Annotated in this window: 47 protein-coding genes and 1 riboswitch (2 of these 48 only partly in view); of the genes, 24 read left to right on the top strand and 23 right to left on the bottom strand. The window is 57.1% G+C overall.

The window, feature by feature from the left end:
- On the bottom strand, positions 1-665 hold the 5' portion of the coding sequence (locus OR573_09305; protein ID XGA78721.1) for a methyl-accepting chemotaxis protein. It extends 964 nt beyond the left edge of the window; only the first 665 of its 1,629 coding nucleotides appear in the window; it begins with the start codon at positions 663-665; the stop codon falls past the left edge of the window.
- A gap of 1,013 nt (positions 666-1,678) precedes the next feature.
- Here OR573_09305 and OR573_09310 point away from each other — a divergent pair.
- Positions 1,679-4,030, top strand: a complete 2,352-nt coding sequence (locus tag OR573_09310; protein ID XGA78722.1) for an EAL domain-containing protein — start codon at positions 1,679-1,681, stop codon at positions 4,028-4,030.
- A 60-nt stretch (positions 4,031-4,090) separates the two neighbouring features.
- Here OR573_09310 and OR573_09315 read toward each other — a convergent pair whose 3' ends face one another.
- Genes OR573_09315 through OR573_09330 form a run of 4 tightly spaced genes read right to left on the bottom strand, consistent with a single transcriptional unit; the run spans position 4,091 to position 8,610 of the window.
- Positions 4,091-4,858 (bottom strand): ABC transporter ATP-binding protein, encoded by a 768-nt coding sequence (locus tag OR573_09315; GenBank protein XGA78723.1) that lies wholly within the window; start codon positions 4,856-4,858, stop codon positions 4,091-4,093.
- Positions 4,855-5,826, bottom strand: a complete 972-nt coding sequence (locus OR573_09320; protein ID XGA81708.1) for an iron ABC transporter permease — start codon at positions 5,824-5,826, stop codon at positions 4,855-4,857. The genes OR573_09315 and OR573_09320 overlap by 4 nt, the downstream gene beginning before the upstream one ends.
- Positions 5,826-6,749, bottom strand: coding sequence for a cobalamin-binding protein (locus OR573_09325; GenBank protein ID XGA78724.1), 924 nt, complete (start codon positions 6,747-6,749; stop codon positions 5,826-5,828). The genes OR573_09320 and OR573_09325 overlap by 1 nt, the downstream gene beginning before the upstream one ends.
- Complete coding sequence (locus OR573_09330; GenBank protein XGA81709.1) at positions 6,739-8,610, bottom strand: TonB-dependent receptor; 1,872 nt, start codon at positions 8,608-8,610, stop codon at positions 6,739-6,741. The genes OR573_09325 and OR573_09330 overlap by 11 nt, the downstream gene beginning before the upstream one ends.
- Before the next feature lie 141 nt (positions 8,611-8,751).
- Positions 8,752-9,007, bottom strand: a riboswitch (cobalamin riboswitch).
- A gap of 290 nt (positions 9,008-9,297) precedes the next feature.
- Here OR573_09330 and edd point away from each other — a divergent pair.
- The 4 genes from edd to OR573_09350 are packed head-to-tail and all read left to right on the top strand — an operon-like array spanning position 9,298 to position 14,031.
- On the top strand, positions 9,298-11,184 hold the full coding sequence (gene edd, locus OR573_09335; protein XGA78725.1) for a phosphogluconate dehydratase: 1,887 nt from the start codon (positions 9,298-9,300) through the stop codon (positions 11,182-11,184).
- Positions 11,184-12,149, top strand: coding sequence for a glucokinase (gene glk, locus OR573_09340; GenBank protein XGA78726.1), 966 nt, complete (start codon positions 11,184-11,186; stop codon positions 12,147-12,149). Before edd ends, glk begins: the two co-directional genes overlap by 1 nt.
- 16 nt (positions 12,150-12,165) lie before the next feature.
- A complete protein-coding gene (locus tag OR573_09345; GenBank protein ID XGA78727.1) occupies positions 12,166-13,035 on the top strand; it encodes an aldo/keto reductase in 870 nt (289 codons plus the stop codon).
- Positions 13,036-13,071: 36 nt separating this feature from the next.
- The gene (locus OR573_09350) at positions 13,072-14,031 is read left to right on the top strand and encodes a carbohydrate kinase (GenBank protein XGA78728.1); all 960 of its coding nucleotides are present in this window, start codon (positions 13,072-13,074) and stop codon (positions 14,029-14,031) included.
- 68 nt (positions 14,032-14,099) lie between these two features.
- On the opposite strand, the gene OR573_09355 is transcribed toward OR573_09350, so the two are convergent.
- The gene (locus OR573_09355; protein XGA78729.1) at positions 14,100-14,807 is read right to left on the bottom strand and encodes an inorganic diphosphatase; all 708 of its coding nucleotides are present in this window, start codon (positions 14,805-14,807) and stop codon (positions 14,100-14,102) included.
- Between the two features lie 269 nt (positions 14,808-15,076).
- Here OR573_09355 and OR573_09360 point away from each other — a divergent pair, with 269 nt between their 5' ends.
- Positions 15,077-16,378, top strand: coding sequence for an IS1380 family transposase (locus tag OR573_09360; GenBank protein XGA78730.1), 1,302 nt, complete (start codon positions 15,077-15,079; stop codon positions 16,376-16,378).
- Between the two features lie 234 nt (positions 16,379-16,612).
- Here the strand turns inward: OR573_09360 and OR573_09365 are convergent, their stop codons facing one another.
- From OR573_09365 to OR573_09390, 6 genes are all read right to left on the bottom strand, one after another.
- The gene (locus OR573_09365) at positions 16,613-17,335 is read right to left on the bottom strand and encodes a nucleotidyl transferase AbiEii/AbiGii toxin family protein (protein XGA78731.1); all 723 of its coding nucleotides are present in this window, start codon (positions 17,333-17,335) and stop codon (positions 16,613-16,615) included.
- A complete protein-coding gene (locus tag OR573_09370; protein XGA78732.1) occupies positions 17,332-17,538 on the bottom strand; it encodes a hypothetical protein in 207 nt (68 codons plus the stop codon). The genes OR573_09365 and OR573_09370 overlap by 4 nt, the downstream gene beginning before the upstream one ends.
- A 315-nt stretch (positions 17,539-17,853) precedes the next feature.
- Positions 17,854-18,516: a bifunctional 4-hydroxy-2-oxoglutarate aldolase/2-dehydro-3-deoxy-phosphogluconate aldolase gene (locus tag OR573_09375; GenBank protein XGA78733.1), complete on the bottom strand. Its 663-nt coding sequence runs from the start codon at positions 18,514-18,516 to the stop codon at positions 17,854-17,856.
- Between the two features lie 32 nt (positions 18,517-18,548).
- Complete coding sequence (gene pgl / locus OR573_09380; protein ID XGA78734.1) at positions 18,549-19,214, bottom strand: 6-phosphogluconolactonase; 666 nt, start codon at positions 19,212-19,214, stop codon at positions 18,549-18,551.
- Between the two features lies 1 nt (position 19,215).
- Positions 19,216-20,721 carry a glucose-6-phosphate dehydrogenase gene (zwf, locus tag OR573_09385; GenBank protein XGA78735.1) on the bottom strand — a complete coding sequence of 502 codons (1,506 nt, stop codon included), beginning with the start codon at positions 20,719-20,721 and terminating at the stop codon, positions 19,216-19,218.
- A 300-nt stretch (positions 20,722-21,021) separates the two neighbouring features.
- Positions 21,022-22,542, bottom strand: coding sequence for a carbohydrate porin (locus tag OR573_09390; GenBank protein XGA81710.1), 1,521 nt, complete (start codon positions 22,540-22,542; stop codon positions 21,022-21,024).
- 448 nt (positions 22,543-22,990) lie between these two features.
- Between OR573_09390 and OR573_09395 the strand changes: the two genes are divergently transcribed.
- From OR573_09395 to OR573_09420, 6 genes are all read left to right on the top strand, one after another.
- A complete protein-coding gene (locus tag OR573_09395) occupies positions 22,991-24,262 on the top strand; it encodes an ABC transporter substrate-binding protein (protein ID XGA78736.1) in 1,272 nt (423 codons plus the stop codon).
- A gap of 14 nt (positions 24,263-24,276) precedes the next feature.
- Positions 24,277-25,254: a sugar ABC transporter permease gene (locus OR573_09400; GenBank protein XGA78737.1), complete on the top strand. Its 978-nt coding sequence runs from the start codon at positions 24,277-24,279 to the stop codon at positions 25,252-25,254.
- Positions 25,254-26,096, top strand: a complete 843-nt coding sequence (locus tag OR573_09405; protein XGA78738.1) for a carbohydrate ABC transporter permease — start codon at positions 25,254-25,256, stop codon at positions 26,094-26,096. The genes OR573_09400 and OR573_09405 overlap by 1 nt, the downstream gene beginning before the upstream one ends.
- Before the next feature lie 26 nt (positions 26,097-26,122).
- Positions 26,123-27,739, top strand: coding sequence for an alpha-glucosidase family protein (locus OR573_09410; protein ID XGA78739.1), 1,617 nt, complete (start codon positions 26,123-26,125; stop codon positions 27,737-27,739).
- Between the two features lie 95 nt (positions 27,740-27,834).
- The gene (gene ugpC / locus OR573_09415) at positions 27,835-28,941 is read left to right on the top strand and encodes a sn-glycerol-3-phosphate ABC transporter ATP-binding protein UgpC (GenBank protein ID XGA78740.1); all 1,107 of its coding nucleotides are present in this window, start codon (positions 27,835-27,837) and stop codon (positions 28,939-28,941) included.
- A gap of 220 nt (positions 28,942-29,161) precedes the next feature.
- Positions 29,162-30,211 (top strand): LacI family DNA-binding transcriptional regulator, encoded by a 1,050-nt coding sequence (locus tag OR573_09420; GenBank protein ID XGA78741.1) that lies wholly within the window; start codon positions 29,162-29,164, stop codon positions 30,209-30,211.
- 76 nt (positions 30,212-30,287) lie between these two features.
- Here the strand turns inward: OR573_09420 and gap are convergent, their stop codons facing one another.
- A complete protein-coding gene (gap, locus tag OR573_09425; protein ID XGA78742.1) occupies positions 30,288-31,292 on the bottom strand; it encodes a type I glyceraldehyde-3-phosphate dehydrogenase in 1,005 nt (334 codons plus the stop codon).
- Positions 31,293-31,560: 268 nt separating this feature from the next.
- On the opposite strand from gap, the gene pyk reads away from it, so the two are divergent.
- Together pyk and OR573_09435 are read left to right on the top strand one after the other, a co-directional pair.
- A complete protein-coding gene (gene pyk / locus OR573_09430) occupies positions 31,561-33,042 on the top strand; it encodes a pyruvate kinase (GenBank protein XGA81711.1) in 1,482 nt (493 codons plus the stop codon).
- A gap of 26 nt (positions 33,043-33,068) precedes the next feature.
- Complete coding sequence (locus OR573_09435; protein XGA78743.1) at positions 33,069-33,545, top strand: methylglyoxal synthase; 477 nt, start codon at positions 33,069-33,071, stop codon at positions 33,543-33,545.
- Positions 33,546-33,568: 23 nt separating this feature from the next.
- Here OR573_09435 and cra read toward each other — a convergent pair whose 3' ends face one another.
- Positions 33,569-34,546 (bottom strand): catabolite repressor/activator, encoded by a 978-nt coding sequence (gene cra, locus OR573_09440; protein ID XGA78744.1) that lies wholly within the window; start codon positions 34,544-34,546, stop codon positions 33,569-33,571.
- Between the two features lie 230 nt (positions 34,547-34,776).
- On the opposite strand from cra, the gene ptsP reads away from it, so the two are divergent.
- The 5 genes from ptsP (at position 34,777) to OR573_09465 (ending at position 43,147) form a co-directional block, all read left to right on the top strand.
- Positions 34,777-37,647 carry a phosphoenolpyruvate--protein phosphotransferase gene (ptsP, locus tag OR573_09445; GenBank protein ID XGA78745.1) on the top strand — a complete coding sequence of 957 codons (2,871 nt, stop codon included), beginning with the start codon at positions 34,777-34,779 and terminating at the stop codon, positions 37,645-37,647.
- Positions 37,647-38,618, top strand: a complete 972-nt coding sequence (pfkB, locus tag OR573_09450) for a 1-phosphofructokinase (protein ID XGA78746.1) — start codon at positions 37,647-37,649, stop codon at positions 38,616-38,618. Before ptsP ends, pfkB begins: the two co-directional genes overlap by 1 nt.
- Positions 38,615-40,351 carry a PTS fructose-like transporter subunit IIB gene (locus OR573_09455; protein ID XGA78747.1) on the top strand — a complete coding sequence of 579 codons (1,737 nt, stop codon included), beginning with the start codon at positions 38,615-38,617 and terminating at the stop codon, positions 40,349-40,351. Before pfkB ends, OR573_09455 begins: the two co-directional genes overlap by 4 nt.
- 253 nt (positions 40,352-40,604) lie before the next feature.
- Positions 40,605-42,266 (top strand): glucose-6-phosphate isomerase, encoded by a 1,662-nt coding sequence (gene pgi, locus OR573_09460; protein ID XGA78748.1) that lies wholly within the window; start codon positions 40,605-40,607, stop codon positions 42,264-42,266.
- A 137-nt stretch (positions 42,267-42,403) separates the two neighbouring features.
- Complete coding sequence (locus OR573_09465; protein ID XGA78749.1) at positions 42,404-43,147, top strand: TrmJ/YjtD family RNA methyltransferase; 744 nt, start codon at positions 42,404-42,406, stop codon at positions 43,145-43,147.
- Positions 43,148-43,241: 94 nt separating this feature from the next.
- On the opposite strand, the gene OR573_09470 is transcribed toward OR573_09465, so the two are convergent.
- From OR573_09470 to fabI, 4 genes are all read right to left on the bottom strand, one after another.
- Positions 43,242-44,600 (bottom strand): Na+/H+ antiporter family protein, encoded by a 1,359-nt coding sequence (locus OR573_09470; protein ID XGA78750.1) that lies wholly within the window; start codon positions 44,598-44,600, stop codon positions 43,242-43,244.
- 121 nt (positions 44,601-44,721) lie between these two features.
- Positions 44,722-45,951, bottom strand: coding sequence for an acetate/propionate family kinase (locus OR573_09475; GenBank protein XGA78751.1), 1,230 nt, complete (start codon positions 45,949-45,951; stop codon positions 44,722-44,724).
- A 2-nt stretch (positions 45,952-45,953) separates the two neighbouring features.
- Positions 45,954-47,390 (bottom strand): bifunctional enoyl-CoA hydratase/phosphate acetyltransferase, encoded by a 1,437-nt coding sequence (locus tag OR573_09480; protein XGA78752.1) that lies wholly within the window; start codon positions 47,388-47,390, stop codon positions 45,954-45,956.
- A gap of 58 nt (positions 47,391-47,448) precedes the next feature.
- Positions 47,449-48,228 (bottom strand): enoyl-ACP reductase FabI, encoded by a 780-nt coding sequence (gene fabI / locus OR573_09485; GenBank protein ID XGA78753.1) that lies wholly within the window; start codon positions 48,226-48,228, stop codon positions 47,449-47,451.
- Between the two features lie 159 nt (positions 48,229-48,387).
- On the opposite strand from fabI, the gene OR573_09490 reads away from it, so the two are divergent.
- Both OR573_09490 and OR573_09495 read left to right on the top strand, forming a co-directional pair.
- Complete coding sequence (locus OR573_09490) at positions 48,388-48,846, top strand: ion channel (protein ID XGA78754.1); 459 nt, start codon at positions 48,388-48,390, stop codon at positions 48,844-48,846.
- Positions 48,847-48,882: 36 nt separating this feature from the next.
- On the top strand, positions 48,883-50,418 hold the full coding sequence (locus OR573_09495) for a cation:proton antiporter (protein XGA78755.1): 1,536 nt from the start codon (positions 48,883-48,885) through the stop codon (positions 50,416-50,418).
- 36 nt (positions 50,419-50,454) lie between these two features.
- Here OR573_09495 and OR573_09500 read toward each other — a convergent pair whose 3' ends face one another.
- The 3 genes from OR573_09500 to OR573_09510 form a co-directional block, all read right to left on the bottom strand.
- Positions 50,455-51,324, bottom strand: a complete 870-nt coding sequence (locus OR573_09500; protein ID XGA81712.1) for a metal ABC transporter permease — start codon at positions 51,322-51,324, stop codon at positions 50,455-50,457.
- Positions 51,325-51,402: 78 nt separating this feature from the next.
- Positions 51,403-52,185 carry a metal ABC transporter ATP-binding protein gene (locus OR573_09505; GenBank protein ID XGA78756.1) on the bottom strand — a complete coding sequence of 261 codons (783 nt, stop codon included), beginning with the start codon at positions 52,183-52,185 and terminating at the stop codon, positions 51,403-51,405.
- Positions 52,182-53,099 (bottom strand): zinc ABC transporter substrate-binding protein, encoded by a 918-nt coding sequence (locus tag OR573_09510; GenBank protein XGA78757.1) that lies wholly within the window; start codon positions 53,097-53,099, stop codon positions 52,182-52,184. Before OR573_09510 ends, OR573_09505 begins: the two co-directional genes overlap by 4 nt.
- A 167-nt stretch (positions 53,100-53,266) precedes the next feature.
- Between OR573_09510 and mntR the strand changes: the two genes are divergently transcribed.
- Positions 53,267-53,743 (top strand): manganese-binding transcriptional regulator MntR, encoded by a 477-nt coding sequence (gene mntR / locus OR573_09515; GenBank protein XGA78758.1) that lies wholly within the window; start codon positions 53,267-53,269, stop codon positions 53,741-53,743.
- Between the two features lie 56 nt (positions 53,744-53,799).
- On the opposite strand, the gene OR573_09520 is transcribed toward mntR, so the two are convergent.
- Together OR573_09520 and OR573_09525 are read right to left on the bottom strand one after the other, a co-directional pair.
- A complete protein-coding gene (locus OR573_09520) occupies positions 53,800-55,329 on the bottom strand; it encodes a diguanylate cyclase (GenBank protein XGA78759.1) in 1,530 nt (509 codons plus the stop codon).
- Between the two features lie 107 nt (positions 55,330-55,436).
- Positions 55,437-56,279, bottom strand: a complete 843-nt coding sequence (locus OR573_09525; GenBank protein ID XGA78760.1) for a fructosamine kinase family protein — start codon at positions 56,277-56,279, stop codon at positions 55,437-55,439.
- Positions 56,280-56,510: 231 nt separating this feature from the next.
- On the opposite strand from OR573_09525, the gene OR573_09530 reads away from it, so the two are divergent.
- Both OR573_09530 and OR573_09535 read left to right on the top strand, forming a co-directional pair.
- On the top strand, positions 56,511-57,587 hold the full coding sequence (locus tag OR573_09530) for a phytoene/squalene synthase family protein (GenBank protein ID XGA78761.1): 1,077 nt from the start codon (positions 56,511-56,513) through the stop codon (positions 57,585-57,587).
- Between the two features lie 78 nt (positions 57,588-57,665).
- Positions 57,666-57,671, top strand: the 5' portion of a protein-coding gene (locus OR573_09535; protein XGA78762.1) for a cobyrinic acid a,c-diamide synthase. The gene runs 936 nt beyond the window's last position; only the first 6 of its 942 coding nucleotides appear in the window; the start codon lies at positions 57,666-57,668; its stop codon lies off the right edge, out of view.

Raw genomic sequence — 57,671 nt, forward strand, 5'->3', positions numbered from 1 at the left:
GGCGTTGCTCCTAGGGTACGCTTGAGCCAGCGCCCCGGCAGTGCCGCAATCACCAGACTGATCACAATCGCCAGCCCCACCAGCCCGACCATGGTGGTCTGGAAAGAGCCCGTGAGTTCGCGCGTTTCACGTGTTTCCATCGCCGTGCGGCTTTCCTGCAGGTCAATAAACACATTGATGTCATCAAGCCACTGGCTAAACCCAGGAGCAGCCTCTTCATAAAGGATCAGGCGAGCGGCTGCCAGTCTATTATTCAGGCGGAACTCAAGCACTTCGGATACCGCTGCCTGAGTGCTTTGTGCCGTACGCTTGATTTGCGCATAGGCATCACTCTCAGCCTCGGTAACGTCACTCCGGCTGGCAAAAATACGATCAAGCGCCTCTTCTGCTGCAACATAGTCCTGTTCCAACGCCGCGATCAGGTCGAGCTGTTCCTGAATCGCACTGCTGGTGGTCAGCCCCACTACATCGCGCAAGGCAATCGCACGGTCATGCACGCTGCCGCGAAAATCAATGGCATGTCGCTGTTTAACACTATGCACATCGTTGATGCGCGTCAGCGCCTCATCGATAGCATTGACACGCTGAACACCAATCGCAGTGATCGCCACCATCAGAGCAATAATCACTGCAAAGCCCACCCAAAGCCAATGCTGAAAACTCATTGCAGAGAAACCCGGTACAGAAAAAACTTTGCGCGGTAAAAACATAAGAATTCCTTAAAGTGACAGAACAGTACTGGAAACATACTTTTTTAATTTTACAATTATTTTTATCAGCAAGTTACGTGCCAACAAACCCTAAACACTATTTTTATAAGTGAATTCAACACTGAAAATTGATTGATATCATCAATTATAAAAATTTTTCCAGTTAAATGACTGACACTTGGGATAAGTCATTAGGCGTTTGTTATTCATTACCCAACGGCTTGGATGGCATCTCTTGAATGACCGCTACGAATAAAGCGGAAAAGTTGGGTGCAAAACTAAATCTTCACAATCTATGACAATTGCCCGGAATATTCCGGGCTAGGATAGCTAACATTAAATAAAGTTAAAAAGACTAAGGATTCGTATGGATGGCTCCTATGGGCGGAGAAAACAATCTACATCGTTTCTGCATGGTGTTATGAGCAAGATAATCACCAAATAATGGCAGCGGCGTCATCTGGTCACTACTTTCCTATCCGCTGCTCTATTTGGCGGCATCTTCTTCACACCCTCTATGAACCTTGCTGTCCTGGCGCTGAGCGAGGCAAGGCTGGTCGGGATATCAGTCGCACTCTACTGTTGCCATCAACGGGATATACGCGCGAACAGCACAGAGGAGCTGCCGAGTTACATCCAGAACCATATTCAGCAAAACGATTTGAACAAGGAATACACCTAACTCCTGGAAAAACCTTCCAGCCACGGTGCTTTACTGTCAGCCACTTGAGCATTTAAGGAAGATTCTCATGATTGCCAGAGCAAACGCTAAACATGCCCAACAGGTGCAAACCAATTGCTTATTGTTAAGTTCTTCCGGCAGGACTGCCGATGAATGGCGGCAGCGCCTGAACGCGAGCGATATTGGTATGCTGGCATGGGTTGACAGCTTGCAAGCCGCACGCGCGTACCTTACCAGGCACAGGACCAGGCACAGGGTTGACATCATTCTGCTTGACCTTGCCAATATGGCAGCGCTTGCAGAGGCTGATATTCCGTTGCTACCGCGTTTAATGCCACCCGCCAGCAGTACATTACATGGCAGGGTGAATACCCATGATATTCTGGGGCCTGCGCTGGTTGGTTTCAGCCATACACTGGATGACACCACCTATCAATCCGCTATGCTATTGGGTGTCCACGAGTTTCTTAGTGCGCCTTTTCCCACCGCTGAAGTGCAACATCGATTAACCCGGGTACACGAACACGCCCAATATCGCCAACAGCGCGATCAGCAGATACGCTCGATGGAACAGCTACTCGCCAAGCGCTCACGTGAACTTAAACGTAACACCGAGCTTGATCCAGCCACCGAGCTGCCCAACCGGCGTGGGCTTTTGACCCAGTTACGCCGTCAGGTATTGGCAGGGCACGGTGCCGGGGTGGTGTTTGTGGCGCTGGAAGGTCTGGAAGACATCATCTGCCTGCATGGCTACCGTATCACCAAACGATTACTGCGCCATTTGACTCAGCGCCTGAAACGGTTGCTGACTTCAACGCAGATGCTTGGCTTGTGGGGTGGCAATGAACTGGTGATTGTTACCCACCATGGCACTACCACTGAACTGATTGGTTTCGCGCAGCAACTGCTTGGCTGCTTTGAACAGGAGCAGCAGCTCGAAGGCATGGCACTCACGGTCAAGGCGCGTCTGGGGTTAAGTCTATCAAGGGGCTATTTCGAGCCTGAGCGTTTGGTACAACAGGCCACACAGGCACTTCCTCCACCCGGGGCAGCGCCTCGCTGGCAGCTTTACAGCGATATTCAGGAAGAAGACCGCCGCCAGCAGGCATCTTTACTGAAGGCGTTGCGTACAGCCATTACACGCCAAGGATTCACACTCGCTTACCAGCCTAAAGTCGTGCTGGCAACCGGCCATGTAGAAGGAGCGGAGGTTCTGCTACGCTGGAATGACCCAGTGCATGGTGTGGTACCCCCAAGTGAGTTTATTCCGCTATCAGAGCGCAGCGGTGACATTCTGGCTATCGGCCACTGGGTATTTGAGGCCGCGATTACCCAATTGGCAGACTGGGAATCCATGGCATGGTTAAGCAAGGATTTCCACCTGGCGGTTAACGTGGCCGCGTTGCAGCTGGTGCAACCCGATTTCGCCAGCAGAGTGTTGAGCATGCTGCAGAGTGCCGGGGTGGCTACAAAACGCCTTACTGTAGAAGTCACTGAATCGGGGTTGATGGCCGACCTGGATCAGGCATGTCAACAGCTGCGGTTACTCCAGCGGGCAGGCGTGCGGGTGGCTATAGATGATTTTGGGATGGGCTATTCGTCTCTTTCCTACCTGAAAAACCTGCCTGTCGACACGCTCAAGATTGATCGTAGCTTCGTCAAGGATGTCATCAACTCATCGCCCGATCAGCGTTTGGCGCGCATGGTGACAGCGCTGGCCCATGGTTTCGGCTGCAACGTGGTGGCCGAAGGTATTGAAACCGACGCCCAGCACGAATGGCTGCATGCGATTGGCTGCGAGCAGGGGCAAGGTTACCTGTTCGCCAGACCGTTGGACGCTGATGCCTTTCAGCACTGGTATCGGCAGCAGATGCAGACGCGTCAGGAGCGACCCGCGCTTACAGGCATGAACGCTGTTTGCAAGCTGACGCCTGAACGGCGACAGACCAGCGATCACAGTGTCCGTATGCTGATGACGCTGATGGCGGGCATGGCGCATGAATTCAATAATCTGTTAGGCACTATCAGCGGTCTTTCCGAGCTCAATCAACACCTGCTAAGCGTAGACAATCCGATACATGCCAATAGCCTGCATATGCATAAAGCCAGTCAACGCCTGTCTGCCTTACTCGATGATATGACACAGTGCGTGGGGCGTTTCGCCATAAACCCCAGTATTGTTGACCCCATGTGTTTGATGCAATCAGCGCTGGAACACACTCGCATAAAATGGCCCGAAGGCCTGACACCCCAGCTAGAAGCCTCTCATGCGCCTGCACAGGCCTACCTGGACGGTGACTTTGTCATCCGCGCCCTGATGCAGATGATTTACAATGCCCTGGATGCCATGGCCAACCTCCCGGATCCTATGTTGACACTGAGTGTTGCTGAAGGCTTTAACGACCAGGGTGTCCCCTGCTTGTTGCTCGGCGTTCAGGATAACGGCAGCGGTATTGATGACGAGTACATCCCCTATGTATTTGATGCCTTCTTTACCACCAAGCCGCCGGGAGAAAACCGAGGCCTGGGTATGACCACCATTGACGTCTGTGCTTTTCGCCATGATGGCGATGTACTCCTTTCAAGCCTTCCTGACCAGGGGACTTATATTGCGCTGCGCCTGCCGTTACAAACATAACAGCTCGCTAGAAGCTCGCAGATGGCCCTGGCCAAAGGCCAGGGCCATGACAGCGGGCAACTACTGAACAGGCACAAAGACGGGCGCGCCATCGACCTCTACGCTGGCCAGGCGTTGCTGGTAAAGCCGTTCCAGGGCAGATGTCACCAGCATTTCGCCCTTTGGCCCCCAGCAGGCCTCTCCGCTGGGATATAAAAGCAGGATATGGTCACACCAGCGGGCAGCAAGGTTCAGGTCATGCAGGCACATCATCACCGCCGCGCCCTGCGCTGCCTGCTCGGCAAGTAGCGCCATTACCGCACTCTGGTGGTGCAGATCCAGATGGTTGGTGGGCTCATCGGCCAGCCAGATATCCGGCTTCTGGGTGAGTACCGTGGCCATGGCTACCCGCTGACGCTCACCGCCTGACAGCGTACTGGTCAGACGCTTGGCCAGATGAGCCGCATCCAGACGCTGCAAGGCGGCCTCCGCCAGACGGTAATCCTCGGCGCCTTCACGCTGCCAGGCAGAAAGAAACGGGTGCCGCCCGATCAGGGCGGTTTCCATCACTGTGGCCGGAAAGTCATCATGGCGCTCCTGAAAGACCATGCCCAGACGGCGGGCAATCTGGCCACGCTTTAGCTGCGCAAGGCAGACGCCATCAATAAGCACCCGACCTGAACGCGGCGTTAAAAGCCCGGCCAGGGTATGCAACAGCGTGGTTTTACCCGCCCCGTTAGGGCCCAGCACTCCCCACACCTGCCCGGCCTCCAGCTGAAAGGAGAGCGGCACGCCCGGGGCGCGCTGCGGCACCCTGATCACCAGGTTGTCGGTTTCCAGACGGGTCATGAACGGCTCCGGTTGAGCAACAGCAGAAACATCGGCACACCCAGCAGCGCAGTAATTACCCCAACCGGTAGCTGCTCGGGGGCAATCACGCTGCGCGCCAGGGTATCCGCGACAACCAGCAGCAGGCCTCCGCTCAGCGCACAGGCAGGCAGAATCAGACGTTGATCGTTGCCCAGCATAAGGCGCAGCATATGCGGCACCACCAAACCAACAAAGCCAATAGTACCGGCACTGGTGACGGCTGTGGCGGTCAACAGGCTGGCGATCAGATAGATTCCCCAGGAAAGCCATCTGACATCCACTCCGAGGGCAGCGGCCTGCATGGGCCCGCGCGCCAGCACGTTCAGGTGGCGGCCAAGCGGCATCAACAGTAGGCAAACCAGCAACAGCAGCGTCAATGGCACCCAGGGGGCTCGGGCGTAGGAAAGATCCCCCATCAGCCAGAACAGCATGCCGGGCAAGGCCTGGGTGGGGCTGAGCGATAGCAACAGCGTGATCACAGCGCCCCAGCCTGAAGCAACAACCACGCCCGTCAATAGCAGGCGCGAAGGCGTCCAGCTGCCCTCTCCCCGCGCTAAAGCAAACACCAGCAGCATGGAGAGCAAGGCACCACCAAAGGCAGAGCCGGACAGCAGCACACCACCTAACCCAGCCAACATGGCCGCCAGTGCCCCCACCGCAGCACCGCCAGAGATGCCCAGTACATAAGGGTCGGCCAGCGGGTTACGCAACAGGATCTGCATCAGGGCCCCGGCCACTGCCAAAAGCCCGCCCACCGCAAAGGCAGATAGCGCCCTTGGCAGGCGCAGCTCCATCACCAGGGTATGCGCCAGCGGCTCCCCCTGGCCCACAAACACGGCCGCCAACTGCTCCACGCCCAGAGTGGCACTGCCCACTATCAGCGCACCGCCAACCGCCAGTACGGCCAGCAGTGCAAGCACTATCAGCGGTAGTGCAAAGCGGGGCATCACGGGGGTGGCTCTACCAGCGTCGCCTGGCGGACGGTATCGAGTTGTTCGCATAACAGGCGCGCTCCCTGCGCCAGGCGCGGCGTGGGCCGCTGGATCAAGGAAGGCGGAACAAGAAAGAGATGATCATTGGCAACCGCTGAAAGCTCAGGGTATTGCCGCCAATGCTCGAACCAGTCGCGGTTATCTTCGCCGTTACCCCCCGTGACAATAGCGGCCGGGTTCCCTGCGATGACCACTTCGGGGTTAAGACGCGGCACCTGCCGAGTCTGCTCGCCCATGATATTGTCGCCACCGCACAGGGTAATAATCTGGCCGATAAAGTTTTCGTCATTGACACTCATCAGCGGTGTTTCCCAGACCTGATAGAAAACGGAGACGGGTTCAAGGTCGGCATAGCGCGCTTCCAGCGCTGCCATCTGGTTACGGAAGTCATCCGCCGCCGGGTAGCCCCGTGCTTCACTACCCGTGAGGCTTGCCAAACGCTCAATAGCGCTGGCAATGCCTTCAAAATGCTGCGGTTCTAGGTAGAAAACCGGCAAGCCCAGCGCGGCCAGTTTTTCCAGCTGGGCCGGAGGATTACCAGAGACCCAGCCAATCACCAGATCCGGCTGCAGGGAGAGCAAAGCCTCCAGGTCGATACGCTGATGATCACCTACCGAGGGCAGTTTCTCGGCCTCAGGCGGATAATCACTGTGCGCTACCACCGCCACCACCTGCTCACCAGCCCCGGCGGCAAAGGCTAGTTCGGTGGCGCCTGGCGATAGCGCCGCAATACGCTGCGCTGGCGCTTCAAGGCAAAGCTGCTCGCCAAGATCATCAATGGCGCAGTAGGACGCGTCAGCATTCACCGGCAGGCAGGCAGCCAGTAAAAGACCGGCAAGCCCGCTGCACAATGCGCTAGTGAAGCGTTTACTGGCCATAATGAACGCTGAGGAAGCCTGCGCGACCAGCGTTGATGTAGTCAAACGGCGTCGATGCAAAGGTCACCGGGTCAAACTCCTGTCCTTGGGCGGTGGTAAAGGTTTTATCCAGCACGTTATCCAGAGTCAGGCGCACTGACCACTGGGGAGCGAATTCCCAACCTGCGCGCAGGTTCAACAGCCCATAGCCTGGCAGGCGCTGCTGATTGGCGGCATCGTTGTAACGATGATCCTGGACGACCCAGGAACCGCCCAATAGCACTTCATCAAGCTGGTAATCCACATCCAGCCTTGCTGACTGGCTGGCGCGCCGCTGCAGACGCTTGCCCTGATTATCACCGCTGCGGCTTTGTGGGTCAGTGTAGGTCAAGGCACCGGCAAACAGCCAGTTTCCAAGCTCGGCGCCCAGGCTCAGTTCCGCGCCCTGAATGCGCGCCTTGTCCACATTGATGGGGGTGAAATTAGCATCCAGCGCAATCAGCTCATCCACCTCTGTCTGGTAGATGGCGGCGTCCCAGAACCAGCGCTCATACTGTCCGCGCACACCCAGCTCAAATGTGTCTGAGGATTCGGCGTTGAGATCCGGGTTGCTCGACCCGGCAAACGGGAAATACAGCTCATTAAAGGTCGGCGCCCGAAAGGCCGTACCGTAGCTTGCCCGCGCCACATGCTGGTCATCAAAGGCAAAGCCGAATGCCAGGCTACCGGTAACTTCATCGCCAAAGGCTTCGTTATCATCGTAGCGCAAGCTCAGTTGAGTCGTCAGCGGATGGAAATCCAGCAGCCCCTGGGCAAAGACAGCGCGATTGTAGCGGCTGCTTTCATTGAAGTTCAGGCCTGATGTCTCGCTGTCGCCCAGGTCATCCTCGGCCATTTCAGCGCCAATGATCACTTCATGCAGGCCAAACGCTAGGGTATTCAGCCACTGAGCGGTACGCGTGCGGCTTTCAAAAAGTGACGTATAAGCGGGCGCCTGGGTATCGCGCTCATCACGGGCCTCTGACAGCGTTAACCGGCTTTGCCAGGTGTCCGTTACCGGAAGTTCCGCGTATACGCCTGCCACCTGTTGAACAAAATCATCCTCAGCGGGCCCCGGGCCTTCAAATTCACTGTTACCGCGTGAGCGCAGCGCCAGAAAGCCCACTTCAGCGTCGTTATCATAGCGATGTGCAAGCTTGACCAAGCCACTGGTGGTGTCAAAGCCTTTATCTTCCCCATCACGGCGTATCGGCCCACCGTCAGTATCGAAGCGGCTACCCGCAAAGGTATAGCGGGTGCCGCCCTGCTGGCCGGAAAGCGATGCGGATACGCGCTGGCTAACGTGGCTGCCGCCGCCAATGGACACCCGAGGGCTGACACCTTCCGCCTGGCTGTCCAGGGTAAACAGCTGAATCACTCCGCCTACCGCATCAGCGCCATACAGGCTACCGCGCGGGCCACGCACGATTTCAGCGCGCTTAAACAGCTGAGGATCGAGAAATTCCCAGGCAGCGGCACCGGTAGTGGCCGAACGCAAACGAATACCGTCGATCAACAGCACATTGGCATTACTGCCGGTGCCGCGCATGAACAGGCTGGTCTGCTTGCCGTAGGTGCCTTGAGTCGTGATATCAACGCCCGGCTGGGCGCGCAGCAGCTCGGTCATGCTGGCTGGATTCTGACGGCGCAGGGCGGCTTCGTCGATAACACTGACGGAAGCCAACGACTCATTGGCGGTGCGCGGCGCCAGGGTTGCGGTGACAACCACAGGGTCAAGCGAAGCATTCGCAGTATCGCTGGAAGATTGGGCCTGCACGGCCTGGGGAATAGCAGCCAGCGTAAACAGCGCCAGCCCGGTAAAGGCGGAAGTGGAGTATGACATCATGGTTCCCTTGCTCTACGTGCTCACCCGCACGGCATTAATAAGTGCCAGAGCGTGAGGGCAAGAGAAGTATCGAGCGCTAACATCATCAGCACGTCAAGACTTCAAGAACGCCCTCCGCGTCCTGGCAGGTAACGGCTTTTTGCAAGCCTTCATTCGGGCCGGTCTCCGGGCTGACGAGAGAAAGGCTGTTAGGCACTTTCCGAGCGGCCGCCTTCCCATGCCTATTCAGCAGGCACAGTGGCGTTCTGGCCGTTCTTGACTCGATCACCGTTGCGGGGGCAGCGTTGGAATCAAGGCGTTGGATGACCCTTTTATACAGGCCACACACCCTCACCAACTTCCCGTTTCACCAGCAGTCCAGATAACTGCCAGCACCCAAATGATGGCGTAAACTAGCAACTTGGCGTGAGCGGGTCAATTTGACAGCTTGTTTTCAAGGGCATGAAGTGAGTGATGGAAGAGAAAATCCGCCCACAAAAATTATGTAATAAAACTACAAATAAACCCATATGCACGTATAATGAGCAGCAAATAAAGGCTTTAAAGAGTAATAAAACTACAATAGAGTGCCCTATATGCCGCTACATCTATCAACCGCGTGTCGCCACTGCGATGGCCAATGGCGCTTTTTGATAGGGTACCCAAGTCAACAACACCTTTTACTCCCGATTCGCGAGGTTTGATATGGCCACTTCATCATCACCGCTCAACCCAACGGTTGCCAAGGTCACGCAACGTATCCGCGAGCGCTCTGCCGAGCGGCGTGCCCTGTATGAACAGCGCATGGCTGACCAGCACCGCCAGGGGGTTCATCGTGGCAGCCTTTCCTGCGGCAACCTGGCCCATGGCTTTGCCGCCTGTGGCAGCGAAGATAAAAATGCACTCAAGCTGATGAACAGCGCCAACCTGGGGATCATATCGTCCTACAACGATATGCTGTCGGCCCACCAACCGTTTGAAACCTTCCCGCAAACCATCAAGGCGGCCGCCAGCGCCATGGGATCGACTGCCCAGTTTGCCGGTGGCGTACCTGCCATGTGTGATGGGGTCACCCAGGGCCAGCCAGGGATGGAACTTTCACTGTTTTCCCGCGATGTGATTGCCATGGCCGCCGCCGTTGGGCTTTCTCACAACATGTTTGACGCCGCCCTATATCTGGGTGTCTGCGACAAGATCATCCCGGGGCTGTTTATTGCCGCCGCGCGATTCGGCCACCTACCCGCCATGTTCGTTCCTGCCGGCCCCATGCCCAGTGGCTTGCCCAACAAAGAAAAAGCGCGCATCCGTCAGCTGTACGCAGAAGGCAAGGCCAGCCGTGAAGACCTGCTGGAAGCCGAGTCGGCCTCTTACCACAGCCCGGGCACCTGCACCTTTTACGGCACCGCCAACTCCAACCAGTTGATGATGGAAGTCATGGGGCTTCACCTGCCGGGTACCTCCTTTGTGAACCCCGGTACAGAAATGCGTGAAGCCCTCACCCGCTTCGCCACCGAACAGACCATTCGCAACACGGAACCCGGTGGCGACTATCGCCCCTTCTACCAGCAGATTGATGAGCGCGCCATCGTCAATGCCGTGGTCGGCCTGCTGGCCTCAGGGGGGTCTACCAACCACACCCTGCACCTGATCGCCATGGCCGCAGCGGCGGGTATCACCCTGACCTGGGACGACTTCACCGACCTGTCTGCCGTTACTCCCAGCCTGATGCAGGTTTACCCCAACGGCCAGGCGGATATCAACCACTTCCAGGCCGCTGGTGGCATGAGCTACCTGTTCCGCGAGCTACTCGGTGCTGGCTTGCTGCATGGTGACATTCCGACCGTATTCGGCACCGACCTGACCGCCTATACCCGGGAACCCTTCCTGGAAGATGGCAAAGTGGTATGGCACGAAGGCCCTGACAACAGCCTGGATGAAGACGTGCTGCGCCCGGTCGCCCGGCCCTTTGCCCCGACAGGCGGCCTGACGGTGATGAAAGGCAACCTGGGTCGAGGCGTGATCAAAGTATCGGCAGTGGCTGAAGAACACCGCATCGTTGAAGCGCCGGTCAAGATCTTTGAAGACCAGAACGAGCTTAAAGGCGCGTTCGAAGCAGGAGAGCTGGATCGTGATGTGATTGCGGTCGTACGTTTTCAGGGCCCCAAGGCCAACGGCATGCCTGAACTACACAAGCTGACGCCCTTCCTGGGGGTTCTGCAGGATCGCGGCCACAAGGTGGCCTTGGTGACCGACGGACGGATGTCCGGTGCCTCCGGGAAGGTACCCGCCGCCATTCACATCAGCCCGGAGGCACTTGACGGCGGCCCTCTGGCCAAACTGCGCGATGGCGATGTGGTACGCTTGGACGCCAACAGCGGCACGCTGGAAGCCAAGGTCGATGCGGCCACCTGGCAGGCTCGGGAGTGTGTGGTCGGCAACCTGGATCACTACCACGTCGGCCTGGGCCGCGAACTGTTTGGCGGCTTCCGTCATCTGGCCATGCGCGGTGAAGAAGGTGCTGGCGTTTTCGGTGGCTTTGAAGCCGATGACCTGGCCCGTCAGGAGGGTCAGATTTTTGGAGAGGATGCTTGATGCGACCCGCACTGATTGGCGACATCGGCGGTACCAATGCGCGCTTTGCGTTGGTAGCGCCTGGGGAGATGGCGCCCCAAGAGGTTCTCAACCTGCCCTGCGCCGACTACCCGGGCGTTATTGAGGCGATTGAGGATTACCTGAGCCGAGTAGGTATCAGTGCCGCCGAGGCGCCCCGGGAAGCCTGCCTGGCATTTGCCTGCCCGGTTCACGCCGAGCGGGTCAAGATGACCAATAACCACTGGGATTTCATGAAACGCGACGTTCAGCAGGCGTTGAACCTGTCGCTGTTCAAGGTGATCAACGATTTTACCGCCCAGGCGCTGGGCGTTCCCCATGTGGATGCCGAACATCTGGTCGAAGTGCAAGCGGGAACCGCTCTGCCCCACTCGTCCCGGCTGATTATTGGCCCTGGCACGGGGCTTGGCGTGGCCGGTGTTTTTCCCGGCCAGCATGCCTGGATTCCCTTGCCGACGGAAGGTGGCCACGTCACCTTTGCGCCAACTGACAGCACCGAACGCGCCCTGCTGGACATCTTTCTGACTCGCCACTCGCGGGTCAGCGTCGAACGCATCCTATGCGGCCAGGGCCTGCTTGAGCTGTATCAGGCTCACTGTCTTCTGGAAGATCAGATGCCCAGCTGTCAGTCACCCGCTGACGTCACCCAGGCAGCCAACCACGGCGACCCGCTTGCCAGCGCAACGGTGCTGCGCTTTTTGAAGATTCTGGGGGATGTGTGCGGTGATGCCACTCTCACCATGGGCGCGCGAGGCGGTGTCTACCTGTGCGGGGGCATTCTGCCCCGCCTGCTGGACTGGCTACCCCGGTCAGAACTGCGCCAGAGCTTTGCCAACAAAGGCCGCATGGGCGCTTACAACGCCGATATTCCGGTATCCGTTGTCACTCACCCGTGGACGGGGTTACTCGGTGCTGCCGAAGCGCTGCATAACGAAGAAGTCTTTTAACTGACAAGGAATATTTATGACAGCCCCAACCTTTAATGTCCCCTTTGTCTTGGGCATGATGCGCCTGCATGAAGCCAAAGCAATGCATCAGGCAAGCCACCTCGCCAACTGGATTGAAGCGCGCATCGAACAGGGGCTGAAGTGGTTTGATCACGCTGACATTTACGGCAATGGTGCCTGCGAAACGCTATTTGGCCAGGCGTTGCGTGCCCGCCCGGCGCTTGCCCAGCAGCTTCACGTGGTCAGCAAGGCCAGTATCGCCAACGACAACCCAACGCCAGATTCCGGCAAGGTTAAACACTACAATGCCAGCCCGGCTTATCTGAGTAAGGCGATTGATGAGGCGCTGCAACGGCTCAATGTTGAGTGTATTGACCACTTTCTGATCCATCGCCCGGATCTGTTAATGAACGCAGAAGCCACTGGACGCGCCCTTGATGACGCGATTACAGCAGGCAAGATTGGCGCAGCAGGCACTTCCAACCATTTGCCCAGCCAGTGGCGCAGGCTGCAAAACGCCATGCACCAGCCGCTGCGTGCTAATCAGATCGAGCTTTCCATTCAACACAATGCGCCGCTGTTTGACGGCAGCTTTGATGATATGTGCGCAGACGGCCACGCGCCCATGGCATGGTCGCCACTGGCCGGCGGCGCCCTGCTGGAAGGCGAGGTGGGCAAGGTTCTCAAGCGGATAGCCCGCGAGCAAGACAGTTCGCCTAATGCGCTGGCGCTGGCCTGGCTACGCACTCTGCCAAATCGTCCTGTTCCCGTGGTGGGCAGCGTGAAACCGGAACGTATTGCCGATATGCTGAATGGGCCGGAGTCGCTTTCCAGAGATACCTGGTATGAGCTACTCGAAGCTGCACGCGGCCACTGCGTCGCATAACAACTGATCAATCTCTGTAATGACCAGGAGAAATTTATGACGCCGGTGATTGCCTTTGGTGAAGCCCTGGTAGACATGTTGTCCAGCCGCTTGGGTGATGACACTGGGCAGGAAACTTTCACCCCTTATGCCGGAGGCGCCCCTGCCAACGTGGCAGTTGCCTGCGCGCGCCTGGGAGTGCCCAGCCAGTTTTTAGGCATGGTAGGCGATGATCGTTTTGGCCATTTTCTGGTCAGCGAACTGGCCGCTCATGGGGTGAATACCCAGGGTATGGTGCTGACCAACGAAGCGCGCACGGCGCTGGCGTTTGTTTCCCGGGATGCCAGCGGCGAGCGTACCTTTGATTTTTATCGCCCACCGGCCGCCGACCTGCTTTATCGCCTGGAGCATTTGCCCCACGGCGTTTTCGAGCAGCCAGCGATTGTCCATCTGTGCAGCAACAGCCTGACTGACCCAGAGATTGCCGATACCACCCTGGCCATTGCCAACATGGCCAAACGCGCCGGCTGTCTTGTCAGCGTGGACGCCAACCTGCGCCATAACCTGTGGGCCGATGGATCAGCTGATGCATGGCGAGTGACTGAGCTTGTGGATAGCGCCGAACTCGTCAAGGTATCCCTGGAAGAACTGGATTATCTGCGCGGCGACCACCCTCAGGATACCTGGCTCGCTGAACGCCTGGCAGCAGGCGTCAAGGTCATCGTGATCACCGATGGGCCCAACCAGGTAACGCTTAAAGGCATTGGCCTGGATCACACCTTCACGCCACCCCCGGTAACGGCGGTTGATACCACCGCTGGCGGCGATGCCTTTATTGGTGGCCTGCTGGCGGAACTATCCCGCCACGGTATTGATGACAACTGGCATAAGGCAAGCGCCTTTCTTGCCCAGGCAGTGGAAGTTGCCTGTCGCTGCGGTGCATTTGCCGTCACCCGCCCAGGCGCCTATGCGGCCCTGCCGACCCATGCCGATATCGAAGCCCTTCGCAACACTTGATCATCACCTCGGCGACTGCACTGACAGCCGCCGACGTATCAAGATCCCTTGACGATTCACCTTGAACCTTACTGGGTGGCTGCGAAATTCTCGGCTGCTGCTTCCAGTACCGCTCTGGCCGATTCGGCTTCTTCAAACCCAAGCCCTTCCATACCGCCATCAGGCCCTTTGTAGTTAGCGAACCAAAGGTCAATGATCTGGCTGACGCCAGGGAACTCGCTGTCCAACTGCGCCATGCTTTCAACATGAGCAAACGGAGAATCCTGAGTAAGCACCGCAATCAGCTTGTCATCCTGCTCACCGTCATCAAGCATTTTTAGAACGCCAATCACGCTGACATCGACAACCTCACCCCGTGGAACGGCCTGCCCCAGCACAATCACGTCGAGCGGATCACCATCGCCGCCCAACTCTTTTGGCAACGCCGTACCGGGAATAGCGCCGTAATTGCCGGGGTATCCCAAGTAGTTCACTACCCGTGGCTCACCGTTTTTATATTCCCAATACAACGCTTTCGGGTCGTCTTTGCTCACCTCCCACTTCGCAGATGTTCCCGTTGGAATCTCAACGATAGCGTTAACAGAGCCATCTGCATTAATGGCGTCCAGAGACATCAAATCTTCATTGCCAACAATCGTGTAGGCGTCTTTGACATTCATACTCTGCGCATGCGGCGTCGTTTCAGAAAATGCCAACCCGCCCAATGGCTGCGCCTGAACCGAAGACGCTAAAAGCGCCATGCACGTCATACCTGTGAGTACTAATGGATGTTTCATGCTGCTCTCCTCTGATGGTTCAGAAAAGATTAACAACGAGAAATGACGAGCGAATGACAGTGTTAAGTTTATCCAGTCATCCATCCTGAAACAGGCAGATTGCCAGATAGATATTGAGCACTCGGTATCATAACCGATGTGCCGATTCGTGGCGGGTTACCGAACGGCTGTCTAGCCCGAATTTCTCATAGGGTATAAAAGAAAGCGGCTGAAAATGTTAAAGTTTCAGGACCTTACACCAAAAACCAACATCAACAGCCGCTTCCAAAATGGTACCTGAAAAACTGACCTTCTCGCCACTCTCACGCCGCCAGATTGAAGCCGATTTCTCCGGTGGCCACATTACCTCCGATGCTGGGTTGCTTCTGCTTCGTGAAATCGACAAACAACATCGCCTGACGCGCCGTTTGGCATCGGTACTGCATGATCCTCGGGCACCGGAGCAGATTCGCCACAAACTCGACACCCTGGTTCGTCAGCGGGTGTTCGGTGTCGCCGCTGGCTACGAAGATTTTAACGACCATGAAGCCCTGCGCTATGATCAGGCCCTTCAGACGGCACTGGATGAAAATGAGGTGCTGGCGGGCAAGTCAACGCTGTCCCGGATAGAGCAGAACGCTGATCGACAAGCGATAGTGAAGGCCCATGAGCTACTCTGGCATCACTTCATCGAGCAGCATGACGAACCACCCAAAGAGATTGTGCTGGACTTTGATGGCACTGATATTCCCGTGCATGGCGACCAACCCGGCAAGTTCTTTAACCGCTATTACAATCACCATTGCTACTTCCCACTGTATGTCTTCTGTGGCCACCATCTGCTGGTGAGCTATCTGCGCACCAGTGACCGCAGCGACAGCCGCCACAGCTGGGCCATCCTCGCCCTACTTGTCCGCTTTATCCGTCAATACTGGCCCGACACCCGCATTGTATTACGCGGCGATAGCCATTTTTGTCGCCCCCGGATGCTGAACTGGTGCGATCGGCATCACGTCGACTACATCGTGGGTATTGGCAAGAACAGTCGGCTGCTCAAGGAAGTGGACGTTCCCATGATGCTGGTACGCAAGACCCAGTGGCAGGTAGGAGGGAAAGTGGCAGAGACGTTCCGCTTCCAATATCAAGCGCACTCTTGGAAGTACCCGCGCTGGGTGGTGGCCCGCCTGGAAGAAGGCGAGCTTGGCTCCAATCCCCGGTTTATCGTCAGTTCCCGTTACGACGATGGCTTCAAGCTTTACTACGAGCAGTACTGTGCTCGGGGCGACATGGAGAACCGAATCAAGGATCAACAACTGAGCTTGTTTGCTGACCGCACGTCCAGCACGCACTGGTGGGCTAATCAATGGCGGCTGATCTTATCAGGCTTTGCCTATACGCTGTTCGAGCGGTTACGGGCTTACCTGAAGAACACGCCCTTCGCACGCATGAGCCCAAGTAGCCTCAGGCTCAAACTCATCAAGGTGGGCGCGGTTATCATCCGCAATACGCGCCGAGTCCGAGTACTCATGAGTGACAGCTATCCCTATAAAACGGCGCTATCCGATCTCGTCAGACAGTTGGTGCCGAACTGAATGCTCGGGCGCCCCCGGCCCGATGCAATGGGGGGAAGGGGGAAGTGTGCCTGAATGACGGAAAATGGTTAAAAAGTAGGCTATTTAAGCCGTGCCAATAGGTGTTTAGCGGCACGACATCCTGAGTGCGGTGCTGGCTGAGGTGCTATGAGAAATCCGGGCTAGCGCAAACCAGCGCGTTGGTACGATTGTGGAGATCGCAAAGAAACCTTGCCAAGGAGAATATTAAATTCATTAGCTGTTATCTATCAACTCAATCTCATCGAGCCAGTCTTTAGATTGCCCATATATAATATGTTCTGCCAATTCAATTTCAATTTTCAAAGAATCAACAGCTTCTTTCAATGCATTAGCATTACCATGTAAATTTCTCAGCGCCGACTTCAATGCCAAATATATTGTTGATTCGCCATATTCTTCACAAGCTATTTCCCATGCAGGTCGTGGTATATCGCCCCACTCATTGCGCATCATACAAAGATCAAAAATGTCTTTTCTATGATTTTCATACCTGTCAGCATTGGCAGTTAATTTCGTTGCAAAACAACCGACTCTACTGACGCAAGCGATTGGAAATATCGGATTATTTTCCTCTGGCAAGAGTCGGGAATTGCTGAAATTTATTATTTCAAGTTTGATTGGCTGTGCTGAACCGACAAGAATAGCTCTTATAGCATCTCTGTCAGCGCGTATTTCCCGGTCAGCATATCGCTCTAGCTCACAGCCCTGCTTTAAAAGCTGCCCAAAACTAATACTATTAACTGATGAACGAGCAGCACGATAAGCATTTTGACCAATACAAAAGAGGTCTATATCGACAGATTCTCGAAACTCATTCAGTTCAATGGATATACGCGTTCCTCCACCAAAAAGTATATTATTCTGGCGAAGAAAATCAGGGTCAAAACAATGGAGTAGTTCATCAATTTTCTGGTGATGAGGGCGATTAAATCTCATGCTACCAACATTTTCCCATGCCCATACTCATCTGTCAGTTGCTTAACTAGAGCTCGCTCGCGTCTAGTCAGGCTATGCTGATCGACAAAGCGCCATCTTTCCTCATAGGCACGAAAAGCTACTTCAGGATCAACGAAAAGCTCCGCACGATCCCATAAGATCATATCCAGCTCTGGAAAGTCATGTCGGTTTAATTTTTCCATTTTATGAACCCTCCATGCTGCTGACGCTAATATAAATATTATCTTTCATCTTAGCGCCAAAGCGTCAAAGCGTCAAAGCGCTCACGGCCTTCTACCTCTGCCTTTCACAAGAAGCTTTTCAGTTTCTGTTTATCACCGTCATTCAGCCCCACCAAAATACCCACTCGATAGCACCACACCTGGCGCACCACAAAAAAGCCCGAACATGTCACCATGCCCGGGCGAAAGACTTGCACACACGACCCGTAATTAGTGCGGCAAGCCAGGAGAATCGTTCAACAGAGTGCTCGTTCGTGCCGATTCAACGTCTACGTATTAATGATGGAAACGCTCAGCCGCCTGACGCGCCAGCTCACGGATGCCGTCCCAGTCTTCCGCTTCAATCAACGCCTTGGGCGTCAACCATGAGCCACCGACGCACATCACGTTGGGCAGGTTGAGATAGTCGGCTGCATTGTCGACGGTAATGCCGCCCGTGGGGCAAAAACGCGCGCCAGGAATCGGCGCACCGAACGCCTTTAGCGCCTTGGCGCCACCGCTGGATTCTGCCGGGAAGAATTTGAAGCGGCGGTAGCCATACTGCCAGCCGGTCATCAGCTCTGAGATCGTCGATACACCGGGCAGCATGGGCACCGGGCTCTCCACTCCATAGCGGTAGAGCGCTTCGGTAGCACCGGGGGTGACGACAAAATCGGCTTCAACCTGCTCGGCCTGGCGGTACTGTGCCGGGGTCAGCACTGTGCCCACCCCAATGCTGGCGCTGGGCAGTGCTTCGCGCATGCGCTTGACGGCTTCAAGGGCACAGTCGGTGCGCAGGGTGACTTCAAGTACCGGCAAGCCCCCTTCCACCAGCGCCCGCCCCAAGGGTACGGCGTCTTCCAGGCGATCAATGGTCAATACCGGGATCACTTCTGCTTTCAGGCAGATGCTGTCCAGCTCGGCGGTGCGGGTCGAGGGAAGCTGCTTATCGATTGTCATGGATGATACTCCTGAAATTTTGTGGCTCGCCATCAAGGGGCCCAGTAAATAGCCAGAGGGCTGGCCAGAAAAGCGCGAATAGGCAATTGGCGTACATCATCGCCCTGCATGGCCTGGGCCAGCACATTGCGTTTATCGTCACCGCTGATGTGCAGGAAATGGCGTTGTGCCTGATGTAACTGCCCGGCTGAAAAGGTGATACGCGGCTGAGGCTGGCTGGGCGTACGCACCGCCACCAGAGGTTCTTCAGTGGTCAGCGCCAGATCCAGCTCCAGGCTATCGGGGAACAGCGATGCGGTATGGCCATCACCGCCCATGCCCAGAATCACCACGCTGGCAGGCCAGGCCAGCCGGGCGGCTTGAGCCGCCACTTCGGCAACACCCTGCTCCGGGGTGCCTGCCGAGGTGGTCAAGGGTAAAAAGTGCGCTGCACTGGCGGGCCCTTGCAACAGGTGCTGGCGTACCAGTCGGGCATTGCTGTCGTCGCTTTGCTCGTCAACCCAGCGTTCATCCGCCAGGGTGATATCAATGCGCTCCCAGGCAAGCGGCTTGGCGGCCAGGGCCTGAAAAAAGGGCACTGGCGTTGAGCCACCAGATACTACCAGGAGTGCGCGTTCGCGCTGTTTCAGGTCGCTGGAAAGCGCTTCTGCCACGGCTTCCGCCAGCTGAGTGGCCAGGTGTTTGCGTGCTTCGCTCATGTTAATAATCCTCGTACCAGCTGCGGCCATCCTGGGTAATCATGGCAATGGAGGCGACTGGCCCCCATGACCCGGCAGGATAGCGACGCGGTGGGGTATCACGGTTCTGCCAGCCTTCAATCAGCTGGTCACACCAGCGCCAGGCATATTCCACTTCATCCCGGCGCACAAACAGATACTGTTGCCCTTTCATTACCTCCAGCAACAGGCGTTCGTAGGCGTCCGGAATACGCGACTTGGGAAAGGCGCTGTTAAAATCCAGGTGTAAGGGGCCAGGGCGCAAACGCATGCCTTTATGCAGGCCGCTATCTTTGGTCAACACCTGCAGGGCAATGCCTTCTTCCGGTTGCAGGCGGATGATCAGCTTGTTGGCGGCAATGCCGCGCTGATCCGGATCAAAGATATAGTGGGGCTGCTGGCGAAAGTGAATCACGATCTGGGAAAGCTTTTCCGGCATCCGCTTGCCGGTGCGCAGATAGAAAGACACCCCGGCCCAGCGCCAGTTGGACACTTCGGTTTTCATGGCCACAAAGGTTTCCGTCTGGCTCTGGGTATTGGCGTCATCTTCCTCAAGATAGCCGGGCACCGGCTGGCCATCCGTGGTACCGGCAATATACTGGCCGCGCACCACATCACGACCCAGGGCATCGCCGGTAAATGGCTTGAGCGCCTTGAGTACCTTGACCTTTTCATCACGAATGGCATCAGCGTCCAGATTGGAGGGCGGATCCATAGCGATCAGACAAAGCAGCTGCAGGAGATGGTTCTGCACCATGTCACGCAGCTGACCGGCGTCATCAAAATAGCCCCAGCGCCCTTCTATACCGACTTTTTCCGCGACCGTGATTTCCACATGGGAAATATGGTTCTGGTTCCACTGGGTACCGAACAAGGGGTTGGCAAAACGCAGCGCAATCAGGTTCTGAACCGTTTCCTTACCCAGGTAGTGGTCGATACGGTAGATCCGCGATTCTGGAAACACGGCACCAATCGCATCATTGATCTGCTGGGAGGAAACCAGGTCAGAGCCAATCGGCTTTTCGACAATCACCCGGGTTTCATCATCCAGGCTGCCGCTGGCCTGCAGGTTATGGCAGATATCGCCGTAAATCTTGGCACCCACTGACAGATAGACCACCATGGGGCGCGGTGCCCCTTCCCGCCAGGCCTTGATGGTTTCAAAACCTTTGGCAGAAGTGAAATCCAGCTGACGATAATCCAGTCGGCCAAGAAAACGCTTGAGGCTGACCTTATCCTGCTCATCGGCTTTCAGGCGTTTATACAGAGCGGCTTCAACCTCCTGACGAAACGTCGCCGCATCATGCTCCTGACGCGCCAACCCCATGATGCGGGTGCTTTCCGGCATTAGACCTTCACGGTCAAGATGATAAAGTGCCGGAAACAGCTTGCGTAACGCCAGATCGCCCAGCGCACCAAACAGGGCAAGATCAATGGCATGGTTCGGGTCACCCAAAGGGGATGTTGACGCATCACGGGACTGGCTCATGATCGCTCCTTGGTTGAGGGTCAGTTTGGCAGAAATCAACCAAACAGGCTTTATTTTAGTTGGATTAGTAAAAATATAACCAATAAACGCCATAAAAAGCAATTTAATATGTAATTTTACTACATTTAAATCATTCCTGGCGATGACTATCACGCTACATCAATCCTGCCCCCAAGGGCAGTTGCCTCCAGGCCTGAATAATAGCGCATACAAAAAAGCCCGCGTGGACGCGGGCAAACCATCAGCGAAACAGTTCTTGATCTATCTACCAGCAAGGAAACTCTAGAGTGGAAACAGCGATTAGAACCAGACTTCTGTCTGGACGCCGAAGCTCCACTGGCCACCGGTGTAGCCCTCATCACCAAAGGCATCGCTGCTGTCGTAGCCGTTAAGCTCGGCGTCCCAATCGGTGTAGGAAGCAAACAGGCGAATTTCAGGGCGCTTCCAGAAACCGCCTACATCCGGCTTGAAGGTTGGCGCTACGGTCAGCTTACCGAAATTACCGCTGACGGCGTTGCCATCACCGCGGTCCAGATCCATGTACTGGTAGCTGCCTTCATACTGCATTTCAAAGTTCTGGGTAATCTCATTGGCCAGACGCAGGTTGAAGGTTGCCCAGTCGAAACGATCGCCTTTATTGAGTCGATCTTCGCTGGTTTCCGCCAGCACGGAAGGCGCCGCCCGCCAGTTGGGTGCCACATAGGTGGTGCCATACAGGGCCAGGCGCGTTGAGGTTGCGTCTTCAGTCAGCTCACCGTTGCTTCCAAGCCCTTTGACTTCAGCACCCAAACCCTGGCCATGCAGTACTGCGGCCTTGAAGTTGCCTTCACTGCCAAAGAAGTTATCGCCGTGGTAGGCCACCATGGTGTGCCAGCCACTATCAGCCGCCTGCTGACCTGCACCGATATCACGCTCGTCGTTATCGGCTGCCGACATGGCGTTGACCATCACCTGAACATCACCAAAATAGTTGTTCGAGGTCAGCACCAGGTTATCGGTATCGCTGTTCTCGCCGTCCAGGCCAGGGTTTTCGCGGTTGACGACTGGGTAGTCACTAAAACTGCGGCCATACAGCGAGAAGCTGGATTTCCAGTTATCCGCGAACTGCATATCGTAGATACCGGCACCGGTACCGGCCAGGAAGACCACGTCGCTGTCCAGCCAGTGAATGTCAAAGTTGTTGCGGTCAAAGCGCTTGCCTGCCCAGATAGAGGCATTTTCAAACGCACCGGTAAAGCTGGGCAGATCGCTGAATTCGGCATACACCTGACGCACGTTCAGGTTGGTATCATCGCCCACCCAGTCGTTGCTGGAGTTTGTACCGTGGGCCAGCATGGTGGTGTAACGCGCCTTGGCGCCGTTATCAAAGCGCATGCGGTAGTTCAGAATCGCTTCTGAATAGGTGTCCGGCTCATTGCCCAGACGCCCAACGGCACCACCCAGGCTGCCCGCTGGTGTCACGTAGGGTCCGCCATTGATGCTCTTGCCATCTTCACCAAGCAGCAACCCTGAGCGGGCGTAAACATTGAAAGAGAAACCTTCTTCACCACTTGCCTGACGCTCAACGGCGGCCAGACGCTCTTCAACCTCCTGACTGGCCGCCGCAGGCGCACTGGAAGCGGGGGCACTTTCCAGGTTCTGCTCGGCAATCTCGGCGCGCCGTTCGGCGTCAGCAGCGCGCTGCTCAGCTGAGGCAATACGTGCTTCAAGCTCCGCAAGACGTTCTTCAATACTGGTATTGGCCGTCGCCACGCCGCTCAGGCCAAAAGAGGCGGCAGCGATGGCAACGGCAAGCGGCGTCTTGAACGTCATTCTAGACATGGCGATAGAAATGGTTTTGGGCGTTATTGTTTGCATGATTCGACAACCTTGTTGAAGTCGTGGCCGAAGTGGCGTTCTCTTCGATCAACACATTATTATTTATTTAAATTTTCTGAACGGCAGCAGGATCAATTCGTTTGGATTGACCCGCTAAGACCCGCCGCCAAAACTTAATCGATTAAGTGCCTTAAAACCAAGTCACGAATGCAAAATATCGACCAATGTCTAATGATAAATCGCTAAAATGTCATACGGACGCAACACATACTACAAAAGTCTATATTGAATTTACCTACCTGAAACAGCTAACTTAACGATGCTGTATCTTAATCGTTTAAGTTGTACTGCAATATTGATGTTAATGACGTTTTTTACGCTTAAATGAGCACGCCACTGTTACCCCAGAGCCCATGAGCGTCGACAACAACAATCAGAGAGGAATGCACCAATGAAAAAGACCCTAATCTCCACCGCGATCGCACTTGCCAGTGCCACTGGTGCTGTTAGCCAGGCACAGGCAGCGGATCTGACCATTTCCTGTGGTGCAGTCGGTGCTGAGCTGACACTTTGCCAGGAAGGCGTTGCTGCATGGGAAGACAAGACTGGCCATGAGGTCGATATTGTTTCAACGCCGAATTCTTCAACTGAGCGTTTATCGCTGTATCAGCAGATTCTTTCAGCCAACTCCAGCGATATCGACGTCATGCAGATCGACGTTGTCTGGCCTGGCCTGCTCGCCAACCATCTGCTCGATCTCAACGAAGCTCTGGGTGAAGATGTCGCCGACGGCCACTTCGAGACCATTGTCACCAATAACACCATTGACGACCGTCTGGTGGCCATGCCCTGGTTCACCGACGCGGGGGTTCTCTACTACCGCAAGGATCTGCTCGAAAAACACGGCTTTGAAGCGCCTGACACCTGGCAGGAACTGACCGAGACCGCCAAGACCATCCAGGAAGCCGAACGCGGAGAAGGCAATGACCGCATGCAGGGGTTTGTCTTCCAGGGTCGCGCCTATGAAGGCCTGACCGTCAACGCCCTTGAATGGGTAGCAAGCCACGGCGGCGGTAACATCGTTGAAGCGGATGGTGAGATCACCATCAACAATGAAAACGCCGCTGAAGCTCTGGATCTCGCCGCCTCCTGGATTGGTGATATCTCTCCCAATGGGGTGCTCAACTACACCGAAGAAGAAGCCCGCGGTGTGTTTCAGGGTGGCAATGCCGTCTTTATGCGCAACTGGCCCTATGCCTGGTCACTGGCCCAGAGCGAAGACAGCGATGTGCGCGACAAGGTGGGCGTTATCCAGTTGCCCGCCGGAGGTGAAGACGGCCAGAGCGCTGCAGGCTTGGGCGGTTGGAACCTGGCGGTTTCCCGCTACAGCGAGAATCCGGAACTGGCCGCTGATCTGGTGGCCTACCTGACCGGCAGGGAAGAGCAGAAACGCCGTGCTATCGAGGCGTCCTACAACCCCACCATTGATGCGCTTTATCAGGATGAAGAAGTACTGGAAGCGGTGCCCTTCTTCGGCACTCTGTACGACACCTTCACCAATGCAGTAGCCCGCCCCTCTGCGCCCACCGGTGACGCCTATGGCCGGGTGAGCAATGCCTTCTTCAGCGCCTCCCACGATGTCTTGTCCGGCAACATGACCGGCGCCGAAGCGGTAGAGAAGCTGGAGAGTGACCTGAGCCGCCTGAAGCGTCGTAACTGGTAACCGCGGGGTTTATCATGTCAACGTCACTTGAAAACAGCGCGCCCCAAGGGGCGCGTTTACCCACACGTCAGGGGCGCAGCACCAAGGTGCGCCGCCAGCGGGTAAAAGCCGCCTGGCTGTTCCTGGCTCCCATGCTGATTGCCCTGACGCTGGTAGCGGGTTGGCCGCTGTTCAGAACGTTTTTTCTCAGCCTGACCGATGCGTCGCTGTCGGATCTGGGCGCTGCCAATATGATTGGCTTTGAAAACTATCTGGTCTACGACAATGGCCGCTGGTTTGGCGTGCTTGCCGACGCTGTCTGGTGGCAATCCGTCTGGAATACGGTGTATTTCTCGATCGTTTCGGTTTCCCTGGAGGTTATTTTCGGCGTTATTGTGGCGCTGATTCTCAATGCCGAATTCAAGGGTCGCACGATCGTCCGCGCTGCCGTGCTGATTCCCTGGGCTATTCCGACCATTGTCTCGGCACAGATGTGGGCCTGGATGCTTAACGACCAGTTCGGCATCATCAACCATTTGCTGATGATGGCTGGCATCATTGAAGACCCGATCGCCTGGACGGCCAGCGCCACCTACTCCATGTGGGCGGTGATCATGGTCGATGTATGGAAAACCATTCCCTTTGTGGCCTTGCTGGTGCTTGCCGCCCTGCAGATGCTGCCCAAGGACTGCTACGAAGCCGCCGAAGTCGATGGCATTCATCCAGTACGCGTCTTCTTCAAGGTCACCCTGCCGCTGATTACTCCAGCGCTGATGGTGGCGGTGATTTTCCGCATGCTGGATGCCTTGCGGGTGTTCGACGTTATCTATGTCCTGACCTCCAACTCGACCAGCACCATGTCGATGTCGGTCTATGCCCGCCAACAGTTGGTTGAATTCCAGGATGTCGGTTACGGCAGCGCCGCGTCTACCCTGCTGTTTTTGATTATTGCCCTGGCGACTGTTGCCTACCTCTATTTGGGCCGCAATAAAATTAAACTAGGAGGTGACTGATGAACCAGCGTCAGCTAGCCAAAATTGCCAAACGCGTCGGTTTCTGGGCGCTGATTGCAGTAATCATGGTGTATGCCGTTTTCCCCTTCTATTACGCCGTGATTACCTCCATCAAACCCTCTGGCGATCTGTTTATGGTCGAGCTGTGGCCGTCCAACTGGAACCTGGATAATTACGCCCAGATATTCAGTCAGTCGAGCTTTGTGCGCGCCATCTTCAACTCCATCATTGTGGCAGTCTCCGTGGTGTTTATCGCGCTTTTGCTGGGGATTACCGCCTCCTATGCCCTGGGCCGCGTACGCTTTCGCGGACGCTCCACCATCATGCTGGTCATTCTGGGCGTTTCCATGTTTCCTCAGGTCGCCGTACTGTCTGGCCTGTTTGAGGTGATTCGTGCCCTGAACCTCTACAACAACCCGGCGGGCCTGATCCTAAGCTACACCATTTTCACCCTGCCCTTCACCGTGTGGGTGCTGACCACCTTTATGAAAGAGCTTCCCATGGAACTGGAAGAGGCGGCCATCATGGATGGCGCCACGCCGTGGATCACGATTACCAAGGTATTTCTGCCGCTGATGTGGCCGGCCATGGCCACCACCGGCCTGCTGGCCTTTATCGCCGCGTGGAATGAGTTCCTGTTCGCCCTGACCTTCACTCTGACCGATACCCAGCGTACCGTGCCTGTCGCCATTGCCCTGCTGTCGGGTGGTAGCGCTTACGAGCTGCCCTGGGGGCCGATCATGGCAGCGTCAGTGGTCGTTACCGTTCCACTGGTGGTACTGGTGATCATTTTCCAGCGCCGTATTGTCTCTGGCCTGACCGCCGGTGCGGTCAAAGGCTGATTTCCCCCTAAATGATGGATTCTTTTATGCATGACACAACTTCTTGGTGGCGCGGCGGTGTGATTTACCAGATCTATCCGCGTAGCTTTATGGACAGCCGCGGCGACGGCATCGGCGACCTGCAAGGCATCACCAACAAGCTGGAGTATGTGGCCTCGTTGAACGTGGACGGCATCTGGCTATCGCCGTTCTTCACGTCACCCATGCTCGACTTCGGCTATGACATCAGCAACTACTGCGATGTCGACCCGATGTTCGGCACTCTGGAAGACTTCAAGGCGCTGCTGGAAAAGGCCCATTCGCTGGGGCTCAAGGTGATGATCGATCAGGTCATCAGCCATACGTCGGATCAGCACCCCTGGTTCCAGGAAAGCCGGCAGAACCGCACCAATCCCAAGGCGGACTGGTTTGTATGGGCGGACCCGAAACCCGATGGCACCCCGCCCAATAACTGGCTTTCCATTTTTGGTGGCCCGGCGTGGACCTTTGATTCACGCCGCCAGCAGTATTACCTGCATAACTTCCTGACCAGCCAGCCGGATGTCAACTTCCATAACGCCGAAGCGCGTCAGGCACAGCTGGATAACATGCGTTTCTGGCTGGAGCTGGGCGTTGATGGTTTCCGTCTGGATACCGTCAACTTCTACTATCACGACCAACAGCTGCGCGATAATCCGCCCGTGCCATCGGGAGAATCCAAAACCCTGGGGGCGCCGGAAACCAACCCCTACACCTGGCAGCGCCACGTGTACGACATCAGCCGCCCGGAAAACCTTGGCTTTCTCAAGGAACTCCGTGCGCTGATGGATGAATACCCCAACACTACTACAGTGGGTGAAATTGGCGACGACAACCCACTGGAGCGCATGGCCGAGTACACCGCCGGTGGCGATAAGCTGCATATGGCGTATACCTTTGACCTGCTCAACAAGCCGCACTCTGCCGCCTATCTGCGCGAGGTTATCACCCGCTTCCAGCAGCTGGCGGGCGATGCCTGGCCGTGCTGGGCCACGTCCAACCATGATGTGGTTCGCAGCGCCACCCGTTGGGGAGCCGAGGAAGATCCCCGCGCTTACCCCAAGGTGGTCACAGCTATGCTGCTGTCACTGCGCGGCAGCGTCTGCCTTTATCAGGGTGAAGAGCTGGGCCTGCCGGAAGCGGATGTTGCCTACGAGCGGATTCAGGATCCTTACGGCAAGGTGCTTTGGCCAGAGTTCAAAGGACGTGACGGCTGCCGCACGCCAATGCCCTGGAATGACGGCCCACACGCTGGTTTCTCGACTGTCGAGCCCTGGTTACCTGTCGATCCGCGTCACCTTGCCCTGGCCGTCAGCCAACAGCAGCATGACCCGCAATCAGTGCTTTGCGCCACTGCCCAGCTGCTGGCTTTCCGCCGTCAGCACCCGGCCCTGTTTGATGGCGATATGTCACTGGTAGACGTTGGTGAAGACCTGCTGGGCTTCATTCGCGAATCCGCCGAGGAGAAAATACTGTGTGTATTCAACCTGACCGGCAAGCAGCAAAGCACAGCGTTACCCATCACTGTTCATGAAGAACTGGGCGGGCATGGCTTTGATACCCAGCTGGATGGAACCTCACTAACACTGCCCGCTTACCAGGCTGCTTACCTGCTGATGAACTAAGATCGGCAATATCTGGCTACGGGTAGCCACCAACGACAACAATTGATAAAAAGCCGCCAGTAATGAAAGCGCTGGCGGCTTGAAAGGAGTCACCCATGGCAAGTGTTACGCTTGAAAAAATCAATAAGGTATTTGGACGCGATCACATCATCAAGGATGTGGATCTCACTATTGGTAACGGCGAGTTTGTGGTCTTTGTTGGGCCTTCCGGCTGCGGCAAATCCACCCTGCTGCGCCTGATCGCCGGGCTGGAATCGATCACTGACGGCGACCTGAAAATTGGTGGCGAGGTGGTCAACGAACTGCCACCCAGGGAGCGCGGCGTCGGTATGGTCTTTCAGTCCTACGCTCTCTATCCGCATATGACGGTTTACGAAAACATGGCCTTTGGCCTCAAGCTCGCCAAGGAAAATGCCGAGACCGTCGACGAGCGAGTGATGAGCACCGCCAGAATTCTTCAACTCGAAGAGCTTTTGCACCGCAAGCCCAAGGCTCTTTCGGGTGGTCAGCGCCAGCGGGTTGCCATGGGCCGCGCCATGGCCCGGGAGCCACGCATCCTGCTGTTTGATGAACCGCTTTCCAACCTTGATGCTTCCCTGCGTGTGCAGATGCGTAACGAGATTGCCCGCCTGCATAACCGCCTGGGCTCCACCATGATCTACGTGACCCACGATCAGGTAGAGGCCATGACCCTGGCTGACAAGATTGTCGTGCTTAACGGCGGGCATATTGAGCAGGTAGGCTCACCCCATGAGCTGTATCAACGCCCGGCCACACGCTTTGTTGCCGGTTTCATGGGCTCTCCGACCATGAACTTCATGCCAGCCTCCCTGGTCAGCAGCGACAATCTGGGCTGTCGTATCAATGCCCCGGGCATTGGCGAAATGGCCCTGCCCCAGGATGCTCAACACCTCAACAAGGGTGCGGAACTGACGATCGGCGTACGCCCCGAGCACTTGCGCCTCGCAGAGCCCAGTGCCGATAATCGCTTTGACATCGTCAATGTTGAATATCTGGGTAACGAAGTCTACGTTTACCTTGACCCGAAAGAAGGCGATACCCTGATCGTCCATCGCAGCGAAGCCCCCAGCCAATGGAAGGAAGGTCAAGCGGTATCGCTGATCCCTGACACTACTCATGTGCACCTGTTTGATCACAACGGCAAGGCGCTCCCTGCCGCTCAGGCAAGCGCGGCAGCCTAACGCTGGCAGGCGGTTTTACAGGCCCAGCCCGGCACTTGCATACCGGTGGGGATGGCGATAGCTGGGTTGGGCCGTTATCCTTTGACTGTTTTGATTAACCCAGCCAGTGAGCCAGGATAGTTAACTCATCCACTTGAACGGGGTCATCTAGCGATCTCATCAGATGCAATAATGCAGGGTAACCAGGCAATACTGGCGCTACAAATTATTAAGGAAGATTGTGACTCCACCACGCCGAATGACACTCAAGGATCTTGCACGCGAACTCGGCGTCTCCACCGCCACTATTTCCAATGCCTTCAACCGGCCGGATCAGCTCTCACCTGCCTTGCGCAACAGGGTCCTTGAAAAGGCGCGTCAGCTGGGCTATAGCGGACCGGATGCCAAGGCGCGCAGCCTGCGCACTGGGCGTTCGCGCATCGTGGCGGTTGTGTTGGCCGAAAGCCTGACTTACAGCCTGAACGACGCCGTTGCCAGTGAGTTTCTGTCTGGCGTTGCCGAAGTGCTCGACGCCCACGGCCATACGCTGTTGCTGTTACCTGGACGCGGCCACGCTTCGCAGCCGCCCGGTTCGAGCAATATTGCCGATGGCTTTATTGTTTACGGCCTGATGCCTAATAATCAGTTAATCAGTCAACTGCCGTCCCAGTGCCCGTTGGTATCGGTGGATTTTGATATTGAAGGCTCCCCAGCCGTTCACATCAACGACACCGCTGCCAGTCAGCATATTGCCGAACATGCCCTGCGTCAGCATCCCAAGCGGCCCGCCATCATTAACCTGCGCCTGACAGAACAGCCCTGCAACGGGCGAATCACCCCGGAGCACCGTTTCCTCCCCCACAGCAGCACCATCAGCCGCGCCCGTCTCAATGGCTTTTACACAGCCCTCAAGGCTCAAGGCTTTACGCCTGAACAGGTGCCAATGTGGAACATCGAGGAAAACACCTTTGCGGTGTCCGCGCCGGTGGTTGAGGAGATTCTTGACCAGCCCGAGCATCAGCGCCCTGACCTGCTGCTGTGCATGTCGGATCGCATTGCCTTGACCGTGCTGACCTGTGCCGAGCAGCGCAATATCCGCGTACCGGAGGATCTGCAGATTACCGGCTTTGACGGTATCGCCGAAGGCCAATACCGCGCACCACGGCTTACCACCGTGCGCCAGGACAGTGTCGAAAAAGGGCGCATCGCCGGCCAGATGATTCTTGGCAAACTGCCAATGGCCTCCAAGGAGCTCACCACCGAACTGATTATCGGCGAAAGCTGCCCATAGACGGCTCACTAAAAAGCCCGCCGGGATCAACTCCCGGCGGGCTTTTCTGCTTTCAAGACAACAGGATGCCTCAGCGTTAGTCTTTTACAGCCTGCATAGCCAGGGCGGTATCAATCATCCGATTGGAGAAGCCCCACTCGTTGTCATACCAGGCCATGATTTTCACCAGGCGCCCGTTGACCCGGGTGTGATTGGCATCAAAGGTGGAAGAGTGGGCATCGTGGTTGAAATCAATCGACACCAGCGGCTGGGCATTCACCGCCAGCACGGTTGATCCTTCTGCGGCCTTTTCAACAATGGCGTTGATCTCTTCCTTACTGGTATCGCGGCTGGCGTTAAAGGTCAGATCCACCAGGGAAACATTGATCACCGGTACCCGCACCGCCAGACCATCAAACTTGCCCGCCAACTCTGGCAATACCAGGCCCACGGCAGCGGCTGCCCCGGTTTTGGTAGGAATCATGGAATGGGTAGCACTGCGCGCCCGGTAAGGGTCAGAGTGGTACACATCCGACAGATTCTGATCGTTGGTGTAGGCATGCACCGTGGTCATCAGGCCATTTTCAATGCCTACAGCATCGTTGAGCGCCTTGGCGATCGGCGCCAAGCAGTTGGTGGTGCAGGAAGCATTGGAGACCACTTTGTGCTCAGGCTTCAGTACCTGCTCGTTAACACCGAACACGATGGTGGCATCCGCATCCGGGCTAGGCGCCGAAATCAGCACCCGCTCGGCGCCCGCTTCAATATGCTTGGCGGCGGCTTCGCGCTTGGTGAATAACCCCGTACACTCCATAACCAGATCCACGCCCATTTCTTTCCAGGGCAACTGGGCAGGATCACGTTCAGACAGGATCGCTATACGCTGCCCATCCACCTGCATGCTCTGTTCGTCATGTTCGACGGAAAACCCGAAATGGCCATGCACCGTATCGTGGCGCAGCAGATGCGCATTCATTGACGGGTCGCCCAGGTCGTTGATAGCCACGACTTCGAGACGATCCCGGTAACGATTTTCATACACGGCGCGCAACACATTACGGCCAATCCGGCCGAAACCATTGATGGCAATTCTTATTGTCATGAGGTCACCTTTTGTCGTTGAGCGGCTGTTGAAAGCCGCTGCATGGATGAGATGTTGTAAAAAAACAAAAAATTGCTAAACATACCTATGAAATACAGCCTAAACCTATAGATATGCCCTAATAAACGCTCTTAAGGGCAAATGTACGGCCTTAATGTGGTAAAATTACTACACAAGGGCTATCTTAGTCCACTATTAGATCGTCAACAACGCTTCTCACAACAACACTGATATGAGGTCTACCCCAATGAGTACCGCCACCCAGCCCATGCCTTCTTCTACCCATACGCCCACGCAGGCGCCGCTTGCATTACGCCGCACCAAGATTGTCGCAACCCTTGGCCCTGCCAGCGACCGCCCAGGCGTATTGGAAGCCATGCTTAAAGCAGGCGTTGATGTAGTAAGGCTGAATTTCTCCCACGGCGCGCCAGACGACCATCGCCGCCGGTTGACGGAAGTGCGCCGCCTGGCGGAACAGCTAGGCCGCAGCGTGGCCGCTCTGGGTGACCTGCAAGGCCCGAAAATCCGTATTGCTCGCTTTGCTGAAGACGCTGTTCACCTCAAGGAAGGCCAGCCCTTTGTGCTGGATATGGCGCTTGACGAAAACGCTGGCAGCCTTGAAAGCGTTGGCTGTGACTACAAGACCCTGGCCGATGATGTCAGCGTCGGTGATCGCCTCTTGCTGGATGATGGCCGCGTAGTGCTTGATGTGACGGCTGTTCAGGGCCAGCAGGTGCATACACAGGTTCATGTTGGCGGCAAGCTTTCCAACAACAAGGGCATCAACAAACAGGGAGGCGGGCTATCAGCACCGGCCCTGACCGAAAAAGACAAGGCCGACCTGAAAACCGCCGTGGAGATCGGTGTGGATTATCTGGCGGTTTCCTTCCCGCGCTCAGCGGCGGATATGCTGGAAGCGCGGGAATTGCTGGGCGACGCTGGCCGCGAGATTGGCCTGGTCGCCAAACTGGAACGCGCCGAAGCCGTTGCTGACGACGAAACCCTGGATGGCATTATCAACGCCTCTGAAGCGGTCATGGTGGCCCGCGGTGATCTGGGCGTTGAAATTGGCGATGAGGCCTTGATCGGCACCCAGAAGCGCATCATCAAACACGCCAGAACCCTCAACCGCGCGGTGATCACAGCGACCCAGATGATGGAATCGATGATTGAATCACCGCTGCCCACCCGCGCTGAGGTGTTTGACGTGGCCAATGCCGTACTCGATGCCACGGATGCTGTCATGCTGTCTGCCGAAACGGCGGCGGGCGACTACCCGGTTGAAACCGTGGAAGCCATGAACCGGGTCTGCCTTGGCGCCGAACGCGAGCGGATTGCCCAGGAGTCCGGCCACCGCATCCATGAAGGCTTTGAACGGGTCGACGAAACCATTGCCCTTTCCGCCATGTATGCCGCCAACCACATGGCCGGCGTGGATGCCATTGCCTGCATGACCTCGACAGGCTACACCCCGCTGATTGCCTCACGCATCCGCTCAGGCTTGCCGATTGTCGGCCTGGCCCACAGCCCGATTGCCCAGCGGCGCATGGCCCTTTATCGCGGCGTGGTATCACTGCCCTTTGATACTTCTGAAATCGCTGCCAAGGATGTCAACCAGGCGGCCATGCAGCTGCTTGTCAGTCATGGCTTGGCACACCCCGGCAAACACGTCATTCTGACTCGCGGTGATCACATGAATGCCCACGGCGGCACCAACACCATGAAAGTGATGGCCGTAGACGCAGAATAACGACGAACCACCCGGAGAGCTTTGCCATGCCTGATATTCGCCCACCCCGCCAAGCCGTGCGTACCCTGCAGGCACGCAAGCGCATTGCGCTGATCGCCCATGACGGCAAGAAAACCGAAATGCTCGAATGGGCCACCCGCTGGCAGAAAACGCTCAGCCAGCACAGCCTGATTGGCACCGGCACGACCTCCGGGCGGCTCAAGCAGACGCTAGGCCTGGAAGTCGAAGGCTTGATGAGTGGGCCGCTGGGCGGCGATCAGCAGATTGGCGCCCGGATTGCCGAGCAGCAGCTGGATATCCTGATTTTCTTCTGGGACCCTTTTGCTCCCCAACCTCACGACCCGGACGTCAAGGCTCTGCTGCGCCTGGCCGCACTGTGGAATGTTCCGGTTGCCTGTAACGCTGCCAGCGCCGACTTCCTGCTTTCATCGCCCTATCTCAGTGAGTGCTACGATATGGCCATTCCCGACGCCGAGGCCTGGGCCCAGACGCGCACGGGTTAACGTCGAACGAAGAGAGATAAGCTCTAGCGGGTACGCAGGTGGCGCGCCACCACCTGCTGCCCGCATTGGTAATCTCCCTGCATGGCCTTCAGGGCACAGTCCAGGGTGAGTTCGGCAATACGGTCATAGTCCTGCAGCGCTGAATTCACCGCTTGGGGCAGGAAGTCCAACAGCCGATGGTCACCAAAGGTGGCCAGCCGCATCCGGTCAGGCAAGCCACCGCGTTCAAGAAATACATCAAACACCCCTTCCAGCAGCACATAAGACGCCGTCACTAACGCATCCGCGCCGCCTTTTTCATCCAGCAGTGAAGCGGCAAGGCGAGCGCCCTCGCTGCGCTCATAATGCGTGCCACTCAATATTATCGGCTCAATGGAACTGCCTTGAAGCGCCGCCTCAAAGCCTGCCTGCCGCTCACGGCTGATCGACAGCCCCGGCATGGCCTCCAACCACGCAACCCGCTGAGTACTGGCGGTGATGACCGAACGCGTCAGCGTATAGGCAGCTTCCCGGTCGTTACTGACCACGCTGGCAAAGCGCATGGGTGCAAGCCCGCGATCCATGCCCACCACATACCAGCCTTCATCAATCAGGTCAGCATAAAAGAGGTCACCTTCGGCCAGACAACTGGCGGTAATCAATACCTCACAGCGCTGCGCACGCAGCGCCAGCGCCAAGGTGCGCTCACTGTCGGCGCAGTCATCAGAGCTCACCACTAACAGCTGGTAACCCCGCTCGCGGGCACCGCGTTCCAGGCGTTTTGCCAGCCGCGCATAGCTGATATTTTCAAGATCAGGCACGATCAAGCCAATCAGCCGACTTGCGCCACGGCGCAGCGCCGCTGCCTGAGGGTCAACGTGGTAGCGATGCTGACGCACCACCGCCATGACTTTTTCAATGGTAGCGGCGCTGATCCTGCGCTTCTCAGCCTGGCCGTTGATTACATAGCTCGCCGTGGTGCGCGATACGCCCGCAAGCCGGGCAATGTCGGCAAGTGTCATGCAATTCTCCCTTTGGTTGCCGGTGTAGTTTATCAGCCGCTTCACCCCACCCCGACTAAAGTCTAGAAAGACAACCCTTGTGTCTTTAAGTGAATCGATTCAGCATAGCCAACTAACCACAGGTGACACGATTCATCCAGTTAACTTCAATAATAAACGACTAACGTCTTATGTGTAGAGACTTATCGCCACGTGCAGACGTTGCCTGAGCGCGTTTACAGGAGATCCCAATGTTGACTCTCGGCCCCGATGACATCTTGCTCGACCGTCATGCAGACAACTGGCAAGCGGCGCTCGACAACGCTGCCCAAGCGCTAACCGAGACTGGCCTGGTCGAGGCGGATTACCGTGACGGCCTGCATGCCCGCGAAGCACAGTCGTCAACCTATTTAGGCAATGCGATTGCCATTCCCCACGGCACGCCGGAAAGTCGCCAGCATGTAAAACGCACCGGCGTACGTGTGCTGCAGTTCCCCCAAGGGGTTCAGTGGCATGATGGCCAGACAGTCCATGTTCTGGTGACCATTGCCGCCCAGAATGACGAACACCTGGGCATCCTGCGTCAGCTGACCCATGTACTGGATCGCGATGGCGTGGCAGATCAGCTGGCCAGCGCCCAATCCGCCACCGAGATAGCACGGCTGCTGTCCAAGCCAACGCTTGAACCGCGCCTGGATGGCGATACGCTGTGCGTTAACTTTCCCGCCCGCGACCCGCAAGAACTCGCTTTGGCGGCTGCCGCACGGCTGCACCAAAGCGGCTGCGTCGATAACACCTTTATCAGCGCCGTTGCGGGTTCTCAGCCTCAATGGCTTGGCCAGGGCCTGTGGTTTTCAAGCCACGCTCAAGGCGCTAACCATCCGGCATTAGGCGTGGCCACACCCGCTGACCCGAAACTGGAACATGAGGGCCACCCCGTTCATGCCTTGTTCTGTTTAGCCGCCAGCGGCGATGCCCACCGCCCGCTGCTTGAACAGCTGTTGGCAGTGTTGGAGAACGACGAAAGCGACCGCTTGGTAGGTAAAAACAGCGCCGAACTGCTGGCCGCCCTGGCTGGTGAAACGGCCAGCACCCAGTCTCGCCGGGTACGTGTTTTGAACCCCCACGGCCTGCACGCCCGACCGGCCAAGCAGCTGGTACAGATTGCCCGGGCACAATCCATGGCGATTAACGTGCGCCTGGAAGAAGGCAATGCGACCCCGGTATCCGCCGCCAGCCTGACCAAGGTGATTGGCCTGGGCGCACGGCGTGGCCAGTGGCTGATTCTGTCTGCCGAGGGCGAGCAGGCAAGTACAGCACTGGAAGCGGTTGCCACTGCCGTAGAAGACGGCCTGGGCGAAAAAGTAACCCCCTTTGACGCTGGCTATGAGAAGCCAGCTGTAAGCGATGCAGGCCATCCTACTGCGGCTCCGTTAATTGCCGACACGCCCCACACAGGGGTGGCTGCTTCGCCAGGCCTGGCCATTGCGCCGGTGTTTGTGATTCGCCCGATGCAGTTTGACTACCCTGAACACGCCAGCGATTCCGAGGATCAGATACGCCGCCTGGAAGCAGCCTTGAAGGAAGGCGCCGCTCAACTGCAGGCGCTGGTTCATCAGGCCCCGGGTGGCGAAGTGGCGGATATTCTTTCCATGCACGAAGAGATGCTTGACGACCCCGAGCTGCATCACGCGGCCATTGAGGCGATTGGCGAAGGGCGTTCAGCCGAAGCGGGCTGGTGGAATGCCATTGAAACCGCCGCCCATGCTCAGGAAATGCTGGCTGACCGCCTGTTGGCTGAGCGCGCCGCCGACCTGCGCGACGTTGGCCGCCGTGTGCTGGGTGTACTGTGCGATGTCCAGCTACCCGAGCCCCCTGACCACCCGTATATCCTGGTGATGGATGACATCGGCCCCTCTGATGTTGCTCGCCTGGATACCTCACGTGTACGCGGCCTGCTGACCGTACGTGGCGGTGCCACTGCCCACAGCGCCATTCTGGCCCGCGCCCTGGGCATTCCCGCCGTGGTCGGCGCCGGTGAAGCCGTGATGGCGCTGCACAACGGCAGCATGATGGTTCTGGATGGGGAGCGTGGCCGGGTTACCTCTCAGCCCTGCGAAGAACGCCTGCAGCGCGCGGAGCAACAGCTTCTTGATCAGCAACAGCGTGAAGCCGATGCCTGGGAGCTGCGTTTTGAGCAGGCTCAAACCCGCGATGGCCACAGGGTTGAAGTGGCCGCCAACCTGGGCAACACCGCCCACGCCGCTGACGCGGTTGAACGTGGTGCCGAAGGCGTTGGTCTGCTACGCACCGAGTTCCTGTTTATGGCCCACGCCAGCGCACCGGATCTGGCCACCCAGATTGCCGAATACCGCGAAGCCACCGATGCCCTGGATGGCCGCCCGCTGGTGGCGCGCACTCTGGATGTCGGGGGCGACAAGCCGCTGCCCTACTGGCCGGTTCCCCAGGAAGACAATCCTTTCCTGGGCCTGCGCGGCATTCGTTTGGCGCTGACCCAGCCGGACGTGCTGGAAACACAGATTCGTGCACTGCTGATGGCAGCCGTCGGCCGTCCGCTCCGCATCATGCTGCCGATGGTCAAGGATGTGGCTGAATTCCGCGCCGCCAAGGTGATCTACGACCGTCTGCTCAGCGAGATCCCTCTGGCTGAGCGCGCCACTGATGTACAGCTGGGCATAATGATCGAAGTGCCTTCCAGCGCTCTATTAGCACCGACACTCGCGGCCGAGGTGGATTTCTTCTCTATCGGCACTAATGACCTGACCCAATACACCCTGGCCATTGACCGTGGCCACCCGGAGCTGTCTGCCCAGGCTGACGGCCTGCACCCCGCCGTACTGCGCCTGATCCAGATGAGCGTCGATGCTGCGCACGCTCACGGCAAATGGGTCGGCGTATGCGGCGAACTGGCCTCGGACGCCATGGCCATCCCTGTGTTGGTAGGCTTGGGCGTCGATGAGCTGTCCGTCAGTGCGCGCCAGATCCCGCTGGTCAAGGCGCGCCTACGTGAGTTTGACCTTGCCGATGGCCAAGCCAGCGCCCAGTTAGCGCTAGGCAAGGCCACCAGTGATGAAGTACGCGATGCCCTGGAGGCCCGCTAATGGCCCAGGTCGTGTGCATTACACTCAACCCTGCGCTGGATTTAGCGTTCAACCTGGAAACGCTGACGCCCGGCCAGGTGAATCGCCCCGACAGCGCCCAGCTGGAAGCGGCGGGCAAGGGCGTTAACGTCGCCCGTGTGCTGGCAAGCCTAGGCCACGAGGTGATTGTCAGCGGTTTTCTCGGCCAGGATAACGACGCCCCGTTCAGCCTGGCCTTTCCCCACTACGGCGTCGAGGATGCTTTTGTGCGGGTGCCCGGCAGCACCCGTATTAACGCCAAGCTGGCGGAAAAAAGCGGCCGCGTGACAGACATCAACGGCCCCGGCATGCCGATTGCGCCAGCCCATCTGGATGCTTTACGCCAAATCTTGGACAGCCTTTTTCAGCGTACCTCACCGCCCCAGGCGATCGTCGTCGCTGGCAGCCTGCCGCCGGGGTTTGACCAGGCGTATTTTGCGCAACTGCTCGCCAGCCTGAAAAACTACGGCGTGCCGCTATGGATAGACACCAGCGGCCCGGCACTGCTGACCGCCATTGCCGCCGAGCCTAGCGCCGTCAAACCTAACGAGACGGAACTTGCCGATTGGGCGGGTGACACACTCCATTCTCACCAGCAGCGCCAGGCTGCGGCCCAACGCCTGCACGCCAGCGGCATCGAGCACTCGTTGATTTCCGCAGGTGCAGAAGGCGTTTTATGGGTCAGCTCACAGGGCATCTGGCAGTCCACGCCGCCTGACGTCAACGCCACCAACACCGTCTGTGCGGGCGATACCTTTGTGGCTGGCATGCTCCACGGGCTGCTCAGCGGCTTCACCCCACACGACACCCTTCGCATCGCGACGGCGCTCTCTGCCGAAGCGGTTCGCCATGTTGGCGTGGGCACCCCCCATGCCGACGACTTTGACTTACTCCAACAACAGACTTTGGTACGGCGTCTTGACGACGTCATCACCGAGGGAGCCACGCGATGAACCTGATCCTGATTACCGCCTGCCCTAGCGGCATGGCGACCACCTTCCTGGCTGCCAAGCGCCTTGAACAGGCAGCCACCCAAATGGGCTGGAGCGCTCATGTGGAAATGCACGGCGAAGTTGCGCCGCTGCAGGCCGCCAGCGCCGAGCAAATTGCCAATGCCGACCTTATCGTCGTCGCAGCCGACCACGTTCCTGCCCCGGAACGCTTTGCGGGCAAACGGCTCTTCCGCGCGCCAATCGCCAGCGCCCTGCCCGACCCCAGCGCCTTCTTAACCCAGGCCAAACGCGAGGCGCCGATTTACACCCCGCCTGCAAGCGCCGCGACTCCAGCAGCCACCGGCGCCACCGGCGGCAAGAAGATTGTGGCAGTGACCGCCTGCCCCACCGGGGTAGCCCATACCTTTATGGCCGCCGAAGCACTTGCCGAAGCAGGTAGAGCAATGGGGCACGCCATTCGCGTGGAAACCCAGGGCTCGGTAGGCGCTCAGGATCAATTAAGCGAAGAAGAGATCGCCGACGCTGATGTGGTGGTTCTGGCCTGCGATATCGACGTAGACCCGGCACGTTTTGCTGGCAAGCGAGTGTATCGCACCTCAACCGGCAATGCGCTGAAAAAGCCTCGCCCCACCCTGGAAGCCGCCCTGGTTGAAGCCAGTGTAGAAAACACCAGCAGTGCGAACACAGGCAGCGCGAACAAGAGCGTAAAAGAGAAAGGCGTTTACAAGCACCTGCTCACCGGGGTGTCGTTTATGCTGCCGATGGTGGTAGCGGGGGGCCTATTGATTGCGCTGTCGTTTGTCTTCGGTATTGAAGCCTTCCAGGAAGAAGGCACCCTGGCCGCCGCGCTCATGGAAATTGGCGGCGGCACGGCTTTCGCGCTGATGATCCCCGTGCTGGCAGGCTATATTGCCTATTCCATCGCTGACCGCCCCGGCATTGCCCCGGGCATGATTGGCGGTATGCTGGCGGCCAATATCGGCTCCGGGTTTATTGGCGGTATTCTGGCAGGCTTTCTGGCAGGCTATGTGGCCCTGGCGGTGACCCGCTATGTCAAGCTGCCTTCCAGCATTGAGTCGCTCAAGCCGATTCTGATCATTCCTCTGGTGGCCAGCCTGGTGACCGGCCTGACCATGATCTATGTGATTGGCGAGCCCGTGGCGGCCTTGCTTGACGCGCTAACCAGCTTCCTTGAATCCATGGGTTCAACCAACGCAGTACTCCTCGGCATTCTGCTGGGTTCGATGATGTGCTTTGACCTTGGCGGCCCCGTCAACAAGGCGGCCTATACCTTTGGTGTGGGCCTGCTAGCCTCGGAAACCTACGGCCCCATGGCCGCCATCATGGCGGCAGGCATGGTGCCCGCCATTGGCATGGGTATTGCCAGTTTCGTGGCGCGCCATAAGTTTTCTGAACCTGAGCGTGAGGCGGGCAAGGCATCTCTAGTGCTCGGCTTCTGCTTTATCAGCGAAGGCGCCATTCCGTTTGCGGCAAAAGACCCGCTGCGGGTTATCCCTGCCTGCATGGTAGGCGGGGCGCTGACCGGCGCGCTTTCCATGCTGGTAGGCGCACAGCTGATGGCCCCTCACGGCGGTATCTTTGTTCTGCTGATTCCTAACGCCATTACTCCTGTACTGCTCTATCTGGGTGCTATTGTGGCGGGCTCACTGGTAACCGGCTTGGGCTATGCGTTTATCAAACGCGGCGCGGCTCAAGTTGCTGTGGCCAGCTAAACGCTTCACCTCCAGCGCTGGGTAGGCAACAGCCTACTCAGCGCTTATCCTGCTACAGCCATTCTCTCTAACAGCGTTTATTACCTCTCCAATAGCACTCACCACGATTTATTAGCAATTTTTTAGCGATAATCTGCTTATCTGTTGCTTCAGACGGGGTTTTATGTAGTATTTTTACATAAATAAAGATTTGTCCGAGCTACCGCATCGCTCGCGTCATCAATAACGATCTATAACAACAGGACCGCCTTCTATGTTTCAACTCACTCGCAGCGTGACCTGGCAGGCCCTTGAACGCCTGCACGACACTACCGCCAACGACCGCATTCGTGATTACTTCACCAATGACCCGCAGCGCTTTGAAAAGATGAGCCTGCGGGTGGGCGGCCTCTTCCTGGATTACTCTAAGCATCACGTCTCGGATGAAGTGCTCAACAAGCTGCTGGAACTGGCCGACCATTCCGCCCTGGTGCAGCGCCGCGCGCAGATGTTTTCAGGCGATATTATCAATGTCACCGAGAACCGCCCGGTACTGCATACTGCACTACGCAATTTAAGCGCTGACGCAGTGCATGTTGACGGCCAGGATGTCATGCCGGAAATCAACCGCACCCGGGAACAGATCAAGCAGTTTTCAGAAGCGGTCAGAAGCGGTGAATGGAAAGGCTATAACGGCCAGCGCATCAAGGACGTGGTCAATATTGGTATTGGCGGCTCGGATCTTGGGCCCAACATGGCGGTGCGCGCCCTGCTCAAATATCGCCACCCGGAGCTGCATTTCCACTTTGTTTCCAACGTCGATGGCACCCATATCCAGAAGGTGCTGTCGCGGCTCGATCCGGCCACCACACTATTCATTGTCTCGACCAAGACGTTTTCCACCCAGGAGACCCTGCTCAACGCCAAGACGGCGCGGCGCTGGTTCCTGGAAAATGCCGGCGAAGATGCCGACGTAGGCGCCCACTTTATTGCCGCTTCCACCAACCGCAAGGCAGCGATGGCGTTCGGCATACGTGAAGAGAACGTGTTCGAGTTCTGGGCCTGGGTGGGCGGGCGCTACTCCATGTGGTCGTCGATTGGCCTGCCGATTGCGCTTTCGGTGGGCTTTGAAGGCTTTATCGAGCTACTGGAAGGCGCCCATGAGATGGATCGCCATTTTATCGAAGCGCCCTTCTCGCAGAATATGCCAGTGCTGATGGCGCTGATCGGGATCTGGTACATCAACTTTGTTGGCGCTGAAACCCAGGCCATCGTGCCCTATGATCAAGCCCTCAACCAGCTGCCCGCCTTTCTGCAGCAGCTGGATATGGAATCCAACGGCAAGTCGGTGGATATTTTCGGCCATCCGGTCAACTACAAGACCGGCCCGATTGTCTGGGGGCAGACCGGTTCCAACGGCCAGCACGCCTTCTTCCAGCTGCTGCACCAGGGCACCCGCTACGTGCCGATTGACTTTATTGCCTCGCTGAAACCCGAACCCGGCGTGGAAGACCATCATTTTGCGCTACTCACCAATATGCTCGCCCAGGCCAACGCCTTTATGGAAGGCAGCCAGGGAGACAGTAAAGAGCTGAGCCAGCACGACCCCTATAGCTGCCCCGGCAATCGGCCTTCCAGCACCCTGCTACTGGACGAGCTTACGCCAAAAAACCTGGGCGCCCTGATTGCCCTCTACGAACACAAGGTGTTTGTTCAGGGCGTGATCTGGAACATCAATTCCTTTGACCAATGGGGCGTGCAGCTGGGCAAACGGATTGCCGGTGAAATCAGCGAGCGGATTGACACCAATGCCGCCGACTTTGATGCCTCCACCCAGGGGCTACTGGAGCTGGTGCGCGGGCACTTCCCCAGCGGCAATAGCGAGCAGACAGGCGCATCAACAAAGCCAGCCAAGAAAACCAAAGCTCGCTCTTGAGTTCCCTCTCCTGAATCAGTCACCTCCGTCTGCCCCGCAAGTGTACTAAAGGGCAGGCTGAGCACTTGACGCCTCAACGGCGCTGAAAGCGTGATAAAATCAGCCGCTTTATTTGGCCGCTTGCAGGTGCCCGATCCGTGCTTTCCAATATTCGCATTATCCTGGTACAGACCTTTCACCCCGGCAATATCGGCGCAACGGCGCGCGCCATGAAAACCATGGGGCTGACCCGACTGGTGCTGGTTAACCCAAGGGCCTTCCCCGACGCCGAAGCCACTCGGCTGGCCGCAGGGGCAAGCGATGTGCTCGACAATGCCCAGGTGGTCAGTTCCCTCGAAGAAGCGGTCAGCGGCTGCGTGCAGGTTGTTGGCGCCAGCGCCCGCTTACGCAGCATGCCACTCCCTCACTTTGATGAGCCAGACGATATGGCCCAAAGCGTGATGGATAACGCCCAGCACCAACCAGTGGCCCTGGTATTTGGCCGTGAGCGTTCGGGGCTGACCAACGCGGAAATCCGCTGCTGCACCCATCAGGTCAGTATTCCGGCTAACCCTGACTACGGCATTCTCAATCTGTCCCAAGCGGTGCAGATTCTGGCCTATGAGCTTCACCGCCATTGGCGCCGCCGCGCAGACAGCGGTTTTGTCTATCAGACACCCAGCGAAGCCATACCGCCTACCCGCGAGCAGTTCGGGCATTTTCAGGATCACCTCAGCCAGGTAATGCAGCGTAGCGGCTTTCTTACCCAGCCCCACGCCCGCACCGAAGAGCAGCTCCAGGCACTGTTTGCCAGAGCCGAACCCAGCCGCAAGGAGCTTTCCCTGCTGCGCGGCTGGTTAAGCGCCCTGGATGCTCACCTTCCCCAGCAGTCGGATAGCTAATCCACGCTAGCTGAGCCGTAATAACTGGTACAAAAAAGGCAGCCTCGAATCGCAGGCTGCCTTTTCAGTTCTTGCCAAGTCTGTTTTCTGGCGGCTAGAGCATCATGGCCGCCAGCCAGCCAAAGCCTATCAACGGCAGGTTGTAGTGTAGAAAGGTCGGAACCACGCTATCCCAGATGTGGTCATGTTGGCGGTCGACGTTCAGCCCCGAGGTGGGCCCCAGAGTAGAATCCGATGCCGGTGAGCCAGCATCGCCAAGCGCTGCAGCAGTGCCAACCAGCACCACGGTAGCCATCGGCGAAAAGCCAAACTGCAGGGCCAGCGGCACAAAAATCGCTGCAATAATCGGTATGGTGGAAAACGACGACCCTATACCTAAAGTGATAAACAGCCCGACCAGCAGCATGATCAGCGCCGCCAAACCGCGATTATCGCCAAATACCGCAAAAGCACTTTCCACCAGAGCATCGATGTCGCCGGTGGTTTTCATAACCTCGGCAAAGCCCGCCGCTGAAATCATGATAAAACCGATCAGTGCCATCATGCGCATGCCGCTGGTAAACAGGTCGTCGGCCTCGCGCCATTTGAAGATGCCGCCCAGCGAGAGCAAGGCCACACCGACCAGACCACCCAGAATCATCGAGCCGCTATACAACTGCAGCCCCAGCGCTGCCACGATGGCCACGCCTGACATAATCAGACCCAGCCTATGCGGCTTGGGCGTGCCGGTATGGCTGTCGCCCCCCTGCTGTGACTGCTGGCTGGCTACCTCCAATGCCTGATAATGACGCGGTTTGCGATAGCTCCAGAACAACGCCACCAAAAGCCCTATGGCCATACCGCCCACGGGAATGGCCATGGCCAGCGGCACCATGGAGCGGGTCACTTCCAGCCCCAAAGGCGCCCCGGCGCTGTTCAGGTTAGCCAGCAGGATGTCATTCAGGAAGATGGCTCCAAAGCCCACCGGCAGCAGCATATAGGGTGCCGTCAGCCCGAAAGTGAGCGCGCAGGCAACGGCACGGCGGTCAAGATTGAGCTGATTCATGACCTTGAGCAAAGGCGGAATCAGGATCGGGATAAAGGCAATATGCACCGGAATCAGGTTCTGGGAAAACACTGCCACCAGCAGCACCGCGCTGAGTAGCAGGGTTTTCACCCTGGCCTGCTGGGCGGCATTGGCTTCCTGACCTAATAGGCTAATCAGACGCAGCGCCAGCATATCCGGCAGGCCGGAACGTGAAATAGCCACCGCAAAAGCCCCCAGGGTGGCATAAGCCAAGGCGACCTGCGCACCACCGCCGACTCCGGTATTGAAGGCATCCAGCGTCTGTTCAAGCGACAAGCCCCCCACCAGACCGCCCACCAGCGCCCCGGCCACCAGGGCAAACACCACAGACACTCGGGCGAGCGAAAGTACCACCATCACCAGTACAGCAAGAATAACCGCGTTCATCCAGACTCCAGCAGTGTTAATGAATTATCAAGTTCACAAAAGCCGGAGATTCTATCAGATCAGAACGCCTTCGGTAGTCGAATTTGCTATTCTTCCAGTTTAAACATAGCGCAGTTCAAGTTCAGTTCAGCTCAAGCAGGTTCAGGCAGTCAATAGCAATCACCCTTTCTTCATCAGTGGGAATGACCCAGATGCCCACATGGCTATCAGCGGATGATATACAAGGGGCGCTTTGCTGATTGGCGCTGTCATCCAGCTGCATGCCCAACCATTCACACTGGGCGACGATCTTGGCCCGCACCTGTGCGGCGTGCTCGCCCACCCCGGCGGTAAACACCAGCTGCTCCACGCCGCCCAGGGCACCGGCCAAACTGGCAATTTCCCGCGCCGCTCGGTAGCAATAGAGCTCTATGGCTTCGCTCGCCTCAGGGGCATCGCTTTCCAGCAGTTCACGCATATCGCTGCTGATGCCGGACACCCCCAGAAGGCCTGAGCGCTTGTATAGCAGGGTGGAAACCTCCTCCAGACTCATACCTTCATGGCTGGCCAGATGCAGCACCAACCCAGGGTCAAGAGAGCCCGAGCGCGTTCCCATCGGCAAGCCATCCAGGGCGGTGAATCCCATGGTCGAGGCAACACTGACACCCTCGCGGATGGCACACATGCTGGCGCCGTTGCCCAGGTGGGCCACAATCACCTTGGAGCGTGGCGCATCAGCGGGCAGCACCTTGGGCAGGGTGCGCTGGATATAATCGTAGGACAGCCCGTGGAAGCCGTAGCGCAAAAGCCCTTTGGCGGTCAGCTCACGCGGCAGGGCAAACTGCCGCGCCTGCCAGGGCTGCTGGGCATGGAAGGCGGTATCAAAGCAGGCGACCTGGGGCAGTTCTGGGCGTTGCTCCATCAATACCTTGATCGGCGCCAGGCCATGGGGCTGATGCAGCGGTGCCAGACTGGTCAACGCCTCCAGACGTTCAACATCTTCAGCGCTGAGCTTTACTGCCTCATGGTAGGTCTGGCCGCCATGTACCACGCGATGGCCAACCGCCGCCAGAGTGGCTTTATCATCACGCTGATCAAGCCAGGTCATCAACATGGTGATGGCCTGCTCGTGGGTCTCGGCGGGCGTCAGACCAAGGGCCTTAAGCGCCTCTGAGGAGTAGGGTTCTGCACCCTGCTCCACACTCCAATGCGCCAGGGACACCTTGCTTTGCGATGTCGCCAGGCCGGAAAAGTGGCCGCTATAGGTCAGCGTCAAAGCCCCTTCGTCGTTAGCCGCTTCCTGCTGACTAACCCGGTAGAGTGCAAACTTGACGCTGGAAGAACCGCTATTGAGTACCAGAATATCGTCCATGTTCAGGCTCCGTGTGAATCATCAGGCAGGCTGGCTTTTATCTGATGATCCGCCAGCAGCAAGGCCAGCGCACTTGAAGCCATGCGCGTCAGGGCGTCGTCAGCACGGCTGGTCAGCATGATTGGCACCCGTGCGCCGACCACCAGGCCCGCGCCGGTGGCATCGGCCAGATGAGTGAGCTGCTTCATCAGCATATTGGCGGCTTCGAGATCCGGCGCGACCAGAATATCCGCATGGCCAGCGACCTTGGAGACAATGCCCTTGGTCTTGGCAGCCGCCTCGGAAACCGCATTGTCAAAGGCCAGAGGGCCATCCAGATTGCCGCCGGTAATCTGACCACGTTCAGCCATTTTGCACAGCGCGGCAGCGTCCAGAGTGGAGAAGATTTTCGGGTTGATGGTTTCAACCGCCGACAGCAGCGCCACATTGGGGTTGGTATTACCCAGCGCATGAGCCAGCTCAATGGCATTCTGAACAATATCGCGCTTTGCCGCCAACTTGGGATAGATATTGATCGCCGCATCGGTAATCAACAGCGGGCGCGGATAGGTCGGCACATCGAAGGCCATCACATGGCTCAGGCAGCGCTCGGTGCGCAGGCCGGTGTCACGCTTGAGCACCTCATGCAGCAGCTCATCGGTATGCAGCGTGCCTTTCATCAGCGCGCCGACCTTACCTTCACGGGCCAGGGCGACGGATTTCTCGGCGGCGGCATGGCTATGGGGCACATCCACCAGCTCAAAATCACTGATATCCACCTCGGCCTGATCTGCCGCTGCCTGGATCTTGGCTCTTGGCCCTACCAGAACAGGAATAATCAAGCCCTGGGCAGCCGACTCCACGGCCCCACGAATAGCGCTTTCATCCACCGGGTGAACCACGGCCGTCGCCATCGCCGCCGGGTGGTCAGCGGCGGTCAGGATTTCATGCAGCCGCCCGCGCTCGGTCAGGCGCACCTTGGGCAGCAAGGTACGCGGGCGGCTGATTTTCTTGGTCGGCGCCAGCACCCGGGCATCGCCTTCAATCACTGTATCGCCGCGCTGGTTTTCACACCGGCAGGCAAAGGTGATCTGGTGGCGCTGGTCGTCCTTTTCCATGGCACGTACCGATACCCGGAGGACGTCACCCAGACGTACCGGCGCCTTGAAGCGCAGCGTCTGGCCGAGATACACCGTTCCCGGCCCAGGCAGTTGGGTGCCCAGCACGGTTGAAATCAGCGCGCCGCCCCACATGCCATGGGCAATCACTTCCTGAAAGCGGCTGCTCTTGGCAAAATCTTCATCCACGTGAGCGGGGTTAACGTCGCCGGACATCACCGCAAACAGCTTGATGTCCTCGACGGTCAGGCGCTTTTCGAGAAACGCTTCCTCACCCACTTCAATCTCGTCATAGGTGCGGTTTTCAATCACATTATTTTCAGTTAACTCGTATGCAGGCATGCCGTGCCTCCTTCAAATAGTCGCGCGTAAGCCAACAGACTCTGAACTGCTCAGTCATCTAGAAGCGCAGGTGATGACCAGCGTCCACATAGTGGGTCAAGCCGGTCAGCGCAGCGCCTGCATCTGATGCCAGGTAGACAACGGCATGACCAACATCCTGCACGCTGGCCAGGCGACGCAGCGGCGAACGTGTTTCGCCGTCGTGGGCCAGTTCCTCAAAATGCTTGAGGCCCGATGCTGCCCGGGTGCGAATGGCCCCGGGAGATACGCCGTGAACGCGAATCCCTTGAGGGCCAAGTTCGGTGGCGATATAACCGGTAGCGGCTTCCAAAGCGGCCTTGACCGGCCCCATCAGGTTGTAGTTATCAACCACCTTTTCAGCGCCGTAATAGGTCATGTTGAACAGGGTGCCGCCGCCCTCTTGCATAAGGGGTTCGGCGCGCTTGGCCATGCGAATGAAGGAATGACAGGAAATATCCATGGCCTGGGCAAAGCCATCACGGGAGCAGTCAACCACTCGCCCATGCAGGTCTTCCAGCGGGGCGAAGGCAATCGAGTGAACCACAAAATCGACCCGACCCCAGCGCTCATGGGCACGGGCAAACAGGGCATCGAGCTGGTCATCCTGCTGCACGTCGCACAGCATCAGCTCGGGATTGCCCATTTCTTCGAGCAGGGGTGTGACAAATTTCTCGGCTTTCGGAGTGGCATAGGTCACCAGGCATTCAGCACCGGCTTCATGTAACGCCTGGGCGCAACCAAAGGCAATGCTGTCATGATTGGCAAGACCCGCTACAATGCCGACTTTGCCAGCCAATGAAAATGGGTTATGAGACATGCGGACTCCTTAGTAGGAAGGAATTAGTAGCAACGAATTAGCAGCGACGAAAAAATCAATACTGCAATAGTTGAGCCAGAAAATATATTGCACTGCAACAAAGTTAGCAGTTTTTTACCTTTCATGCATGTTTAATGCTTTGTTAAACAGTGATTATTGATGTTGACACTGCCTATACCTTATTCGGAACACGTTACCGTTGTATTAGCAACCACGCTGGCGGTCATCATTGCTGTCTTGATTCACTATGAGTCCTTGATGATTATCTCAAGGTTTATCGACCGATCTGTGTGCCCTCACCGCCAGAGGATTCTCGGTATGGCCTTTGGCGTTTTGATTATTCATATACTGGAAATCTGGCTCTTCGCTGCCACTGGCTGGCTGCTCAGTGAATACGCGGGCATAGGATCATTAGAGGGATATGACAGCTTTAATTTTCTTGATTACGTGTTTTTTTCAGCGGTGACCTATACCACCGTTGGTTATGGTGATATTTACGCCCTCGGCGCCGTGCGGTTTTTATACGGCACCCTGGCACTCACCGGCTTTGTGCTGATTACCTGGTCAGCCTCGTTCACGTTTCTTGAGATGCAAAAGCACTGGATGAAAGATAGGTAAACTTGGCCGCTGTGTACATCACAAAAAGGACGCCTCATGTTGGAAGTTATTGCTCTTTCTATTGCTTTTGTCGCTGGAATCTTGGCCAGGCAGCTTAGCCTGCCACCCTTGGTTGGCTTTCTGGCGGCTGGCTTTGCGCTCAATGCCATCGGCCCAAGCATCGGCTTACCCAGCGATGCAAGCCCGGTTCTTGAGCATATAGCCCACCTTGGGGTCTTGCTGCTGCTGTTTACCATTGGCCTGAAACTCAATATCAAGAGCCTGGTTCAACCCGCCGTGCTAGGTGGCGCCTTTATCCATCTGGCGATTACCAGTGGCGTTTTTACCGCTGGCTTTTTGTTCTTTCTGGAACTGAGCTTTGAAAAAGCCCTGCTGCTGGCCATTGCACTGTCTTTTTCAAGCACCGTATTGGCCGCCAAGGTATTGGAAAGCAAGCGGGAATTGCGTGCCTTTCATGGTCGAATCGCGATTGGCATCCTGATCATTCAGGATCTAGTCGCCCTGGCGGTACTCAGCATCGCCAGCGGCCAATCGCCTTCCATCTGGGCACTCTGGGTGTTTGCCCTGCCTCTATTAAGGCCACTTTTCTATTGGCTGATGGACGTTGCCCAACACGACGAATTGCTGGTACTGATGGGCGTGGTGTTGGCTATCGCCGTCGGTGGAAAGGGGTTTGAAAGCGTCGGGCTAAGCTCTGAAGTTGGCGCTCTGGTGATGGGGTTGATGCTCGCCAAGCATCCACGCGCGCAGGAGCTTTCCAATGCCTTGTGGGGACTGAAGGAAATGCTGCTGATCAGCTTCTTCCTGCAGATCGGCATGTCGGGCCTGCCAAACGCTGAAGCGCTGATTTTCGCCGTGGTGATGGCCTTTATTCTGCCTCTGAAAGGGATACTTTTCTTCGCCCTGCTGATTGCCTTCAAGGTACGCGCCCGCAACGCCTTTCTGGGCGGCCTCAGCCTGACGGCCTACAGCGAATTCGGCTTGATTGTATCTGCTGTTGTGCTGAATGAATGGCTGGTGCCTTTGGCGATTACGGTGGCGCTTTCATTTGTGATTGCCGCACCGCTGAACCGCATAGCACACCCACTGTTTGACCGCTGGGAAAACTGGCTCACCCGCTTAGAAACCGATACTGAGCACCCCGACGAACAGCCTATTGATCTCGGTAATGCTCAGGTACTGGTCCTGGGCATGGGACGCACCGGTAGTGCCGCCTATGACTTCTTTGCCGAGCGCCAGCTGCCGATTATCGGGATTGACTCCGACCCCAACAAGGTAGGCAAGAGCCAGCGCCACGTGGTCTACGCCGATGTGGAAGACAGCGGCTTCTGGCATAAACTCAATATTGACAATCTCAAGGCCATAGCATTGACCACTCCCAATATGGAAAGTCGATTGCTGGCAGCCACGCAGATACGTAAGGCGGGTTTTACCGGCAAGATTATTGCCGGTATCGATTTTACCGATGAAGAAGAACCGCTCAAGCAGGCAGGTGTGGATCAGACATACATGGTCAAGTCTGGCGCGGGCATTGGTATTGCCGAGAAAACCTGGGAGTGCATGTCACGTTAATATCTTGCTTTGGCCAGCGGCACTCTCCCAAGACGCCTACGCCATCATGCGCCAGCGCCGCCACTGGCGCATGATGACCCCATGTTTGGGTGAAAACAGCAGGGCCAGGAAAAACAGGCCGGTGGCCACCAGAACTATGCTGCCGCCGGAGGCAACATCCAGCACCACCGACAACCACAGGCCCAGCACGGCAGAGCTCACCCCGACTGCTACTGAGAGCCACAGCATGGTGGCAAAACGGTCAGTCAGCATATGCGCCGTTGCCCCCGGCGTGATCAGCATGGCCACCACCAGGATGATCCCCACGGTTTCCAGGCTCGCCACTATGGTCAGGGTCAACAGCAGTATCAGCCCGTAATGCACAATGCTGGTGTTGAACCCCAACGCCTGGGCCTGCTGGGGGTCGAAGGTGTAAAGCATCAAGGGACGATAGGCCAACCAGATGACTAACAGCGTGATGACACTGGCCGCTAGCGTCAGCAGCATATTGGTGGGCTGAACGCCTAACACGTTGCCAAACAGGATATGCATCAGATGGGTACTGGTGGCGATCTTGCTGATAATCACTATCCCCAGCGCAAAGGCACCGGTAAACATCAGGCCCATGGCGGCATCCGACTTGATTCGCGTATGGCGCTCGATGGCGCCAATGCCCAGTGAGGTCAAGGCACCGGTAATAAAGGCGCCGATGAAAAACGGCCAGCCCAGCAGATAAGCAATCGCAACGCCAGGCAGTACCGCATGGGAAATAGCATCGCCCAGCAGCGACCAGCGTTTGAGCACCACGTAGCAGGACAGCAGGCCACAGATTGCGCCTACCAGCACCGATGTGAGCAAGGCCCGCTGCATGAACGCATATTGAAAGGCATCCGCTATGCCTGCGGGCAGCAGGTTGATCAGCATCATAAGGATGCTTATCAGCGGCGCAGTCACTTGATCAGCAATTGCCTGCACGAATTATTTCTCCTCGTTGATTGGGCAGGGTCAGTCCTGCAGTTCATCATCTGATGTCCCTACAGCCAGCGTTGCCAGGCGCGCATCACTCAGCATATCTTCAGGTGAGCCGGTTCCGCGCACTGTGCGGTTGATCAGCACAACGTGATCCACATAGCGGCGAGCACTCGGCATATCATGGGTGACCATGATAACGGTGCGGCCCGCTTTACGTTGGCCAGCCAGCACCTCCAGAATCAGTGCTTCGCTGGGTGGGTCCACTCCTGCCAGAGGCTCATCCAGCAACAGAATATCCGCCGACTGGGCCAGGCAGCGGGCAAGCAGCACGCGTTTTTTCTGCCCGCCGGAAAGCGCGCTGATATGGCGGTCTGCAAAACCCAGCATATCTACATCCGCCAGCGCGGAACGCACCGCTTCAGTATGGCGCGAATGCACAAAGCGGCTGGGCGCCAGCCGTCGCCATAACGGGTCTTCACGCATATGACCAAAACGGCCGGTCATCACGGTATCCCACACGGAAATCGGAAAATCCCACTCAATGGCTTCACGCTGGGCCATATAGGCAATCCGCCCGGCACGGCGAGCATTAAAGATACGCTCTCCAAAGGCGCTGATTTCCCCTTTCAGCGGCGACATGCTCCCGGTCAGCACACGAAACAGGGTAGATTTCCCTGCGCCGTTAGGCCCGACAATGGCCGTCCAGCGGCCACGCGGGAAATCCAGGTTGATATCACTGAGCACTGGCTGACGCTGGTAAGCTGCGTAGACGCCCTCTACCCTGATCGCCGCGTTATTGGCTATATCGCTGCTCATGTATCGCTGTCCACCGCCAGGTGCTCGCGTAACAGTTCGGCGTTGTGACGCATCATATCGATATAGCTGCTCGCTGGCCCGTCTGTCTCACCGAGTGAATCCACATACAGCGGCCCGGCAGCCTCAACCCCGGTATCCCGGGCGATACTGCTGACGTGCCGATCAGAGATGGTGCTTTCCCAGAAAATAGCCTCAGGCTGGCGTTCCATCACCAGGTCGATGACCTCCATCAGCTGGCGTGGCGCACCAGCGGATTCAGCATTGTTGCCCCAGATACCGGTATGCTCAAAGTTATAGGCCTCAGCAAAGTAGATAAACGCCGCTTCGCTGGTCAGCAGGAAGCGCTGCTCATCGGGAATCGCTGATAACGTCTCTGTGATTTCATCGTGCAGAGTCTCAAGCTCTTCCTGCAGCACCTCAGCGCGGCTATTGAACCCGTCTGCGCTGGACGGCCGGGCTTCTGCCAAGGCATCCGCAATCACCTCAACGTAGGCTGAAGCCGCGCGCGGGTCCATCCACAGATGCGGGTCGGTATCGCCGCTCAGCTCACCGGTCACAATGCCACGGGTCGGGTAGCCGGAGGCTTCCGCCACGCCAACCAGAAGCACGCCGTCACGGGCGGCTGATTCCACCTGGCCCATCCACTGCTCCAGCTGATAACCGTTATAGAAGATAATATCGGCCCGTTCGATAGCGGAAAAATTCCCTGGCGTCAGCTCCCAGTCGTGGACTTCTGCATTGATGGGCGTTAGCTGGGAAACCTCAGCGTCGTCACCCGCCACCTGCTCCACCAGATCACCCAGCACCGTAAACGTCACCGCAACGCGCAGCGGCGACGCTTCAGGTGCCGCTTGTGCAAGCGACGTGACCGTTAACAAAAGCCCACCTAGCCAGTACTGGTAGTGTTTGGTCATGATAACCTTCCTTCTACAATTCAGTTGATGCTATGGAAGACAACTTTAGCGCAACAAGAAAGCCTTAGGCAAATAGTTTAGCCTAGGCTAACAATTTTACATTATGATAGGTTACCATGATGGACATCATCCACTGCCATCGGCATTTTTTTATAAGCAGATGAGTCATGAGTCAGCACACACAACCACCTGAAACGCCCACTGTATTGGATAGCGGCGATGCCTTACCGCCTGTTGAGCAACACGCTCGACAGTACGAAACGGTACGCTTTGCCCATGAAACCGAACTGATCGAAGACTATGTTGAACTGATTGGTGATCTTATCGCCCATCGCGGCGAGGCAAGAGCGGCAGATATTGCCAGCCGCATGGGGGTCAGTCAGGCGACGGTTTCCAAGATGATCCGCCGCCTTAATGAGCTGGGCCTGGTCACCAGCCAGCCCTACCGCTCGCTGTTTCTGACCTCGGCTGGCAAGGATATGGCTCAGGTTTCTCGGGCACGCCACGATATTGTGCTGAATTTTCTGCGCGCCCTGGGAGTTAACGATACCACCGCGCGCATAGACGCCGAAGGCATGGAACATCACGTCAGCGATGAAACCCTTGCCATCATGCAGGCGTTTATCCGCAAAAACGTCAAGTAAGCAAGTGCCCTAGGCTACGCCAAGGTAAGCTAGCAGGCACTTGCAGGTTATGGATTTCACGCCTTATAGATGGCCAGGCCACTTCTGCCAGAGCGCTTGATTTGGTACATGCACTGATCTGCCACATCGATCAATTCGCGTATATCAGCGAAATCACCATCGCACAGGCAGGCGATACCCACCGAGACACTGATATAAAGTGGATCACCGTCAATCAGCAGGATAGGGTCAGTCTCCAAGCGTTTGATCAGACGTTCTACAATAGTGCGAGTGCCGCTGGCCTGCTCATCTGGCAGTACCAGTAGAAATTCCTCACCGCCGTAGCGCCCTGCCAGATCGCCCTCACGCACCGATGACGTCAGCAGGGCGCCAAAGCGCTCCAGCACCTTATCGCCTATCTGATGGCCGTGTTTATCATTCAAATGTTTGAAATGATCCAGGTCTATAAAAGCAATCGACATGGTGCGCTGATGCTGTCGGCAAAACGTAAAGCGCAGCTGCAACTGCTCTTCCAGCCAAGCGCGATTGGCAAGCCCGGTCAAGGCATCCCGGCGGCTCAACATTTCCAGCTCATCCTGACGCTGACGCAACAGTTGTAACTCTTGCTGCTGTTGATCAAGACGCGTATGAAGCGATAGCGTCTGCTGGAACAGGTGTTGCTTGGCTTCCTGTAGCATCTGTTGATTATCATGATGCTCGGGCATTTCAACGGCCAGCAGGCTGGCCATATCGGGCAACTGGGCTTGAATGCTTTCCAGTAGCTCAGCGGTTGAAATCGCCTCCAGCCCGTCAAGCCGCTTGCATTGACGAACAAGGTTAGCCATTGCTTTGGCAGAGTCGCCGCACAGCCAGGCATCAGCAATCGAGCCTGCCAAACGTAAACACAGCAGGTCATTCGGGCTGGCTACCAAGGGGCCGTGGCTGTCTTCAATACCTTTAATCAGATGGGCGGGCAGCCCCCAGTGCTGGCCTAACCAAGCCCCTACGCTGGCATGGTTACAGCCAAACAGCGCCTGCTCCTTTTTTTCCAACTGAGAGGGCACCAACAGGTATTTACTGTAAAGTCTTTCAGCGGTCTCCGGCGCTACGCAATCCAGCGCCAGCACCCCAATATCCTGTAGCAGAGCAATAGTAAACAAGGGGCCTGAGTAAAGCGGGCAAAGCCGCTCAGAGAGATAGCGCGCTGCCAGGGCCGCGATAATGGCCCGCTGCCAGGTCAACTTAAGATAGCTCTCCTGCTTGCCAATACGCGCCAGCCCGAAACTCATCACCGCTGCCAGCGTCCCGTCCAACCCAATCCGGGAAACCGCTTGATGACAGGTGTACATACGAATCTGTTGACGCGAATACAAGGCACTGTTGGCCAGCGACAATAACCGCAGCGTCAGCGCCGGATCATTTTCTATTGCCTGAGAATAGTCTGTCAGACCAGCATCCGGCTGTCTGGCGACGTCCAATACCCTGATAACCGCTGCCGGCATGGAAGGTAAGGTTGTACACTTTTCAAGCTGTGCCTTGAGACTTTTCGGTACAAAGATCGCCTCACTGGGCTCAGTCGCCACAGACGAGGGTTTGAAATCGGGCATTGCCCTTCACCTTTTCCCTTGATGAACCCTAAGTCGAACATTCTCTATCTAACCATATACACCTTATGGCAGAACTGCCATCACCTTGTGCCAACAGGCAGTACGGCTCAGCGCATTGATAGCAGCTTATCAATCGCCCGCGTGACCGCTTGACGATACCCGCTACCAAATAGCAGCAGATGGTTAAGGAGCGGATAAAGCTGGAAAAGCGTTTCACGCCTATCCCAATCGGGGGGAGCAGGGCCATTCCAGTAAGCTTCGAAAAAGGCGTCTCCCGGTGCGCCAAACAGCGTCAGCATGGCGAGATCCACCTCTGGGTAATGCCGATAGACGGCTGGGTCAATAATGGCTGGCCCGCGCGAGGTATAAAGCACGTTACCCGACCAGAGATCACCGTGAACAAGGCTTGCGGGCACATCTTCCAGCCAGGTTTCAAGGTTTTCAGCAATCGCTTCCAGGGAAGCTTTCAGGCGCTTGTCTAAAAGGCCTTTTGCGTAACAGGCCTGGGCAAGCGGCAACAGACGCCGCTCGCGCTGAAAGGCTCGCCCATCAGACAGTGGCTTATTGGGCTGGGGCGTGCTGCCACAGGCGTTATCCCGGGCCCAGCCGTGAGTATCGCCCGTATTGCCATGCAGCTTGCGCAGCCCTTCACCCAGTGCGGCCCCACTGCGTTGATGGGCTGGGGCAGTTTCCAGCGCCTCCATCACCAGCCATCCCCCCTGCTGGCCCAGCACCTCAGGCACAATCAGGCCGCTATTGGCCTTGGCCAGCGCCTGCAGGCCCTCAGCCTCTCCTGCCAAGCGCTCGGGTGAATCTGATTTGACAACGACATCGCCCTGGTCAGTCGCCAGACGGTAAACCGCTGCGATATCGCCACCGCTGAGTGGTTGAAGTGAGCCTCGTCCGGTCAGTCCTGCCGTTTCCAGCAAGGCGTCAAGAGAATCCGTCATTTGGCACTTCCTACTTGGGTGTATGGTTGTAGACTATCAAGTATCTTGCCTCTCGATCATCAAGATGTCATTGTCTATGGCAACCTCTATAGCCACTGCCAGACTACGGGAATTCACCTTGTTCATTGCCCAGCAGCGCTCACCCACCTGCCTCGCGAGAGCGCCCTCACCTGATTGGTTCAGGCTTGAACGGAAAACGTCTATGCCTTCACAAGCGGCGATGATACTGCCATGAAACCTGAGTCTCTTGCTTTACAGAACCGGTTATTGCCGGGTGTTTCTCGCACCTTTGCCCTGACCATTCCCCAGCTGCCAGAAAGCCTGCGTCCGGCCATCACCAACGCCTACCTGCTGTGCCGGATTGCCGACACCGTGGAAGACAGCACCGAGATGGCGCCACAGGACAAGGATATTCATTATCAGCGCCTGCTGGCAGGGCTTGGCGATGGGAATGCTGCACAAACGTTTGCCACCACTTTGCTTGAGTCCGGCCTGATCCACGACCCGCTGGAGCGTGAACTGGTCGCAGAAACGCCCAGCGTGCTGCGCGCCTTTGGTGAACTGCCGCAGGAACAGCAGGCGGCACTGCGCGACTGTCTGCATACCATGTGCCAGGGCATGGCCGACTTTGAACACCTGAAATCCCCTTATGGTCTTGAAAGCAGCAGCTGCATGCGTGACTACTGTTACATTGTGGCGGGCTGCGTAGGTGAAATGCTTACCCGCCTGTTCGCTGACACCCACCCTCAGATTCATGCCCAGCGGGAAGAGATGCTGCGCCTTGCCGTTGCTTTCGGCCAAGGCCTGCAGATGACCAACATTCTTAAAGACGTCTGGGATGACCAACAGCGCGGCATCTGCTGGCTGCCACGTGATGTGTTTGCCGCACGAGGCGTCGATCTGACACAAGCAGAAAACTGGCAGGATCACCCCGGCTATCGCGAGGGTATTCGTTATCTGGTCGGCGTAGCCCACCACCACCTGCAATTGGCGCAGGACTATACGCTGCGCATACCGGCGTCAGAAGTCGGCATGCGGCGCTTCTGCAGCTGGTCAATCGGCATGGCACTATCAACGCTGCGTAACATTGCGGCCCAGCCCGGGTATTCCAGCGGCCAGCAGGTCAAGATATCACGACGGCGCATGCGCCTGATCATCGCTGCCAACAGCCTCTCCGTCAGGAACGACACCCTGCTACGCGGGGTTTTCCGTTTAGGCCGCCATCGGCTGCCTTACCTTCAGGCAGCCGATATTGGCCCACTGCAAGCCGTGTCTCTACGCGACAGGCAACCGTCAGCAATGGGTTAGACGCTGCATATCTGGTGCTGAGCGGTTGATCTCGGTTAATCTGTTTGCCATCACTTCAACAACCAAGGATTCGTGTTCATGCTG

Origin of the sequence: Halomonas sp. CH40, from assembly GCA_041875495.1 — a bacterium.
Classification (GTDB): Bacteria; Pseudomonadota; Gammaproteobacteria; order Pseudomonadales; family Halomonadaceae; genus Vreelandella.

Excerpts from the sequence above, each read along its gene's own strand:
- OR573_09310 (XGA78722.1), top strand. The coding sequence starts at position 1,679 with ATGGCAGCGCTTGCAGAGGCTGATATTCCGTTGCTACCGCGTTTAATG.
- OR573_09315 (XGA78723.1), bottom strand. The coding sequence starts at position 4,858 with ATGACCCGTCTGGAAACCGACAACCTGGTGATCAGGGTGCCGCAGCGC.
- OR573_09320 (XGA81708.1), bottom strand. The coding sequence starts at position 5,826 with ATGCCCCGCTTTGCACTACCGCTGATAGTGCTTGCACTGCTGGCCGTA.
- OR573_09325 (XGA78724.1), bottom strand. The coding sequence starts at position 6,749 with ATGGCCAGTAAACGCTTCACTAGCGCATTGTGCAGCGGGCTTGCCGGT.
- OR573_09330 (XGA81709.1), bottom strand. The coding sequence starts at position 8,610 with ATGTCATACTCCACTTCCGCCTTTACCGGGCTGGCGCTGTTTACGCTG.
- edd (XGA78725.1), top strand. The coding sequence starts at position 9,298 with ATGGCCACTTCATCATCACCGCTCAACCCAACGGTTGCCAAGGTCACG.
- glk (XGA78726.1), top strand. The coding sequence starts at position 11,184 with ATGCGACCCGCACTGATTGGCGACATCGGCGGTACCAATGCGCGCTTT.
- OR573_09345 (XGA78727.1), top strand. The coding sequence starts at position 12,166 with ATGACAGCCCCAACCTTTAATGTCCCCTTTGTCTTGGGCATGATGCGC.
- OR573_09350 (XGA78728.1), top strand. The coding sequence starts at position 13,072 with ATGACGCCGGTGATTGCCTTTGGTGAAGCCCTGGTAGACATGTTGTCC.
- OR573_09355 (XGA78729.1), bottom strand. The coding sequence starts at position 14,807 with ATGAAACATCCATTAGTACTCACAGGTATGACGTGCATGGCGCTTTTA.
- OR573_09360 (XGA78730.1), top strand. The coding sequence starts at position 15,077 with ATGGTACCTGAAAAACTGACCTTCTCGCCACTCTCACGCCGCCAGATT.
- OR573_09365 (XGA78731.1), bottom strand. The coding sequence starts at position 17,335 with ATGAGATTTAATCGCCCTCATCACCAGAAAATTGATGAACTACTCCAT.
- OR573_09370 (XGA78732.1), bottom strand. The coding sequence starts at position 17,538 with ATGGAAAAATTAAACCGACATGACTTTCCAGAGCTGGATATGATCTTA.
- OR573_09375 (XGA78733.1), bottom strand. The coding sequence starts at position 18,516 with ATGACAATCGATAAGCAGCTTCCCTCGACCCGCACCGCCGAGCTGGAC.
- pgl (XGA78734.1), bottom strand. The coding sequence starts at position 19,214 with ATGAGCGAAGCACGCAAACACCTGGCCACTCAGCTGGCGGAAGCCGTG.
- zwf (XGA78735.1), bottom strand. The coding sequence starts at position 20,721 with ATGAGCCAGTCCCGTGATGCGTCAACATCCCCTTTGGGTGACCCGAAC.
- OR573_09390 (XGA81710.1), bottom strand. The coding sequence starts at position 22,542 with ATGTCTAGAATGACGTTCAAGACGCCGCTTGCCGTTGCCATCGCTGCC.
- OR573_09395 (XGA78736.1), top strand. The coding sequence starts at position 22,991 with ATGAAAAAGACCCTAATCTCCACCGCGATCGCACTTGCCAGTGCCACT.
- OR573_09400 (XGA78737.1), top strand. The coding sequence starts at position 24,277 with ATGTCAACGTCACTTGAAAACAGCGCGCCCCAAGGGGCGCGTTTACCC.
- OR573_09405 (XGA78738.1), top strand. The coding sequence starts at position 25,254 with ATGAACCAGCGTCAGCTAGCCAAAATTGCCAAACGCGTCGGTTTCTGG.
- OR573_09410 (XGA78739.1), top strand. The coding sequence starts at position 26,123 with ATGCATGACACAACTTCTTGGTGGCGCGGCGGTGTGATTTACCAGATC.
- ugpC (XGA78740.1), top strand. The coding sequence starts at position 27,835 with ATGGCAAGTGTTACGCTTGAAAAAATCAATAAGGTATTTGGACGCGAT.
- gap (XGA78742.1), bottom strand. The coding sequence starts at position 31,292 with ATGACAATAAGAATTGCCATCAATGGTTTCGGCCGGATTGGCCGTAAT.
- pyk (XGA81711.1), top strand. The coding sequence starts at position 31,561 with ATGCCTTCTTCTACCCATACGCCCACGCAGGCGCCGCTTGCATTACGC.
- OR573_09435 (XGA78743.1), top strand. The coding sequence starts at position 33,069 with ATGCCTGATATTCGCCCACCCCGCCAAGCCGTGCGTACCCTGCAGGCA.
- cra (XGA78744.1), bottom strand. The coding sequence starts at position 34,546 with ATGACACTTGCCGACATTGCCCGGCTTGCGGGCGTATCGCGCACCACG.
- ptsP (XGA78745.1), top strand. The coding sequence starts at position 34,777 with ATGTTGACTCTCGGCCCCGATGACATCTTGCTCGACCGTCATGCAGAC.
- pfkB (XGA78746.1), top strand. The coding sequence starts at position 37,647 with ATGGCCCAGGTCGTGTGCATTACACTCAACCCTGCGCTGGATTTAGCG.
- OR573_09455 (XGA78747.1), top strand. The coding sequence starts at position 38,615 with ATGAACCTGATCCTGATTACCGCCTGCCCTAGCGGCATGGCGACCACC.
- pgi (XGA78748.1), top strand. The coding sequence starts at position 40,605 with ATGTTTCAACTCACTCGCAGCGTGACCTGGCAGGCCCTTGAACGCCTG.
- OR573_09470 (XGA78750.1), bottom strand. The coding sequence starts at position 44,600 with ATGAACGCGGTTATTCTTGCTGTACTGGTGATGGTGGTACTTTCGCTC.
- OR573_09475 (XGA78751.1), bottom strand. The coding sequence starts at position 45,951 with ATGGACGATATTCTGGTACTCAATAGCGGTTCTTCCAGCGTCAAGTTT.
- OR573_09480 (XGA78752.1), bottom strand. The coding sequence starts at position 47,390 with ATGCCTGCATACGAGTTAACTGAAAATAATGTGATTGAAAACCGCACC.
- fabI (XGA78753.1), bottom strand. The coding sequence starts at position 48,228 with ATGTCTCATAACCCATTTTCATTGGCTGGCAAAGTCGGCATTGTAGCG.
- OR573_09490 (XGA78754.1), top strand. The coding sequence starts at position 48,388 with ATGTTGACACTGCCTATACCTTATTCGGAACACGTTACCGTTGTATTA.
- OR573_09495 (XGA78755.1), top strand. The coding sequence starts at position 48,883 with ATGTTGGAAGTTATTGCTCTTTCTATTGCTTTTGTCGCTGGAATCTTG.
- OR573_09500 (XGA81712.1), bottom strand. The coding sequence starts at position 51,324 with ATGATGCTGATCAACCTGCTGCCCGCAGGCATAGCGGATGCCTTTCAA.
- OR573_09505 (XGA78756.1), bottom strand. The coding sequence starts at position 52,185 with ATGAGCAGCGATATAGCCAATAACGCGGCGATCAGGGTAGAGGGCGTC.
- OR573_09510 (XGA78757.1), bottom strand. The coding sequence starts at position 53,099 with ATGACCAAACACTACCAGTACTGGCTAGGTGGGCTTTTGTTAACGGTC.
- mntR (XGA78758.1), top strand. The coding sequence starts at position 53,267 with ATGAGTCAGCACACACAACCACCTGAAACGCCCACTGTATTGGATAGC.
- OR573_09520 (XGA78759.1), bottom strand. The coding sequence starts at position 55,329 with ATGCCCGATTTCAAACCCTCGTCTGTGGCGACTGAGCCCAGTGAGGCG.
- OR573_09525 (XGA78760.1), bottom strand. The coding sequence starts at position 56,279 with ATGACGGATTCTCTTGACGCCTTGCTGGAAACGGCAGGACTGACCGGA.
- OR573_09530 (XGA78761.1), top strand. The coding sequence starts at position 56,511 with ATGAAACCTGAGTCTCTTGCTTTACAGAACCGGTTATTGCCGGGTGTT.